Raw genomic sequence first — 57,068 nt, forward strand, 5'->3', positions numbered from 1 at the left:
GGTCGCGCTTGACCCCTCCCACATTGACTGCGACAACCCCCGCAACCGCCGCGTGTCCCGCGCGCTCAAGCGGCTGTCGACGCAGTTGTCTGGCGCCCAGGTGGGAATCACCCTCACCACGATCCTGTTGGGTTACACGGCGCAGCCGGCACTGGTGGAGCTCTTGTCGATCCCGCTCGAGTCCACCGCGCTGGGACGCGCGACCGTGGCCGTGATCGCGGGTGCCGTGTCGCTTGTCCTGGTGAATGCCTTTTCCATGGTGTTCGGCGAACTTGTGCCCAAGAACGCCGCGCTCGCGGACCCGATGCGCACCGCAAGGTTGGTGACCCCGGCACAGATGGGCTTCACCACGGCGCTGGCGCCCATCATCACGGTGCTGAACAAGTCCGCGAACGCCATCCTGCGTGTGCTTGGCATCGAGCCGCGCGAGGAACTGTCAGGCGGGAGGTCGCCGCAGGAACTCGCCGCGCTGGTGCGCCGCTCCGCGGAGGCTGGCACGCTCGCCCCGTCAACCGCGCTCCTTCTGAAGAACACGATCGACCTCGACGCACTGACGGCCATTGACGTGATGACCGACCGGACCCGGATGAGCACGCTCGAACGTGACGCGACCGCCGCGGACGTCCTGACGGTGGCGCGCGCGACGGGCCATTCGCGGTTTCCGGTGGTGGGTGACAGCACTGACGACGTCTTGGGGCTGGTTCACCTCCGTGCGGCGATCGCCGTAGCGCATCCGCAGCGGGACTCCACTGCCGTGACAACCTTGATGGATGACGCTCCGCGCGTGCCCGAGACGCTGCAAATGCGGCCTTTGCTCTTGGAGCTCCGCGAGCACGGCCAGCAGTGCGCGATCGTCGTTGATGAGTACGGCGGCACCGCTGGACTCGTGACGCTTGAGGACGTCGTGGAGGAGCTCGTGGGCGAGGTCGCCGATGAACACGACCGCCGCCGCGTGTCCTCTCACCGCATGCCGACCGGAGCATGGGTGGTGCCTGGCGAGTTGCGTCCAGACGAGGTGATGGAAGTGACCGGCCTCGACATTCCTGAGTCGCCGGCGTATGAGACCCTTGGCGGCTTCATCATGGCGGAGTTGGGGCGCATTGCTCAGGTGGGTGACCGGGTGGCTGCCCCCGACTGCGAGATCCGTGTGGAACGCATGGCGGGACGCCGGATCGACCGCGTGCGACTGGACCCCGCCGTCGCCTCCGGCCCCGAGGCGGGTGACGTGCCGTGAGCCTTGGCATGGTGATGCTGGTCATTGGCCTGCTGTTGGCCAACGCGTTCTTTGTGGGCGCTGAATTTGCGATCATCTCCGCGCGCCGGTCCTCGATCGAGCCACGAGCTGAGGCGGGGTCCCGCGCAGCAAAGACGGTGCTGTGGGCCATGGAAAACGTGTCCGACATGCTGGCGTGTGCGCAACTGGGCGTCACCGTCTGTTCCGTGTCGCTTGGCGTCGTTGCGGAGCCAGCGTTGGCGCATGCGCTTGAGGGGCCGATGCACGCCCTGGGCGTCCCCGACGCCGCCGTGCACCCGATCGCGATGGTGATTGCGCTCATCATCATTGTGGGCTTGCACGTGGTGGTGGGGGAGATGGTCCCCAAGAACGCCTCCGTCTCTGCGCCAGACAGGGCCGCGATGGTGTTGGGGCCGCCGCTGGTGTGGCTCTCGCGGGTGCTGCACCCAGTGATTGTGGCGCTCAACTGGTTGGCCAACGGTGTACTGCGGATGGTCGGCATTGAGCCCCGCGACGAGGTCACCAGCGCCTTCACGGCGGACGAGGTGCACTCGATCGTGGAGCGATCGAGTGAAGAGGGCACGCTCCACGACGCCGAGGGCCTGCTGGCGGGCGCGATCGAGTTCTCTGACCGGACCGCCTCCGAGGCCATGATCCCGATCGATCAGGTGCGCGCCGTTAGCCCGGGAGTGAGCGTCGAGGAGTTCGAGGCGATCGTGGCGGAAACGGGGTTCTCGCGCCTCCCGGTCCGCGACGGCGATGCGTTCGTGGGCTACCTCCATATGAAGGACACCTTGTTCGCCCGGCCGGGGGAGCGAGAAGAGCCCATTCAGGACTGGCGCATCCGTGCCCTCCCGACCGTCGCTGCGGACGCTGAGGTGGAGGCAGTGATGGCCCTGATGCAACGCGGTGGGACCCACATTGCGCTGGTAGAGCGCGATGACGAGGCGCTGGGGCTGGTGCACCTTGAGGACATCATCGAGATCCTCGTGGGCGAGGTCCGCGATGCGGTGGCTCGTGAAAGTCACGGCGACATCGCGGGCGACGCGGCACGGTAGCGCTGCCCCGTCGGCGGGCCCTTGGCGGCTGACGCGTGTGGCATAGGCATGTGACGGATGTGACAAATCGCTCTCCACAGCGGGGTAGCCAAGTTGGTAACGACTTGGTTACACTCGTGGCAACCTCGACCCGGGTGGGGTGGTTGAGGACGATGGCAATCGACTTGTGTGGAGGCTCGTGTGAGCAAACGTGACGGCGCGTCCGCGACCCATCATCGCTCCCGACGCTCCCGCCGCATCGAGGAGACCGCAGCCACTCAGGTACGCACTACTCACCGCCGCCGCAAGTTCCTCGCTCGCTCGTCGGTTCTTGCCGGCTTTGCGTTGACGATGGTCGTCTACCCCGCGGTGGGCACTATCTCTCCTTATGCCGGTGCAACCGAAGCGACCACCGAGATTTCCGCTGCAAAGACGGACCAGGCCGTCTCGTCGCGCGTGATCATTGGTGCCCAAAACTTGGAGGAGCGCCAACTGCCACTTCCTGAGGTCGACGGCAACGGCGCGGCGCTCGCGGTCTCCGACAGCTACGCGGCCAGCGCGTATCTTCCTGACTGCAACCCCGCCGACGGTGCCGAGGGCTACAACGGACAATTGTCGGAGGACTCGTTGTGCACCATTGGCGGCATTCAGCTACGCAACGACGCTGCTGTCGCGCTTGCGGAGCTCAACGCAGCCTTCAAGCTGGAGTTCGGGCGTGACCTGTGCCTGGGCAGCGGTTACCGCACCTTGTCGCAGCAGTACTCGACCAAGGCGAGCCGGGGCTTCATGGCCGCGACGCCGGGCAAGTCGGTGCACGGCTGGGGACTTGCGATTGACCTGTGCGGCAGCGATGACACCGGGTACTCCAAGGCATGGCTGGAGGCCAATGGCCGCACGTGGGGTTGGGTCAACCCGTCGTGGGCCAAGTCGTCCAAGTGGGAGCCGTGGCACTGGGAGTACGAGCCCGGCACGGACGATCTGGGTGTCTACGGCGCCAACTACTGGAGCAGCAAGCCTTATCTCAACACTCGCGACTAGCGTCGCACCACATGCGTGAGGGCCGCACCCCAAGCACGGGGCGCGGCCCTCACGCGTTGGGGGTAGTTATAGCCACCGCGACTGGATCGCGAACGTGGACGCGACAGATGAGATCTCTTCGCGTGTGAGTCCCTCCGCGAGACCGCCGGCGACAATGTCCATGTACTCGTACTTGGCGGCCGTTTCCGCATACTCGACGCGGTCGACGGCGCGGTAGACGGACACGTCAGAGCGAGACATGGTGCCGTGCTTGGACCACAGGGTGATCTCGTGTGCGCGCAAGCCCTCGACGTTGGCTGCTCCCATCTCAGCGGAGCCTGGGATCATGAACTCAAGCACGCCGATTCCCTGTGACAGGGACACGATGGTCTCCGGTTCCCACCGCAAGATGGCGCGGTTCATGCGGTCGGTGTCGCGGTAGGCGGGGATGTGGCTCAGGTAGGTCAAGTGCGGCGGCTGGGCGTGCACGACGGCTTGGAAGTCGATGCCGCGGCGCTCGACGTGATCCTGGTGCACCGCGAGGTGGGAGTTGAACTCTGACGTCAAGCGCTCAAAGCGACGGACATTGGAGGTGTACAGCGTGCCGGTGAGTCCGTCTTCGTGGACGCGCACGGCGCCGATGGACGCGAGGGGCTCGTCCTTGATTTGCCGTAGCCTGCGGCCGGAGCCGGTGGCGAGGACGGTCCCTCCGGCCAGGGCAGGCGCGGGATCCGGAAGGCTGATCTCCTCCGCGTGCGGGAAGTGGCGACGGACCTCGGCTTCCCAGCCCAGGTACACAGAGATGTTGCCGGCCCCGGCCTCGGAGGCGTCGATGTCGCAGATGCGTGCGCCCGCTTCACCGATTTGGGCGATGAGCTCGTCGAGAGTGGGCTTGGGTTGATCGTGGGTCATGGGTGCGCTCCAGCACAGACGCGCGCAGCGCCGGATACGCTGCGACTTGAATCGATTCAACTCTAACCCCGCATGGGGTCGACGAGCAGAGGACAAAGGTCCCGCTTGGTGCCCCGCGAGATAGGCGGCGCGCGACGCGCCTAGGAGGCGGCGCGGGCCTAAGTGCGGCAGGCTGGGATCAGGGCGCAGGTGCTGACCAGGTGCTTTTGTGCCTCGACACCAGGAGGTGGGACATGCGCATTGGCGTACCCCGGGAGGTCAAGAACCGCGAGACCCGCGTTGCCTTGACCGCCCAAGCCGTCCAGGCACTGACTGCCCGCGGGCACGAGGTGCGAATCCAGGCTGGAGCGGGGGAGGGCGCTGCCATACCTGACTCCGCGTTCGAGGCGGCCGGCGCCGTGCTCGTCGCGACCGCGCAAGAGGCGTGGGATGCCGAGCTGGTCCTCAAGGTGAAGGAGCCGCAGGCGAGCGAATACGAGTTGCTCGGCAGCGGCATGCTCTTCACCTTCTTGCACCTCGCCGCGAACGAGGACCTCGCCAAGGCGCTGATCGCGGCACGCACCACAGCGTTGTCGTATGACACCGTGCAGGCCGCCGACGGCTCGCTGCCGATCCTGACGCCAATGAGCGCGATCGCCGGTGCAGTGGGGGTGCTCGAGGGAGCCCACCACCTTCTCAGCCCGCATGGCGGCCCAGGCAAGTTACTGGGCGGCGCAATGGGAGTGGGCGGCGCGCGTGTGGTCGTGATCGGGGCCGGAGTGGCAGGCTCCGCTGCGTTGGCAGAAGCGGTGCGGGCGGGGGCCGATGCCGTGGTGCTGGACGTCGACAAGGACCGGTTGCGGGCGCTGGAGCAACGCTACGGTGACGCGGTCAGGGTGGAGGAGTCCACTCCAGGCGCCGTCGAGCGGGAGGTGGCGGAGGCCGATGTCGTGGTGGGCGCTGTGCTCGTGCCGGGACGGCCTGCGCCTGTGGTCGTCACGCGCCGCATGGTGACGGCTATGCGGCCGGGCTCCGTGATCGTGGATATCGCGATTGACCAGGGCGGCTGCACCGAGGTCTCGCGCCCCACGACGCACGACGACCCCGTCTTTCTTGTCGGTGACACCCAGCTGTACTGCGTCGCGAACATGCCTGCAGCGGTCGGCGCCACCGCGACATCGGCCCTTGTGCACGCGTCGTATCCCTACATCGAGGCGCTCGCTGACGGCGGGCGCGCAGGCATCGCCACCGATGCGGCGCTACGTCACGGACTCAACGTCGATGAAGGAAAGGTCCAAGCCCCCACGGTCCATGCCGCGTTTCCTCACCTTCGGGCTGCGGCGCATCTGACGCGGTAGGCGCGTCGGGGTCTCCCGGGAGTGGGCCGGAGTCCCGCGGTGCGGGCTCCGGTCGTGGGTTGAGGATGGGGTACTCGCCAAACTCGCGTTCTGCCGCTTCGCGCCCCAGTTGCACGGTGCTGGCGAGGTCACGCACCTGCCACTGCGAGCGGTGCTCCAGGTGTGGCTCGATGACGGTGACATCGTTGCGGATTTCAAACTCGTGGACGGAGAAGGTGGTTTCGAAGCCGGGCAGCTCCCATTCGGGGGACACGCGCACGGCGATCACGTGATCCGCGCCCAGTCCAATGGCAGCCTCGATGGGCAGGTTCTGCACCAGGCCGCCGTCGACAAGATGCCGGCCCTCGATCTCCACGGGCCGGAACACGCCGGGCACCGCGATCGAGGCCGACACTGCCGTGGAGAGAGACCCGTGGTCGAGCACCACGGCCGCGCGCGTGGTCACATCCGTGGCGACGGCGCCAAAACGCACCGGGAGGTCCTCGATGAGCGGGTCGCCACCGGTGATGCGCCGCACGCGTGCATGCAGGTTGTCGGCGGTGAGAATGCCGAGCCCTGGCCTGGGCGTCCACCGGCCAAAGGTAGTCCAGCCCCACCGCAAGACGCGCTGCTCGAGGTCATAGGGGTCGATCCCAATAGCCGTGGCCCCACCCGCGATGGCGCCAGCGGATGTCCCGGTGATGATGCTGGGCATGAGCCCGCGCTCGTGAAGTACCTGTATCACGCCCACGTGAGCGGCGCCAAGCGCCCCGCCCCCGCCTAGCGCGAGACCGAGGTGCGGCGTATAGCGGAGGTCCTCCGGAATCGACATAGCCACAATCGTAGGGAAAACGACTCCGCTGTGCGCCCGTAGGCTGGGACAATGAGTGATCAGCCCTCACCAGCCTCTACCCCCGCCGAACCGCCGCGCAGCTGGGGGCCCATCATGGGTGCATTCGGAGTCGCCTTGCTCGTGGTGATTGGCGCCGTGGTGTGGTTCTTTGTGGGTGCGGACGTGTCCGCCGAGGAGCAGCAGGCGATTCAGGTGTGCGAGGAACTCGCCCTCGAGGAGGGCTTGCCTCCCATTGTCCGCGGCGACGTAGCACCAGCCGACGAGGACGGAGTCATCTCGGTCGCGTGGGAGTTCGAGGATGGCACGCTTGGCGGCTGTGACGCCGTCCAGGACGACGAGGGGCGCTGGGAAGCGACCATCGTGGGGGACATTGCCGACACGCTCTAGGGGCCCGCGAGGGGAGCGAGTTTGAGCTGAGCGACGCGCCCGGGTACGTTCGCATGTGGGCGAGAACGTAGGGAGTGGCCATGGAGCAGCGCCGGCTGGGCAAACGAACGGTGGGAGCAATCGGCCTGGGCGGAATGCCCATGTCGATCGAAGGCCGGCCAGATGAGGCCCGCTCGATCGCCACGATCCACGCCGCCATTGATGCTGGCGTGACCCTGATCGACACGGCCGACGCGTACCACCTTCACCCTGGCGAGGCCGGACACAACGAGGCGCTCATCGCACGGGCGCTGGTGTCCTATCCCGGGGCAACCTCGCAGGTGCTGGTCGCGTCGAAGTCAGGCCACGTGCGCCCGGGCGACGGAACCTGGACCGTCAACGGCGACCCCGCCTACCTGAAGCACGCAGCCAAGGCGAGTGCCCAGCGCCTTGGTGGCGACAGCATCGGCCTTCATCAGTTCCACCGGCCCGATCCCCGCGTGCCGTATGCGGACTCGGTCGGCGCGTTCGCAGAGCTGCTCGATGAAGGCGTGATCGAGATGGCTGGCATCTCCAACGCGAACGTTGACCAGATCCGTGAGGCGCACAAGATTCTGGGTGGCCGGCTGGCGAGCGTGCAGAACCAGTTCTCGCCGGCCTTCGTGTCGAGCTACGACGAACTCACTCTGTGCGCCGAGCTCGGCGTCGCCTTCATCCCGTGGAGCCCGCTGGGCGGCATCGGGAAAGCCGGAGACGTCGGCACGCGCTTTTTGCCGTTCCAACTGATCGCGGACGCTCGCGGGGTGTCCGCGCAGCAGGTCGTCTTGGCGTGGGAGCTGGCACTCGGAGAACACGTCATTCCGATCCCTGGTGCCTCCCGTCCCAGTTCGATCCTCGATTCCGCGGGCGCAAGCGAACTTGTGCTGACGGAGGAGGAACTGGGCCAGCTGAGGCCCTCGCTTGAGGGCGCTTCCGCGTAAGGGCGCCTCGTCGCCGATGCTGGCGCAGGCGGGTTACCCCTGCGACACTTGCAGCATGAACGCATCTCGATTGGTCGTGGGCGCTACACGTGGCGCCGGGTTGGCACTGGTGTCCGACGGTGTGGTGGGTTTGGCCGTGCCGGGGCAGCGGCAGCAGACCTGGGCGACGCCGCGAGGGCTCTGGCGCAAGGGCGCGAGGAAGGCCTTTGGTGACGTGGTGTCGAGCCCGGCCTTCGCGGTCGCGGAACTCGCCGTGGGGCTCGCGATCATCGCGATTGTGCCGCGGGCAATCGACCGCTCCTGACACGACAAAGCCGGAGGGAGCCACACCTTTCAGTGTGCCCTCCGGCTTATGTGTCGCGAGCATGCAACGTGCCCCCGACAGGAATCGAACCTGCGACCTTCGGTACCGGAAACCGGCGCTCTATCCGCTGAGCTACGGGGGCAATGCAGGCGAGCCTGCGAGGCTCAAGGTTACCAGCAGGCTGGGTCAGGGACGACGCCCCGTGCGCCGCGGCACTCCCGCACCGCAGACGGGCTATGCCAGGAGCGCAGAAATCGCGATCAGGACGGGCCCGCAGCACAGCGTCGTGACGAGGCACGCGCGTGACGCCACGTCAATGGCACACCGGTAGCGGGTCGCGAACACCACGACGTTTTGCGCCGTCGGCAGAGCAGCCATCGCGACGACGATAGCGAGAGCTTCTCCCGTCAGGCCCGCCGCAGAGCCGATGGCCCACGCTAGCGCCGGGTGAATGACCGTGCGTGCGACGGTGGCGACGATGACGGGAACTATCACGGGTGCGAGGGCCGTGCCCCCCGGCACCGTGGCGTCTTCCGGGTTGCGTCGCTCGCCCGTCTGCGGTGTCGCTGCCGCCGTCCCCCCGGCATCGGCGCTCGTGGTGGTGACGAGCGCCATGCCGAGCGTCAGCAGCGCTAGGGGAGGAGCGGCAGCGCCCACCAGTTCGAAGGGTGCGAGGGCCTGCGGGGGGATCTGCCAGGGCAGCAACGCCAGGGCGAGTCCTAGCAACGTGGCGATGGTGAGGGGGTTGCCGAGAACGGTGCGCGCGAGGCTTCGCCTCCCGGGAGCCGCGCTCGCCAGCCCGCCCGCGTCCGCGGCGCGGTCAAGGATCGCGAAAGACACGGGGCCCATCAGGAGCAGTTGGACCAGCATGGTCGGCACAACGGCCAACGCATCCCCAAACATGTAGACGGCGAGCGGGATGCCAAGGTTGCCCGCGTTGACGTACGCGCCGCTCAAGACTGTGACGGTTGCGCGCCCCGCCGCTAAGCGCATGCCCCACCGAGCGGCCACTGCCAACAGGATCGCCATGACGAGGGTGGTGCCCCAGGTGACCGCCGCGCCGGTCGAGGCCAGACGCGCGAGGTCAGCCTGCGCGACGGTCGCCAGCAGCAGGCTCGGACCGGCGATCGTGAAGACCACGGTGGCGAGGAGCTCGCGGGACCCAGCCGGGAGCCAGCGCCGCGCCTGGATGAGCCAGCCGGCCACAGCGACCGCCGCCATAGTGGCGATCGCCACCACAACATCGATCAAGTGCGCGTCCAGGGGGCGTGCAGCTCGGCAAACGTCCGAGCGTGAAGCGCGACGTCCTCGCACCAGCGTTCGATGTCACCCACCACGGGGTGGCGGTCATCGCCCTCACCCACCCACTCAATGTGGGACTCAGCGATGGGCCGGGGGTCGGGCGCCGTGCGCACGGCCTCCATGACGCGCATGAATGCGCCGGTGTCTCTGACGTCGCACGCCAGGGCGCGCCCGGGAGTGCGACGGCTCGCCAGGAGGTCTTCCAGCAGGTCCATGCGGCCGTAGTGCTTCTCGACATCCATGGTGGGCGTGACGACGCGCACCCGGTCGGTCTCGTACGCGAGCTCGATGCGGCCGCGGGTGCCGTGGATGATGACGCGGGCCGGCGTGCGCTCGGCCGCGCACAGGGTGAGACCAAAGCCGCACCGCACCCCGTCCGCGGTCAGAACCCGCACCGCAGACGTGTCATCTGCCTCAATGTCATTGGCATGGTAGAGGTCAACGACCACATCCTGGACATCGTGGTTCCGTGTCGCGCCCGCCAGCCGCAGGCCCGTCGCAACCGCGTGCGCGAGCGGGTTCGTGACGACTCCGTCCACCACGTCGCGGCCATCGAGTTGGCGCCGCCCGGCCCACGGCGCCCGGGCCCAATAGCCCACGGTGCGCACCCACAGCCCCACCGCGCCCACGCCGGTGACCTCGCCAATCTCATCGTCCGCGACGAGTCGTTCAATAGCGCCGATGGCGTGAGAGCCGAACGTTTGAAAGCCCACCTGGCAAAGGCGCCCGGTTTCCTCTGCGACGGCCGCCAGCGCCGTGTGCTCCGCGAGGGACGCGGTGGTCGGCTTCTCGAGCAACACGTCGACTCCGGCGCGCATGGCGACAGTGGCGAGGGGGAGGTGGGTCGGGATTGGGGTGGACAGAATGACGACGTCGGGACGAAGATCCGGCTCGGGCGCTGACAACAGGTCCCCAAGCGTTGGGAACCACGCGACGCCGGAGCCGTCCGCATCCGCGCCGTGGCGGGGGCCACTCGCGCCGCCGGTCGCCGGCGCGTCCTGGTCGGCGAGGGGGCGTGGATCCACCAGGGCGCACAGGGTGACGGCGCCGGTGGCCGCAAGCTCGCGAACGCGGCGGACGTGGGACCCGCCGTGCCCATGAATTCCGACGACCGCGACGCGAGGAACGCGGGTGGCGTCCGTGTCAGTCATCTCAGTTGTGCGGCTTCCTGGGCGAGCGCGTGAGCGCGTTCGAGCGTGACGGCACCATCGACGAGCACTGTGGTGATCGCGACCTCGACTGTTCCCCCGTCCGGCACCGACAGCGGCGTCTGCCACGCGAGCGCTGGTCCCGCGCCGGGGTACTCGGCTGCGCGCACGAACCACTCGCGAGGAGTGCCGTGTTGGACCGCGATCCACGTGCTCGTCACCCCGTCCTGGCTCTGCACAAAGGCCAGCCAGCCGGAGTCGGAGCCGTGCGCGCGCTCTTCACCTTCGCCGCGCTCGGATAGCACGGTCGTCGAGTCCGCCTTTGGCAGTCGCCAGAACCATCCCCCGTAGCCGGCACCCGGTCGCCCGTTGGTCGCAGGAGAGCCAATTGTGAGGGGGCCGTGGTCCGCGCGCAGAACGGTGCGCCACGACAGGGCCCACGCGCCGGCGCCGCCCGGGCGCTCGCCCGCGAACGCGTCGTCGGAGAGGAGGTGAGCGCTCAGCGTGCGGGACTCCTCCGCCTGCGGGAGCCCGTCCTCGTCGCGCCAGTGCACGACTTCGTGCAGGACATGCGGGTCGACGTCGTCGATGCGCGCTCCGTCGCTCACCTGGGAGCCATGGTTGTGCAGCAGGGTTGGCCCCACGTCACGCACAAAGGTGCGACCTCCCCAGTAGCTGGTGCCATTGACGTCCGGTACCGCCATCGACGCGCCGTAGTGGTGGCGGTGATCCACCGGACCCGAGTCGGTCATGGCAGCGCCTGCCAACGTGTAGACGGGGTGCAGGTAGGGTCGCGGCGCGTGCACCTCGGGGATGGACTCGCCGGACTCGTACTGTGCCAACCGCGTGCCGGCGAGTTCAAGGATCGCGCCACCGGGCTGTGCGCGCCATTGGGGGCGAAGCGGAGCGGGCGCTATGGCCGGCGCGGCGCTCGCGGCCGGGGCATTTTCCGACTCCGACGTTTCTGGTGCCGCCGGCGCCAGCCCACCCTGCGCCACGGTGCGAGGCACGGGGCCAGAGCTCGCCCGCACCACCAGGCGCGGCTCGAACTCGGTTGCGGTCGAGGCGTACCGGTCCTGATTCTCGATCACTGCGTGAAGCTCCTGCCATGCGTGGCGACCAAGGTCGTGCTGAGGCACGGCGGCGGTCGTAAGGGATGGGGTCGAGTACTGGGCAAGTTCAATGTCGTCGAATCCGGTCACGGAGATGTCGCCCGGCACCGCGACGCCAGCCTGGTTGAGGGCGGCGAGAAGCCCGAACGCGACCAAGTCGTTGAACGCGACCACGGCGGTGGCCCGCGCGGCAAGCACGGCGTCGCGCGACTCGTAGCCGTCTGACACGGTCGCGCCGCCTGCGACGTCGATGAGCTCCACCTGGGGGTGAAGCGCGAGGGCGTCCTTGAGGCCAGCCCTGCGGCGCACATCTGACGTGCTGAGCGGTGGGCCGGCAAGGTAAACGATCCGAGTGTGACCCAGCCCAATGAGGTGCGTGAGGACCGCTGCCGCTCCGGCACGGTAGTTGACGGTGACGGCGGGTGTGGTCGGGTCAGGGCTATCGCGGTTGACGAGCACCGCAGGCGCCGCCTGGGTAAGCAGGGCCGCGAGTTGCGTGTGGGCCATGCGCGGCGAGACCAGCGCGAGTGCGTCGCAGCGCATGCGTGCCTCCATCGCGATGGCGGCCTCTTCATCCGGGTTCTGGCCCGTATCTGCGACCAGCACGCGATAGCCGTGATGGGCTGCCGCCTCCGTCATGCCAGCGAGAACGTGCTGAAACATGGGGTTGGCGAGCTCAGGAACGACGAGGGCGACAGTCTCCGTGCGGCCGAGCGAGAGACTCCTGGCGACGTTGGAGGGTCGGTACTGGAGCTGGGAGGCGACCTCACGGACGCGCTCGCTGATTTCGGCTCCCACACTCACGCGACCGTTCATGACGCGCGACACGGTGGCGCGCGACACGCCGGCTGCCTCGGCAACGTCGCCGATGGTGGCAGTCGCCCGCTTGGGGCTGACCTTGGGCATGAACCCTCCAGGTATTTCTCAGCTGTGTGGCACTTCTTTGTGCCCGCACCGCCGTCCGAGTGGCTGTGTCAATAATGTGACCGTACACCATTCCGAAACCGGTTGCTCGTATGCTACGTTGCTAATCGGAAAGCGGTTTCACCGGCACTGGCGCCGGTGAAGTAGACCAGATCAACGACGATCCGGAGGGTTCCATGAAGGAGCACCAGAACCGACGCCGCTCAGGCGTCGCAACAGTGGGGGTGGCGTGTGTCCGTCGTCACTGAGCTCGGCAAGAAGAAGAAGGGGCCATCGGCGTACCGCAAGGGTGACGCGAAGGCTGCTGCGTTCTTCTTGGCGCCATGGTTTGTAGGCCTGTTCCTCATCACCATCGGCCCTATGGCCGCGTCTGCCTACCTGTCCTTCACGGACTACAGCCTGCTGGAGGCGCCCAACTGGATTGGGTTCGAGAACTACACCCGCATGTTCGAGGACCCGCGCCTACTGAACGCGCTGAAGGTCACGTTCCTCTATGTGTTCATCTCGGTGCCACTGCAGCTCGCTGCCGCACTCGCGCTAGCGCTGGTCCTGGACCGCGGCTTGCGCGGCCTCGCGATCTACCGGTCCGTGTACTACCTGCCCTCCCTCCTGGGTGGCTCCGTGGCCATCGCGCTGCTGTGGCGTCAGGTGTTTGGCGCAGACGGACTGGTGAATGGCTTCCTGGGCCTGTTCGGCATCCAGGGCGAAGGCTGGGTCTCTCATCCCGACTACGCGCTCGGCACGCTGATGATCCTCAACGTGTGGACCTTCGGTGCACCCATGATCATCTTCCTCGCTGGTCTGCGGCAGATTCCTCAGATGTACTACGAGGCGGCCTCGATTGACGGTGCCGGCAAGTGGCGCCAGTTCACGTCCGTCACGCTGCCGCTGCTGACCCCGATCATCTTCTTCAACCTGGTGCTGCAGGTGATCAACGCGTTCCAGACCTTCACCCAGGCCTATGTGGTCAGTGGCGGTACTGGTGGCCCGGCGGATTCCACGATGTTCTACACGCTGTACCTGTACCAAAAGGGCTTCGCGTCACTCGACATGGGCTACGCATCCGCCATGGCCTGGCTGCTCCTGGCCATCGTCGCGGGCATGACCGCGGTCAACTTCCTCGCCTCTAAGTATTGGGTTTTCTACAATGACTAATACCCCCGTGCGCGACGACGCGCCTCCCACGACGCCCACGCTCCAACAGCTGGCCGCGCAGATGCCTGAGTCAGAGAGCCCCACAAAGCGGGCCTGGCGCGGACGCACCCGGTCTATCCTCAAGCACGCTGGCCTGATTCTGTTTGGCCTGATCATGCTGTACCCGCTGCTGTGGATGATCGCGAGCTCGTTCAAGCCGGATGCGCTGATCTTCCGCGACCCCAGCCTGTGGCCAAGTGAAGTCACCCTCGACAACTACACCGAGGGCTGGAACGCGCTTCTCCACCCTTTCCACCACTACTTGCTGAACTCGGCGATCATTGTGCTGGGGTCACTCATCGGCAACCTGGTGGCCTGCTCCATGGCGGCCTACGCCTTCGCCCGCCTGAAGTTTCGGGGCCGGAACCTGTGGTTCGCGATCATGCTGATGTCGATCATGCTCCCCATCCACGTGATCATCGTGCCGCAGTACATCCTGTTCTCTGAGCTCAACTGGATCAATACGTTCCTGCCGCTCATCGTCCCCAAGCTCCTGGCCACGGACGCGTTCTTCATCTTCCTCATGGTGCAGTTCTTCCGCGGAATCCCCACCGAGCTTGATGAGGCAGCTCGCCTCGATGGGTGTGGCCACGGTCGCATCTACTTCCGCATCATGCTGCCGCTGTCGTTGCCGGCCTTGGCTACCACTGCGATCTTCACCTTCATCTGGACGTGGAACGACTTCTTCAGCCAGCTGATCTTCCTGACTCGGCCTGACATGTACACCATGCCCATCGCCCTGCGCACCTTTATCGACGCCACGAGCGAGAGCTCGTGGGGCGCACTGTTCGCCATGTCGATTGTGTCGCTCATCCCGATCTTTCTGGTCTTCCTGTTTGGCCAGAAGTACCTCGTCAAGGGCATTGCCACGACGGGGCTCAAGTAGCACGACTCCAACTGGCCGGAAACCCCGACCGTCGAACAACGAAGTTCCCAGTAAAAGGAGAAAAAAATGCACAGTTCACTCAAGGGCCCGGGGGGCTCCACGAAGATGTGGTGGCGCACCAGCGCTGTCCTCGCCATCGGTGTCCTGACTCTCGCCGCATGCAACGGAGACAGCGGAGCCGGCGGCACCGATGAGGAGCCCACTGACGCGGCCACCTCCGACACGGCGTCGAGCGAGGGCGGCGGCGCGGAAGGCGCAGCCGAGATCCGCTTCTCGTGGTGGGGCTCGGATGAGCGCCACACGGTGACGCAGGAAGTCATCGACCTGTTCATGGAGAAGAACCCCGACATCACCGTGGTTCCCGACTACACCGACTGGGGCGGCTACTGGGACAAGCTGGCGACCACCGTTGCCGGTGGTGACACCCCCGACGTCATGACGCAGGAGGAGCGTTACCTCACCGACTATGCCAACCGTGGTGTGACAGCTGACCTGGCCGCACTTGGAGTTGACACGTCGATGGTCGATGCCTCCGTGCTGGACTCCGGGACCATTGATGGCGAGCTCGCGGGCGTGGCGACCGGTGTGAACGCCTACACGATCGTCGCCGACCCGCAGATGTTCGAAGAAGCGGGCGTGGAATGGCCCGACGACACCACGTGGACGTGGGAAGACTTCATGAACATCGCGACGGAAATCTCCGATGCGCTGGGTGACGGCGTCTACGGCGTCCAGGACTTTGGTGGCAACGAGGCCGGCTTCAACATCTACGCGCGCCAGCAGGGCGAGTCCCTCTACGCGGAAGATGGCTCGCTGGGTTACTCAGACGAGACGCTGGAGGAGTGGTACCAGATGCTCGTCGACCTGCGTGAGTCAGGCGCCATGCCCGACGGTGCTCGCAGCGTGGAGATCGCCGAGGGTGGCCCGGAGCAGTCGCTCCTGGGCACCAACTCCGGCGCCATGGGCTTCTGGTGGTCGAACCAGCTGGGTGCGATCTCGAGCGCAGCCGGCCGCGACCTCGAACTCCTCCGCGTGCCCGGTGAATCCAGCGGCGAGCGCACCGGCATGTACTACAAGCCGGCGATGTTCTACTCGATCGCAGCCGACTCCGAGTACCCGGACGCGGCAGCCGCGTTCGTTGACTTCCTGATCAACGACCCCGACGCGGGCGCCTTGATTCTGTCTGACCGCGGTCTGAACGCCAACACCGAGGTTCGCGACTCGGTCTCCGGCATGCTTGACCCGCTGGAGGTTCAGGCCTCCGAGTTCCTGGGCGCGCTGTCGACGGAGATCGTTGACGGACCTCCCGCACCTCCGACCGGCGCCGCGGATGTTCCCGAGATCGCCGGCCGCATCAACGAGCAGCTGCTGTTCGACACGGTGTCCCCGGCTGACGCCGCGGCCCAGTTCACGTCAGAGGCGAACGCCGCGATCGGCCAGTAACCCCCACGGCTTTCCCGGGCGCTCTACCGCCCGGGAAAGCCCGGGCTCGTGTGTGTGGCACGTGTGCCCCCACGGTGGACCGTCCTCATCCACTGTGGGGGCACACGTGTGTCTGGGCCTGGTCGGATTGGTTGGACTGGCGGGAAAGGGCTTTCCGCTCTAGGCTCTCCACGCAATAGTCGACTGGTAGCCAGGAGGGCGCGTGACGCACACGAGGGCCGATGCTCGGCTAACGCTGACGGTCGGGGTGTTCGTCGTCCTGGGGCTCATTCAGGCAGTGTGGCCACTGTCGATGGACCTCTACCTGCCCGCGTTTCCCGCGATGGCCGTCGACCTGTCTGTGCCTGCCCAGACCGTTCAGGCCACCTTGACTGCCGCTTTCATTGGCATGGCGATTGGCCAGTTGGCGACAGGGCCCTGGTCCGACAGGGTGGGCCGGCTGCGGCCCATGGTGACCGCGTTGGTGGTCTATAGCGCCGGTTCAGTTGCGTGCGCTGTCGCGGCGACCGCTCCGGTGTTGGTGGGAGCGCGGTTCGTCCAAGGCTTGGGGGCGGCGGGCGCCTCGGTGATCACGATCGCGATCGTGCGCGACGCTGCCGAGGGCAGCGCCATGGTCCGGGCGCTCGCCCGGCTTCAGATGGTCAACGGGATCTTCGTCGTCCTCGCTCCGTCGATGGGTGCATACCTCCTGATCGTGATGCCGTGGCGGGGCCTTTTCTGGGTGCTCGCGGCGGCCGGTGTGGTGCTCATCGTGCTCACTTTGGCGGTGCTCGCGCGGCGGCTTCCGCCCGTCCCTACCGGTCAGGAGCGCCCCCGTGTCGCCCTTTATGGTCCACTCGCACGGGACCCGCGGTATCTGCTGCTGGCGGCTGCCTCCGGGATGCTCTTCGCGTCGATGATGGCCTACATGGCGTCGTCCGCATTCATCTTTCAGGGGACGTTTGGGCTAACGGAGGCGTCCTACGCTGTGATCTTTGGCGGTCACGGACTGCTCATGATTGCAGGCGCGCAGACCAGTGCGGCCTTGTCTTCGCGGCTCGCGCCCATGCGCGTCGCTACCGTCGGCGTTGGTGTCCTGATCGTCGCGGCCGGAGCCACGATCGTGCTCGGCGTCGCTACTGGTCAGTCGCAGTTGTGGGCCTTCGTCGCGCCGTTGTTGGTGTTCACGACGGCGTTTGGGTTCGTGGGGCCAGCGCTGGCGACCAGCGTGCTGCGCGATCACCGCGACCGGGCAGGTGCAGCTGCCTCGATCGAAGGTGCGGCGCGCATGGTTTTCGGGGCAGTGGCCGCGCCGGTAGCCGGGGCGCTCGGGGCAACGAGTTCAGTCGCGATTGGCTCCGTGATGCTGGTGCTTGTCCTGGCGGCAGCAGGTTTGGTGACTGCGGCATCGGCCCGGGACAGGCGCACTCTGCGTGACGCGCGAGTCTCGGCTAGCTCTGCGGCTTGAGCCTCCGGCTCGCCCGCGGTTCCGGCGATCGCGCTCATGATCGGGGCCAAGGCGGACACGTGCCAGCAGGTGTGTCCGGTATGTCACCAATCCTTGCTTTTGAACGATTCAGGCGGTAGCGTCCTCGCTACACGGAAAGCGTTTCCCACGGCGGGATCTCCTGCCTGTCCCCGAGGGCTTGACGCCCAGAAAAGGATTCAACGATGAATCTTTTGACACCACCTGCCCGCGCCATCGCAGCCGCCTGTGCTGCGGGAGCCTTGCTCGTAGGCGCTACTACAACGACAGCAGTTGCTGCAGGCCCACCCCACAGCCCGCGCGATGCCACGCCCGAACTCGAGGCTCTCGACCGAGGCCTCGTGGTGGTCGACACGACCGAGGGCATCTTCATGAGTTGGAGGCTGCTCGCGACAGAAGCTGGCCCTGCCACGGATACCGGCGTGGGCGGGCCGTCCTTCGCCGTGTTTCGGGATGGCGAGCGCATTGCGACGGTCGAGGACTCGACCAACTTTGTCGACCGCGAAGGCGATGCGACAGCCGTGTACACGGTCGCTCCTGCGTGGCACGACGTCGTCGGCGATCACAGCGCCGGGGTCTCGGCCTGGGAGGACGGCTACCTCGACGTCCCTCTGACCAAGCCAGCTGGAGGCGTCACCCCTCCCAGCACGACGTTCCCCGATGGCGACACCTTCACCTACAGCGCGAACGATGCGTCAGTCGGCGATGTGGACGGCGACGGTGAACTCGAACTCGTCGTCAAGTGGGACCCTTCAAATTCCAAGGACGTATCCCAGAAGGGGTACACGGGCACCGTGTATGTGGACACATACGAACTCGACGGCACGCTCTTGAACCGGCTTGATCTGGGTGTCAACATCCGCGCCGGCGCCCATTACACGCAGTTCATGACATATGACTTTGACGGAGACGGTCGAGCGGAGACCATGCTCAAGACTGCTCCGGGAACGAAGTCGATCAGGTATGACGACGCTGGCAATGTGATTGCCGAGGAGTATGTCACCATGCCGCGCGAAGACATCCGGGCCGGATTCTCGCATGCTGACGACTACCGCATGAGCGCTGCGGACTACCGGGACCACCTCATTGAGGTGTTCCTCGACTGGCATCAGCATCCGGAAGTGGTCGCAGGCAACTGGCCCGCGACGCTTGAGGAAGCGTGGGACATTCCCGTCGAGCACGAGTACCCCCTCAACAAAGAGTCCGCTACGGATCTCGCCGACTTCTTCATCAATACCTGGGCGCCAGGGCGCAGCGGACGAAACGACCTCACCACCTTCGACGGATTCGTGGTCACAGGTCCCGAGTACCTGACAGTGTTCGACGGTGAGACGGGCGCGGAGCTCGATACCGTGAGGTACGAACCTGGCCGCGGAGACGATGGCCTGCTGTGGGGCGACTACGCCTATTCGCGCATTGAGCCTGGCAACCGAGTCGACCGGTTTCTCGCCGGCGTCGCCTACCTCGACGGTCAGCGGCCGTCGGCGATCTTTGCTCGCGGGTATTACACGCGAGCCGCGATCGCAGCATACGACTGGAACGGCAAGAACCTGGATCAGCGCTGGTTCGTCGACAGCGGCCACGTACCGTTGAGCAATCCTTTCAACGACAGCCCGCACGGGCGCGAAGGAACCGACCCGGAGTTCGCCACGTTGACGACGCAGGGCTTCCACTCGCTGAGTTCTGCTGATGTGGACGGCGACGGCAAGCACGAGATCGTCTACGGCGCCGCGACCATCGACGACGATGGCAGTCTGCTGTACAGCTCGTACGGCACACTCCCGGCGGGCAGTGGTGACCCGGGCGCTCAGGCGAAACTCGGGCACGGTGACGCGATGCACGTGGCAGACATCGACCCTGACCGCCCGGGCCTCGAGATCTGGACTGTTCACGAGTCTGGCGCGTGGGCCCCGTATGGCTCAGTGCTGCGCGACGGCGCGACGGGCAGCGTGATTCACGGCGAGTACTCCGGTCGCGACACGGGCCGCGGCATGGTGGGCGATGTGCGCGCCGATGTAGCCGGCGTTGAGGTGTGGGCGAGCATGCCAGGGGGGTCAGATGGCTCGGGCCTCCTGAGTGCGCACGGCGACAGGATTGAGAGCGCAACACCCGGAAACAACCAGTCAATTCGCTGGGCCGCCGACTTGACGACCCAAATCGTCAATGGGTATCAGGCGGATTCATACCGGGTGCCGACCATTGACGACTGGACCCGTGGCACCATGCTGACCGCCGACGGAACGGCGGTCAACAACTGGACCAAGGGCAACCCCTCCCTCGTCGCGGACATCTTGGGCGACTGGCGCGAAGAGTTCGTGACCCGGACCTTGGACTCGAGCGCCATGCGCATCTACGTCAGTACTGAGGTCACCGAGCACAAGCTCCCCACCCTCTTGCACGACACGCAGTATCGCGCCGAGGTCGCGCGTCAGAACACCACCTACAACCAGCCCTCGTACACGTCCTACTACCTTGCCAGTGACATGGACTTCGGTAACGTCCCGGTGCTCACTGAACCTCACGAGCCCGCCCAGCCGCGCTTCCGTGAGGCGGGACGGTCGTTTCCCGCGGTCTGGATTCCGAACGACCGGCACTTCACCTACTTCATTGACGGGGTCGAGGCTCGTCAAGGAACTCAGCGAGCCTCACGTGCAGACGTGACGGTCACCGCCGTTCCGGAAGCGGGCGTGTCCATCGCGGCGAACGCAGACTCGACCTGGAGTCACGCTTTCAGCGAGCAGGAGTGACGCTCGACTGATGTAGACCCCGTCCCGGGTGCCCTTGCTTTCCGTGTTGGCACCCGGGGCGGCCCGCATCGCGCGAGCGGCATACCGGCCCCCGTGGCCGGTGGGTGCGTGAAAGTGCCCTGGGCCGCTGTGTGGGGCCAGTCAGGTGACCGTGCCCAACTGCCAGGGAACGAACTCATCTGAGCCCAAATCGAGCTCTTCCGAGACCGTCTGTTCGCCTGAAGCGACCGAGAGAATCTTCTCGAAGATCTCTTCGCCCACCTCCTCAAGCGTGGCGGTGCCGTCCACGATGCGGCCCGCGTTGAGGTCCATGTCCTCGCGCATGCGGTCAAACGTCTCGGTGTTGGTGGCGACCTTGATCGACGGAGAGGGCTTGCAGCCCAGCACGGAACCGCGACCAGTCGTGAAGACCACGACCGTCGCGCCGCCAGCGACCAGTCCCGTGACGGACACGGGGTCGTAGCCGGGCGTGTCCATGAAGGTCAGGCCGGGAAGGTCAATCTTTTCCGCATACTCGCGCACCGCGACAAGCTCGGAGGACCCGGACTTCGCCACGGCGCCCAGCGACTTCTCCAGGATCGTGGTGAGGCCGCCGGCCTTGTTGCCGGGGGAGGGGTTGTTGTCGAGCGTGCCACCCCCGTCTGCCGCGTACTTTTCCCACCATGCGAGCCGCTCCAGGAGTGTGTCTGCGACCTCTTGCGACACTGCGCGCCGTAGCAACAGATGCTCTGCGCCGTACACCTCCGGTGTCTCGGCGAGCGCGGAACGGCCCCCCATGGAGATGAGCTTGTCTCCGGCGTAGCCGAGCGCGGGGTTGGCGGTGATGCCCGAGTAGCCGTCGGAACCCCCGCAGTTGGTGCCCAGGACCAGGGCAGATGCTGGCGCGGTTTCGCGCCGTAGCAGTTCGATTCCAGGAAGCATCGCTTCGATGGCCGCCACCCCGGCACGGACCGTGGCGCGAATCCCGCCCGTGTCCTGGATAGTCAGTTCCTTGACTGGGAGGTCCTCGCGTAGGTCGAGCCCACTGAGGATGGTGGCGGCGGGCATCATCTCGCAGCCCAGGCCGAGCACCAGCAACCCCGCCATGTTCGGGTGAGAGGCATAGCCCTGAAGTGTGCGTCTGGTGACCTGCGCGCCTTCGCTTGTGGGCACCAGGCCGCAGCCCGTGTCGTGAGTCAGCGCGATGACGCCGTCGACGTGTGGATACGCATCCAGCACGGGCCCGCGGAACTGGTCCGCGATCATGCGGGCCGTGGACGCGGAGCAGTTGACCGACGTGACGATGCCCACGTAGTTGCGGGTGCCCCACGTGCCGTCTGAGCGCCTGTACCCCTGAAATGTGCGGACCTCACGTGCAGGCACCGTGTCGCGGCGGTCAACGCCGACCTCGACCTCACGTGCGCCATCGTCCATGCCCAGATTGTGTGCGTGGACGTGGGCGCCGGGCTTGATGTCGACAGTCGCGCGCCCAATGACCTGGCTGTACTTCCGCACGGGCTCGCCTGCGGCGATGGCGCGCAGCGCGATCTTGTGGCCCCTGGCGACCGTTGAGCCGACCGTGAGGTCGCCATGCGGAGCGTCCGTGAGCGTCATGCCACCCGGAAGGTCCCGGGTGGCGACGGCAACATCGTCGCCGCGAGAAAGGATGATGCTGACGTCGCCGAGTGCGGCACTACCTGGGATGGCGGTCATCGTAGGGCTCCCATCGCAGGTGCCTCACTCCACGACGACACCTCACGAAGCCCGGCGCGGACGGCGTCGCGCCAGCGGGGGTCCTCGGCAAGGTGCGCCGGGAAGATTGCGTCCATGGCGAGTAGCCGGTCCGCGAGCGAGTCAAGGGGGCCGCGGGCGGCATCGGCGAGGGGGGTAGCCAGCGGATCGTCGAGCTCCACACGCGTGCCACCGACCTCGAGCGAGTCCTGCGTCGTGGTGTAGACGTACAGCATCCACGCTGCGACGGCACGGGCGATCGCATGAGGAACGGCGCCGGCCGCGAGCCGGTCGGCCGCCGTTCCGAGGAACCGGATCGGAAGCTTTTGTGAGCCGTCCATGGCTATCTGCACCGTGGTGTGGCCGATCGCTCCATTGGCGAAACGCTCGAGCACGGATTCGCGGTAGCCCTCGACGTCGATCTCGTCGACCTTCTCGAGCGACGGGATGGCGTCGGAGTCGATCAGTTCGCGGGCAAGGGCGTTGAGCTCGGGATCCGCCACGGCGTCGGCGATCAGGGCATGCCCGCGCAAGGCGCCCGCGTAGGCGAGGAAGGAGTGGGTGCCATTGAGAACCCGCAGCTTGGTGTGCTCGTATGGCGTCACGTTGTCGGTCAGGGTCGCGCCGCCGTCTTCCCATGCGGGACGGGGTCCCGCGAAGCGGTCCTCGATGACCCACTGGAGGAAGGGCTCGGCCACGACCAGTCCAGCGTCGCGCAGGCCCAGGAGGTGTTCGGCCGTGGCCCGGTGGGCATCCGTGGTGGCGGGGACAATCCTGTCGACCATTGACGCAGGAAACGCCACTGACTCCCGCAACCATGAGCCGAACGCTTCCGCGCTCTTGGCCGGGGAGGAATCGACGATCCTGTGGACGAGTTGTGCGACCTGCGGACCGTTGTCGAGGAGGTTGTCGCACACCACCACAGTGAGCGGCGCTCCCGAGGTCGCCCAACGGTGGGCAAGCCCGCGCAGCAGTGTGCCGATCGCGCTACGCGATGGGGTCGCGAGCGCGTCTCGCTTGCCGCCCAGTTCGCGCGCGAGGAGGTCGAGGTCGTGCCCGAGCGCGGGGTCGGCGAAGTCGGGTCCGCCCTGCGGGTGGCGTCGGTAGCCCTTTTCTGTGACGGTGAGCGACACAATGCGCGTCGGTGTCGCAGCGATCGCTTCCATGACCTTGGCGGTGTCCTCGCCCGGGAAGAGCACGTCCCGCACGCTACCGATGAGGTCGAGCGCAGTCCGGGGGGTGCCATCCGGCTCTTGCGACAGTTCCAGCACGCCGTACAGTCCGCCTTGGGGGGCGAGTTGGTCCCGCACGCTGGCGCTGCGCTGCGTGACGCCCACAATGCCCCAGCGAGAGTCATTGTGTGCGGCGCCGGCACGTTCGGTCACGACCGCCTGGTGTGCACGGTGGAAGGCGCCGATGCCCAGGTGAACAATGCCGGGCGGCGCGCTGCGGTCGAGCGGTGCCGGCGGGCGTACCTGGTCAGGAAGGCCGTGGACACGGTGTGCATCCAGGGCAGCGGGGGACAGGCGGTCGAGCGACGTCATTGTCGTCCTTTCGGTGGGGTCACGCGGGAGCGGGGCCGGACGAGTCGCGCACGACCAACTCCACGGGTAGGCGGACGGGCGTGCCATCTGCGGAGGTGTCGCGCACCTGCGACAACAGGGAAGTCGCTTCCTGCCCTGCACGGGTGAGGGGGATGGCCACGGTGGTCAGGGTGGGCGCTACGTAGGTCGCCGCGCCAATGTCGTCGAATCCCACGACGGATATGTCGTTCGGGACGTCGACCCCGCGAGTGCGCAGGCGGGACAGCACGCCCAAGGCGATGAGGTCGTTGTAGCACAGGATGGCGGTGGCGCCGGTGCCCAGTGCAAGGTCCGCGGCTGCTACCCCGCCCGTGTGGATGGGGCGGTGCGCGCCTACGTCGACAACGTCGACCCCCTCGACCGTTCCAAGCGCCCGCCGTCGGTGGGCATCCGACCACGATGCTTCCGGTCCGCCTACGTAGGCAACTCGGTGGTGGCCGAGCGCGCGGAGGTGCTGGAGTGCCTGGGTTACGCCGGCGGCGGAGTCAAACGTCACCGACGGCAGGCCATCGACCTCGCGATTGACCAACACCAGTGGGCCAGCCGCGGCGCACTCGCGGATCTCTTCTTCCGGCATGCGCGGTGAACACAGGACGAGGCCGTCCACGCTGGTCTGGAGATCGCGCACGATGGCGCGCTCCGCACGCGGGTCCTCATCGGTGTCAGCTACCAGCACGGAGTAGCGCGTGCCGCGCGCCTGGGCCTGCACGCCCTTGGCAATGGCTGCGAATGACGGGTTGGCGAGGTCAGGCAGGACGAGGCCGATGTGTCTGCTCTGGCCGGAGGCGAGGGCTTGCGCGGACCGGTTGGGCTTGTAGTTGAGGCGCTCAGCGGCCTCGATGACTTGGTGACGTTTGGCCATCGATACGGTGTCGGGGGCGCTGAGGGCGCGCGATGCCGTGGCGGGCGAGACCCCTGCGGCGCTCGCCACATCGCGAAGCGTGGCCATGCGCACTCCCTTCCTCGGTGTCAGCGGCGGTGCTGCCGCGGTGCATGCATCGCGACGGATAGTGATCACCGTGACTGCGTTTTCATTGTTTCATGATCGAGCGCTACTCGCGTCGCGCAAGACGCCGGTGTCCATCCTGCCACATTTCGGTTCGTTTGAACAGAAAACTTGCCCCAGGTGACGTGTCATGCGATAGTGGTTGGGCGCAATGAAAGCGCATTCAAAAGTTTCACACGATCTGGACAAGGAGGTCCGCGTGACTACATCGCCCGGCCTGCGATCCGCGCTGCACGAGGACCGCCTGCTGCCCACGCAGCCCGACGAGCGCGGCATTGCCCGCGAGATCTTCTCGCACGTGCGTGATCTGCCCCTGGTGTCGATGCACGGCCACGTGGATGCCGGTCTGCTGGCTTCTGACGCACCCTTCGGAGACCCCGCGAGTCTGCTCGTGGTGCCGGACCACTACCTGGTGCGCATGCTCATCTCTCAAGGCGTTTCGCACGACGCCCTGGGCGTGCCGCGCCGTGACGGCCAGCCGGTCGAGACTGACCCACGCGAAATTTGGCGAGCGTTCGCGAGCAACTGGAAGCTCTTCCGCGGTACCCCCACGCGCATCTGGATGGAACACGTCCTGGAAGAGGTGCTCGGTGTGTCATCGAACCTCTCCGGGGACTCGGCGGACTCGTCCTACGACGCCATCGCGGCACGCCTGGAGGAGCCTGGGTTGAGGCCTCTGGCACTGCTGGATTCGCTCAACATCGAGATCCTGGCCACGACGGATGCTGCCGACGACCCGCTGTCCAGCCACGCAGACCTCGCTTCCCGCGGCTACGGCGACCGGGTGGTGCCCACCTTCCGCCCGGACGCCGTCGTCAACCTTGACCGTCCTGACTGGCGCGAGTCTGTGCGGGCCATGGGGGAGCGAGCGGGCGTCGACATCGTCAACTACGCCACCTACATCGAGGCGATCGAGTCACGCCGCGCGGCTTTCGTCGCCGCTGGCGCGCGCGCCACCGATCACGGTCACCTCTATGCGGACACCGCCCCGCTCACCCCCACCCAAGCCGACCGCATTCTCCAGTCCGCGCTAGCGGGCAGCGTCGACCCGGCATCGGCCCGCATCTTTGCCGGCCACATGCTCACGGAAATGGCCAGGATGTCGTGCGAAGACGGCATGGTTATGCAGCTTCACCCTGGCGTGCTGCGCAATTACGACGACCGCGTCTACGCGGAACGCGGGCCCGACGTGGGCTACGACATCCCCGTGCCCATTGACCACGCCCGGGCTTTGCGGCCGTTGCTCAATCGCTACGGCCACGACCCTCGCCTGACCCTGGTGCTGTTCACCGTCGACGAGGACGTGTTCGGCCGGGAGCTCGCTCCACTGGCGGGCGTGTATCCCGCCGTACGGCTGGGTGCGCCGTGGTGGTTCCTTGACACGCCCGACGCCATGCGCCGGTTCCGCGACACCGTCACCGACAACGCGGGCTTCTACAACACCGCCGGATTTGTGGATGACACCCGCGCCTTCCTCTCCATCCCCGCTCGCCATGACGTCGCACGGCGCATTGACGCCGGCCACCTTGCGCGCCTTGTGGCCGAACACCGACTCAGCCTCGATGAGGCCACGGAGACCGCGATCGACCTCGCCTACGAGATTCCGCGCGCCGTGTACCCGCCGCTGGCACGTTGACTTTGATTGGACCCTGTAATGACCTCTGTTGCTGACCAGAATCCCACCGCGCCGCCGCGCCACGAACCCGCCGGTGGCCCGAGCCCGCTGGTGATGCCCACGTTCGACGAGCCCGCCGCGGACCGACCCCGGACCCGCTACGCCGTGATCGGCACCGGACACCGTGCGGGGATGTACGTCGACGCGATCACAGGCGACCATGCAGACGTCGCCGAGATCGTGGCGTGGCTGGATCGCAATCCCGGAAGGATCGACTACTACGACGAACTCGTGGGTTCTGTTGCCGGTGGGGCGCCCGCGGGACTGCCGCGCTATGACGCGGATGGTCTCGAGGACATGATCGCGACGGAGCGAGTCGACACTGTGATTGTCACGACGATCGACGCCACCCACGCGCAGATGATCGACCGCGCCATGCGGGCCGGCGCCAACGTTGTTGTCGAAAAGCCTCTGACGACCACGGAGGAGGGCTGCAGAGCCATCACCACGGCGGTCGGGGACACCGGCCGCGACCTCGTGATGACCTTCAACTACCGCTATGCACCTCGCAACTCGACGCTGCGTGAGGTGATTGCCTCAGGCCGCATCGGCCAGGTGACGTCGGTGCACTTTGAGTGGGCGCTCGACACCGTTCACGGGGCGGACTATTTTCGCCGTTGGCACCGCAACAAGGACAACTCCGGTGGCTTGCTCATTCACAAGTCGAGCCACCACTTTGACCTCGTCAACTGGTGGCTGGGCGACGTGCCCGAGCGTGTCTACGCCCGCGGAGGACTCAAGTTCTACGGCGCAGACAACGCCCGCACGCGCGGACTGGGAGACCGGCCCGAGCGCGGCACGGGGGCCGACGGCGACCCCTTCTCGCTTGACCTGCGCGAGGATCCGCGCCTAGAAGCCCTCTACCTTAAAGCCGAGCATCACGACGGCTACCTGCGTGACCGGGACGTCTTCGATGACGACATCGACATTGAAGACAACCTTGCCCTCGTGGTCGACTACCGCTCCGGCGCCGTCATGACGTACTCGCTCAACGCCCACGCGCCTTGGGAGGGCTACCGCGTGACGGTGAACGGCACTGAGGGCCGCGCGGAACTTGAGGTCGTAGAACGCGGTGCCGTGATTGCCGGTGAGGACGGCACGGTCACGCTCGACCCCTCCGCCACCCCAGAAGGACTTGCAGCGGATGCGCTCCGGCCGCACGGCGAACGCCTCGTGGTGCAGCGGCACTGGGAGGCGCCCGTTGAGGTGGAGATCCCGGCGGGCATTGGCGGCCATGGCGGCGGCGACGCGATTTTGCTCATGGAAGTGTTCCGTCGCGACCTGCGCGTGGGGGAAGACCCCCTTGCCAGGGCTGCTGGCTACCGCGACGGACTTCGCGCAGTCTCTGTCGGCATCGCTGGCAATCAGTCCTTGGCGACGGGCCAGCCCGTCGACATCGCTTCCCTTGAACTAGGAGAGTCCTTGTGAGTTCCCCGCAATCCGTTCACACGCAGTTGGGTCAGCACCGGCTTGTGCCGGTGGTCGTGCTCGACAATGCGGCCGACGCCGCACCGTTGGCCGACGCTCTCGTCGGCGGCGGGCTGCCAGTAGCTGAGGTGACCTTCCGCACCGCTGCCGCGGTCGAGTCCATCCGCACCATGGCCGCGCGCGGCGACGTGCTGGTAGGCGCGGGAACCGTGGTGACACCCGAACAGGTAGACCAGGCCGTCGACGCGGGCGCGTCATACGTGGTGTCCCCGGGGTTGTCGCGCGCGGTCGTTGAGCGGTGCGTTGAGCGCGGGGTCCTCGCGCTCCCCGGCGCGGTGACGGCATCCGAGGTGATGGCCGCGCTTGAACTGGGCGTCACCACAGTGAAGTTCTTCCCTGCCGGCACCTCGGGCGGAGCGCCCGCCCTCAAGGCCCTTGCCGCACCGTTTGGCGACGTGTCCTTTGTTCCTACCGGAGGCATCGGCCCCGGAAACCTCCACGAGTACTTGTCCATCGCCGCGGTTCACGCGGTTGGAGGGTCATGGATGGTGCCCAGGGATCTGGTTGCGGAAGGCAAGTTCGATGACGTGCAGACGTTGGTGGCTAAGGCCGTCGCGCTGCTGAGCAAGGAGGCATAGCGCCATGACAGTCCTCAAGGTCAAGCCCGCACAAGAGTGCCGCTTCGATGCGGTATCGCTGGGCGAGGTTATGCTCCGACTCGACCCGGGCGAAGGGCGCATCCGCACTGCTCGGTCCTTCACTGCGTGGGAGGGCGGCGGCGAGTACAACGTGTCGCGCGGCCTCGCCCGTGCCTTTGGCTACCGCACCGGGATCGTGACCGCGCTCGCGGACAACGAGGTGGGCCATCTGGTCGAGAACCTCATCCTCGCCGGTGGCGTCGACACCTCCCACGTGGTGTGGAAGGACTACGACGGCATTGGCCGCTCGGTGCGCAACGGGCTCAACTTCACCGAACGCGGCTTCGGTGTGCGTGGTGCCGTGGGTGTGTCCGATCGCGGGCACACCGCCGCGTCGCAGCTCACTGCTGACGACGTGGACTTTGACCACCTCTTTGGCGAGCTTGGGGTGCGGTGGCTGCACACCGGCGGCATCTACGCAGCCCTGTCTGAGACGGCTGCGGACACCGTCATCGCCGCAGTCGAGGCCGCTCACCGCCACGGCACCGTCGTGTCCTACGACCTCAACTACCGCCCGTCGCTGTGGAAGGCCATTGGCGGCAAGGAGCGCGCGCAGGAAGTCAACCGCGCCATTGCTCCACACGTGGACGTCATGATCGGCAACGAGGAGGACTTCACCGCTTCCTTGGGATTCGAGGTTCCAGGCGTGGATGAGTCGCTTGAGGAGCTGGACGTGTCCGGCTTTGCGCAGATGATCGAGACCGCTGCGAACGCCTTCCCGAACTTCCAGGTCATCGCCACGACCATGCGCGGAGTGAAGACAGCGACGGTCAATGATTGGGGTGCATTGGCCTGGTCCCGCGACACGGGAGTGGTCCGCGCGACCCAACGTGGCGGGCTTGAGATCCTCGACCGCGTGGGCGGCGGCGACTCCTTTGCCTCCGGCCTCATCCACGGACTTCTTGAGGGCGAGACCCTTGAGCGGGCCGTGAACCTGGGAGCGGCCCACGGCGCCCTCGCCATGACGACTCCTGGTGACACCACCATGGCCACCAAGGCCGAGGTGCACAAGCTCGCCGCCGGTGGGGGAGCGCGCGTCGACCGCTAGGGGGATCAAGGCTCTCCCTCCCTCCCTCACCCGCCGCGCTGGCAGTCGCTGAGTGCCGAGAATCCGCCGATTCCGGCACTGAGTGACTGCCAGTGTGCGAGCGCGTGGCGGGGCAGGCGAGCGCGTAGCGATCGCCGGGCACCCTTGCCTTATTCGTGTTACTGTACCGGCTGGACGGTTAAGTAACTCGAAAGGTCTCAGCCATGTCAGCCATCCGCCGCTGGGCAGCACTTGCCGTGCTCGTCAGCGCCGTACTGCTTCTCGCGATCGACAGCACGGTGCTGTATCTCGCCGTGCCATCACTCACCGCGGATCTCCAGGCAAGCGCCACCCAGGTCCTGTGGATTGGCGACATTTATTCGCTCGCCATCGCCGGCCTCCTGGTCACGATGGGCAACGTGGCCGACCGGGTGGGACGCAAGAAGCTGCTCCTGATCGGTGCCGCTGGGTTTGGAATGGCGTCGGTGCTGGCGGCCTCTGCGACCACGCCGGAGATGCTGATCGCCGCGAGGCTCCTCCTGGGAGTCACCGGCGCCACGCTCATGCCGTCGACGCTGTCCCTCATCCGCACCGTGTTTCCTGACCCGACCGAGCGCACGCGTGCCATCGCGATCTGGTCTGCAGCAGCCGCGAGCGGGCTCGCGATTGGGCCGCTCGTGGGAGGCGTCCTGCTCGAGCACTTCTGGTGGGGATCGGTGTTTCTCATCAATGTGCCCGTGGTCCTCGCTCTCGTCGCTGCCGGCGCATGGCTCCTGCCGGAGTCGCGCTCCACCGCCACCGCACGGTTCGACCTCCTGTCCGCAGGCTTGTCGATGGCCGCGATCATTCCGTTCGTCTATGTCGTGAAGAAGGCCTTTGGTGCGGACGTGAACGCCATGGTCATTGCCGCGGCCGCATTGTCTGCCGCTTCCGCCGTGGCTTTCGTGAAGCGCCAGCGCACCTCGCCCGCACCCATGGTGGACGTGAAGCTCTTCCGCGTCCCCGAGTTCGCGGGGGCCGTCGCAGTGAACTTCATCTCGGTGTTCGCCCTCAGTGGCGTGCTGTTCTTCTTCGCCCAGTACCTGCAGCTCGCGCGCGGCATGAGTCCGCTCGAGGCCGGCGTAGCGCAGCTGCCGCTTGCGCTGGCGAGCATGGCCGTGGCCCTCGTCGTGTCCGCCGCCCTGCGCGCGTGGGGGCGCGGACCCGCGATCGCCGCAGGGTTGTCCGTGGCGGCGTCCGGACTCCTGCTCCTCGCATTCGTCGAGAGCGCTGAGTCGTACTGGTGGATTGCGCTCGCGCTCATCCCAGTGGGACTGGGAGTCGGAATGTCGGAGACGCTCAGCGTGGATGCCGTCGTCTCTGCGGTGGAGCCGGACAAGGCCGGCGCGGCGTCGTCGATCTCGGAGACCGCGTACGAACTCGGCGTGGCGATGGGCATTGCCGTGCTCGGTTCCGTGGCGACGCTCGCCTACCGCCTGAGCCTCGATGTGCCCCCTTCCGCCTCACCCGAGACCGCGGCGACGGTCGAGGACTCCCTTGCCGGGGCATCGGCCGTCCTAGAACCGGGCGACCCGCTCCTCATCCATGCCCAAGGCGCGTTCACTCAGGCCATGCAGATCGCGACCGTCGCCGCCGCCGTGGTGCTGCTCCTGGGAGCCGTGGTCGCGTGGCGTAGGATTCCGGCCAAGCGCGCCGCAGTACTGGTCGACCACTAAGGGAGCACGCCACACCATGGGACGAGTCGAGGGACGGACCGCGGAAGACACCCGGCAACTCATACTGGACGCCGCCCACCGCGTGGTCCTCCGCGATGGCCTTGCAGCGAGCCTTGAGTCCGTGGCCGCAGAAGCGGGGGTGTCCAAGGGCGGCCTGCTGTACCACTTCTCGTCCAAGGCGGTCCTGACGGAGGCGCTCGCGAAGGAGCTCTACGAGTCGTTCCGCCGCTCAGTGTTTGCTGCCATCGAGCCGGACGACGACGCTCCGGGACGCCTCTTGCGTGCGTACGTGCGCGCCTCGATCCACGATGCGCACGACGCCGCTGGTCTCCACGACAGCGTCGCGCTTGCCGCCCACGTGATGGGCGAGTCGTCATTGCAGCAGATCGCGCAGGACGATGCCCGGCAGTGGCGCGAGGACCTGGCGGCCGACGGGCTCCCGCCGCGCGTGGTCCGGCTCGTGGTCGCCGCAAGCGACGGCGTGAGCGTGGCGCCGCTGTGGGGCACCTCGCTCTCCGCCGACGATCTTCACGCCCTCGAGGCGGAGCTCCTAGACCTCACCCGGCAGCCCGACGGCACGCCCTATTAGGAGGGGATGTCATGCACGACGCTCAGATCGCCGTCATCGCCACAGGCGGCACCATCGACAAGGTCTACCAGCTCACCGGCGACCTCGCCGTGGGCGAGCCGGCAGCGGCGCGGGTGCTCGGGACGCTCGTGCCCTCGGTCGCGATCCGGGTCACGGGCGCGCTCGCGCTCGATAGTCAGGACATGACCGACGCCGATCGGGACGTGCTCGCTCGCGCCGTCGCAGACGCGGGTGTGACCTCGATCGTCGTCACTCACGGCACGGACACCATGGCGGACACGGCGGCCTACCTGAGTGGACGCGTGCCGCCCGAGGCCACCGTGGTGCTCACGGGAGCGCTGCGACCGGAAACCGTGGAGGGCTCCGATGCGCACGTGAACCTTGGCTTTGCACTCGCGGCCGCGCAACTCGCTGCGCCAGGGGTGTACGTCGCGATGGGCGCCCGCCTCTTTGCCGCGGGAACCGTGCGCAAAGAGACTGCGACAGGTGCGTTCGTCGAGACGAGGCCGGACCCCCACCCGTCGGCGTAACTCAGCCTCGTGGGGTGAGGCGTTGGAGTTGGGTGACGTGGTCGGGGGTGAGGTCTGCGGTGGTGGCGACGCCGAGGAGTTTCATGGTGCGGGTGATTTCGGTGCGCAGGATGTGGATGGTGCGGTCGACGCCTTCGCGGCCGCCGGCCATGAGTCCGTAGAGGTAGGCGCGGCCGATGAGGGTGAAGTCGGCTCCCATGGCCAGGGCTGCGACGATGTCGGCTCCTGACATGATGCCGGTGTCGAGGATGATTTGTGCGTCGTTGCCGAGGTCTTTGCGTACTGCGGGCAGGAGGTGGAAGGGGATGGGGGCGCGGTCGAGTTGACGGCCTCCGTGGTTGGACAGCACGATGCCATCGACTCCGAGGTCCATGACTTTGCGGGCGTCGGCGACGGTTTGGATGCCTTTGACGAAGACCTGGCCGGGCCATTGGTCGCGGATCCAGGCGAGGTCGTCGAAGTCGACGGTGGGGTCAAAGAGTGCGTCGAGGAGTTCCCCGATGGTGCCTTGCCATTCCGAGAGTGACGCGAACGTGAGGGGTTCGGTGGTGAGGAAGTTGATCCACCATTCGGGTCGGGGTATCGCGTTCAGGACCGTTTTGGGGGTTAGCTGGGGTGGGATCGTGAAGCCGTTGTAGCTGTCACGTAGGCGGGCGCCGGCGACGGGGACGTCGACGGTGACAAGTAGCGTGTCGAAGCCTGAGGCTGCCGCGCGGTTGACGAGGTCCATGGACTTGTCGCGGTCTTTTTGCATGTATAGCTGGAACCAGTTGCGGCCGTCAGGGTTGACCTCGCGCACGCCTTCGGGGGAGGTGGTGCCCACGGTGGACAGGGAGAACGGGATCCCTGCGGTGCGGGCCGCGGAGGCGCCGGCGCGCTCGCCTTCGGCGTGCATCATGCGGGTGAATCCGGTGGGGGCAATACCGAACGGCAATGCCGAGGGGCCGCCGGCGATTTCGACGGATGTGTCGACCGAGGACACGTCGCGCAAGATGGCGGGGTGGAACTCGATGTCCAGGAACGCTTGGCGGGCGCGGGCTAGTGACAGTTCTGCCTCGGCTGCGCCGTCGGTGTAGTCGAATGCGCCTTGAGGGGTGCGGCGTTTGGCGATGGCGCGCAGGTCCGCGATGGTGTGGGCTTTCGCGAGCCTGCGCGCGCGTCCGTTGGGCTCGAACTTCTTGAAACTCATCAACGGTGCCAGCTCCGCGGGCCGCGGAACACGACGCTCCATCTTCATGTGTGTCAGACCCTTCCGGGTTCGTAGGTACGTAGGGTTTGGGTGCGGGCTACAAGGTCTCGCATCGATTCCAGGGTGGCACCGGTGGCGCCCTGCGCGCGAGCCTGGACCAACACGTTCCCCAGGGCCGTGGCCTCGACGGGTCCCGCGACAACCGGCAGCCCTGCCCAGTCCGCGGTGCGTTGGCACAGGAGCGTGTTGAGAGATCCGCCCCCGGTGATGTGGATGGTGGTGGCCTCCTGGCCCGACAGCGCTGAGGCTGTGGCCACGGCCTGCGCGAAGGCCTTCGCGAGGGATTCGACGATGGACCGGACTACCTCGGCACGCGACTGCGGGGCGCGCTCGCCGTGTGCTGTCAGCCAGGTGGCGATGCGTGCGGGCATGTCGCCTGGCGCCAGGAAAGCCTCGTCGGTCGCGTCGAAGACAGGCACGTCCGCGCCTACGGCGGCAGCCTCGGCAAGCAGGCGGTCCAGCGCAATGGTTTCGCCGTCGCGCTCCCACGTGCGAATCGACTCCGACAGCAACCACAGGCCCATCACGTTGTGGAGGAACCGGGTCCGCCCATCCACGCCGCCTTCGTTGGTGAAGTTCGCCTCGCGGGCGGCGTCCGTGAGTACAGGCGCCTCGGTCTCGACGCCCACAAGTCCCCAGGTGCCGCAGGAAATGAAGGCGCCGCCGGTTTCACGCATGGGTGTGGCGACGACGGCTGAAGCGGTGTCGTGGCTACCCACGGCCGTCACTTGGGTGTGTGTGGGCAGACCAGTGGCCTCCGCGACCGGAGCCAGGAGCGAGCCGATGCGCTCGCCTGGGTTGACCAGGTCCGGCAGCAGTGCACGCTGGAGGCCGATGCGGCTGAGCAGATCCGTGTCCCACTCACGGGTGGTGACGGACAGCAACCCGGTGGTGGAGGCGTTGGTGCGTTCCGCGACGGTGGCGCCGGTGAGGTAGTAGGCGATGAGGTCCGGTACCAGCAGGAGACGGTCCGCGAGGGCGAGGACCTCGGGGTCCTCGGCCGCGAGCTGGTACACCGTGTTGAATGGCAGGAACTGAAGTCCGTTGCGGGCGTAGAGCTCTGCGAAGGGGACCTCCGCGTGCACCGCTTCGACGCCGGCCGCGGTGCGCGAGTCGCGGTAGTGAAACGGCTCGCCCAGCACGCGCGACCCGCGCAGCAGTGCGTAGTCCACCGCCCACGAGTCAACTCCGATGGACGCGATGGGGCCCGCCCACGCCGCCGCATCCCGCAAGCCCGACTGGGCCGCGCGTAGCAGTGCTTGCGCGTCCCAGTGCAGGCCGTCGGGTAGGGCCACGGGGCCATTGGGGAAGCGCGCCATCTGGCGAATGCGCAGTTCCTCAGGGCCCACGTGGCCCACCATGACTCGGCCGCTGGTGGCGCCCAGGTCAATGGCGGCGACGGTGACGGACGCGGTCATCGGATGAAGGCTGCGGCGACGCCGGAGTCGACGGGAACGTGCAGTCCGGTGGTGCGGGTGAGTTCGGGGCCGGTGAGGACGTAGACGGCGTCTGCGACATTCTCGGGCACGACTTCGCGCTTGAGGATGGTGCGCTGTGCGTAGAACTTGCCGAGGTCCTTTTCTTCGACGCCGTAGGTGGCGGCGCGGTTGGCGCCCCAGCCGGAGGCGAAGATGCCGGAGCCGCGTACGACGCCGTCGGGGTTGATGCCGTTGACGCGGATGCCGTACTCGCCAAGTTCGACCGCGAGCAGGCGTACCTGGTGTGCTTGGTCTGCCTTGGTAGCGGAGTAGGCGATGTTGTTGGGGCCAGCGAACACGGAGTTCTTGGACGAGATGTAGATGATGTCTCCGCCGAGTTGCTGGTCGATGAGGATTTTCGCGGCCGCTTTGGAGACCATGAAGGAGCCCTTGGCCATGACGTCGTGCTGCAGGTCCCAGTCGGCCTCGGTGGTGTCCAGCAACGGCTTGGACAGTGACAGTCCGGCGTTGTTGACGACGAGGTCTACGCCGCCAAAGGCGAGCACGGCGTCATCGAAGGCGGCCTGGATGGCGTGCGGGTCCGCGACGTTGGCGGCGACGCCGATCGCGACGTCGGCGTTGCCGAGCTCCGCGGCGGCGGCTTGCGCCTTGTCGAGGTCGAGGTCTGCGATCACGACGCAGGCGCCCTCAGCGGCCAGGCGGGTGGCGATGGCCTTGCCGATGCCGGAGGCGGCCCCGGTGACCAGGGCGACGCGGCCCTGGTGGCTCTTGGGGCTCGGCATGCGCTGAAGCTTGGCTTCCTCAAGCGCCCAGTATTCGATGCGGAACTTCTCGGCATCCGAGATAGGGGTGTAGGTGGACAGTGCTTCAGCGCCGCGCATGACGTTGATGGCGTTGATGTAGAACTCACCGGCCACGCGTGCGGTCTGCTTGTTCGCTCCAAACGAGTACATGCCGACGCCAGGCACGAGCACAATGAGCGGGTCCGCGCCGCGGATGGCGGGGGAGTCCTCGGTGGCGTGCGCCCCGTAGTAGGCGGTGTAGTCCGCGCGGTAGGCCTCGTGCAGTTCCTTCAGGCGAGCGATCGTGTCCTCAACGGGAGCGTCTGCGGGCAGGTCCACGATCATGGGCTTGACCTTGGTGCGCAGGAAGTGGTCGGGGCAGCTGGTGCCCAATTCAGCCAATTCGGGCGCGCGCTCCGAGGCAAGGAAGTCGAGGACCACGTCTGCGTCCGTGAAGTGGCCGATCATGGGCTTGTCGGTCGAGGCTAGGCCGCGAATCGTGGGGGCCAGCGCGGCGGCCTTCGCACGACGCTCAGCCTCGGGCAGTGCCTCGAACCCCGAACGCACTGCACCGAAGGGGGCGTCCTTGCCGTTCTCGGCGATGTACTGCGCGGCCGTGTCGATGATCCACAGGCTGTTCTTCTCGCACTCGTCGGAAGTGTCGCCCCACGCGGTGATGCCGTGACCGCCCAGGATGCAGCCGATCGCCTGCGGGTTCTGCGCCTTGATGTCCGCGATGTCCAGGCCGAGCTGGAAGCCGGGCCGGCGCCACGGCACCCACACCACCTTGTCGCCAAAGATCTTGTGGGTCAGTTCTTCACCATCGGCCGCGGTCGCGATCGCGATGCCCGAGTCGGGGTGGAGGTGGTCCACGTGCGCGGCATCGACGAGTCCGTGCATGGCGGTGTCGATCGAGGGTGCGGCGCCTCCCTTGCCGTGGAGGCAGTAGTCGAATGCGGCGACCATCTCGTCTTCGCGGTCCACGCCCGGGTAGACATCGACCAGCGCGCGCATGCGGTCAAGGCGCAGGACCGCTAGGCCCTTCTCCTGAAGCGTTCCCAGGTCGCCACCGGAGCCCTTCACCCACAGCAGCTCGACCGGCTGCCCGGTCACAGGGTCAGTTTCCGAGCCCTTCGCCGACGTATTACCCCCGGCATAGTTCGTGTTCTTAGGGTCCGCGCCCAGACGGTTGGAGCGGTCGATCAGTTCAGCGGCGACGGGATTCGTCATCACTTCGGTCCTTTCCGGGGATGGTCAGTGCAACTCGCCGTGGGCGAGCCAGGTCGTGATCGTGGTCAAGGTGCGCGCTGCGTATGGTTCTTGCGCGCGGTTGAGGTGGCCGTGCATAGCGCCCGGCTCAGAGGTGCAGGTGATGTCAACGCCAGCACGCGCGAGTTCGCGTGCAAAGGTCTCTCCCATGCTGCGCAGGTCGTCACGCTCGGAGTTCACGATGAGGGTGCGCGGCAGGCCCGTCAGGTCGTGGCCGCCAGGGAATGCTCGCGGATCGCCAAGAAGCGCGGAGTCGCCCACATAGTTGAGGTTCATGGCGTCCACCGTTGCCGCCCGGAAGCGGCGTTCTTCGGGCAGGCTCTCGACGGCGTCGGCCGTCTCGTGATCGTGTTCGGGCAGCGTCGCGTGGGTGACGGGGTAGGCCAGCACGAGCCCACGAGGACGCGCCACATGAGGGGTGCGGGCGAGGCGAAGTGCAACGCCGGCGGCGAGGTTGCCGCCCGCGCTCGCGCCGCCAAGGACAAGGGTGCGTGGGTCGATGCCCAGCCGCCCAGCATGAGCCGCCATCCATGAAAACGCGGCACGGACGTCGTCGTGTGCGGCGGGGAAGCGGTCGGTGGCGACGGTAGGGAACTGCCGGGCAGTGATGTCTCCACCACCCACGAGCCTGTAGTCGACCGAGAGCACCGTGTGCCCGGCCGCCGCGGCGTGGCGAGCCACGCCGTCTGCCTCCTCCATGTCCAGGTCGCCGTGGACAAAGCCGCCGCCGTGAACCCACACCAGACCGCACGCGGTACCCGGGGCATCGGCCCGCTGCACTGGCCGGTACAGGCGCGCTGGAACGTCTACCCGGGGCGCACCTGCGTCGACCGACGGGAGGGCCGATGCCGGGATGAGGAGGTCTTCGACGGACATCATGCGGTGAGGCCGGCGTCTTTCAGTTGGGTCTCGAGGTGGAAGACCTCAGGCAGTTGGGGTGCACCTTGGTCGGGGCGGTCGCCGTCGAGCGAGACGAAGAAGCCTGCCATGGTCGCTTCCCACTGTGCGGTGCGGGGATCCGCTGCAAGCGCGGCCGCGGAGGCGGCGTCGTCGTCGGTCTCGTACACCCCGACCAGAAGCCCGTCGGGACGCAGGAACAGCGAATAGTCCCGGCGACCCGCGTCGCGGATCGCCTCCAGCATCTCGGGCCAGACCGCCCGGTGCGCCTCGACATACTCAGTGAGGCGGGCCGGGTCGACCTGGAGGGTGAAGCACACGCGAGGCATGGCGTTACGCGCCCCAGCCTGCCTGCGCACCGCCCACGCGCTCCGCCGCGATCTGGGCGAGGTAGCCGGACTCTGCGAAGGCCTTCATGGGGTCTGCAGGCAAGCCGCGGGACTCGCGCCACGCGGCGAGGTCAGGGCGCACGTCAGTGTAGAAGGCGTCCATCAGGATGCCGTGAGCGCCGAGCACGTCGCCTGCCGACTGGGCGGCGTCGAGGACCTCGCGGTCCACGAGCAATGCGCGTGCGGTCATCTCTTGGACGTTGAGCACCGAGCGGATTTGGCCGGGGATCTTGTCCTCGATGTTGTGGCACTGGTCGAGCATGAAGGCCGTGTCGCCGTCGGTGCCGTACCCGCCGCCGCGGATGACCTCGACGATGATGCGGAACAGCTGGAAGGGGTCTGCGGCGCCCACGATGAGGTCGTCGTCGGCGTAGTTGCGGCTGTTGAAGTCGAAGGACCCGAGCTTGCCCAGGCGCAACAGCTGCATGACGATGAACTCGATGTTGGTGCTCGGGGCGTGGTGGCCGGTGTCGAGGCACACGGTGGCGCGCTCTCCCAGCGCCGCGACCTGGGCGTAGCTCGTACCCCAGTCCGGAACGTCCATGTGATAGAAGGCCGGCTCGAAGATCTTGTACTCGAGCACCAGGCGCTGGTGTTCGCCAATGCGGGCGTAAATCTCCTGGAGCGACTCGTGCATGCGGTCCTGGCGGCCGCGCATGTCGTCCTGACCTGCGTAGTTGGTGCCGTCCGCGAGCCAGATTTTCAGGTCGCGAGAGCCCGTCGCGTCCATGATGTCGATGCACTCAAGGTGGTGATCGATGGCCTTGCGCCGCACTCGGTCTTCGCGGTGGGCGAGCGATCCGAACTTGTAGTCCTCTTCTTGGAAGGTGTTGGAGTTGATCGTGCCTAGCGCCACGCCGAGGTCCTTCGCGTGGCGGCTGAGCTCGGTGTAGTCGTCGACCTTGTCCCACGGGATGTGCAGCGCGACCGTGGGCGCCAAGCCCGTGTACTTGTGCACCTGAGCGGCATCCGCGATCTTCTCGAACGGGTCGCGGGGCGTGCCGGGCGTGCCGAAGACGCGGAAGCGGGTTCCCGAGTTTCCGAACGCCCATGAGGGCAGTTCGATCGCCTGTTCGGCGAGGCGGGGTGCGATGGCGTCAAACGTGGTCATGACGTCCTTGTCCTTCCAGATTGAAACGATTCAACAGTCACTCTAGGTGGCCGCGGGCGGGGTGTCAACGCGGCTTGCCGACTGGGGCACTGCGCACGCGTCGCGCAGGACGCCGCCTGGCCGCGCCCTCACGTCGGGGCGAGGAATGGGGGCGCCGCTGAGGGTTCGTGAGGTGGGCTGTGCGGGGGGCAGTGCGGGGGGCAGTGCGGGGGCAGCCAGTGGCAGCTACCCCCGCACCGATCAAGCGACTTAGAAGTCGAAGTCGCCGATGTTGTCTGCGTCGAAGACATAGGGGTCGCCCAGCAGGACAACGCCGTCGGCTTCAACGGTGTACTCGCCGAGCTTGCCGGCCTCGAAGGTGTCACCCTCTGCGCCGGTGATCTCGCCCTCGATGAGTGCCTTGCTCGCGTAGGCGGCCAGGTAGCCGAGGTCTGCGGGGTTCCACAGGGCGAAGCCCGCAGACGTGCCATCCTCGATGTACGAACGCATCTGGTTCGGGGTGCCGAGTCCGGTGATTGCTACCTCACCCTGGTACTCCGAGGTCGACAGGTAGCGCGCGGCAGCGGCGATGCCCACCGTGGTGGGTGAGACGATTCCCTTGAGGTCAGGGTAGGTCTGCAGCAGTGCCGCGGTCTTGTCGAAGGACGTCTGGTCGTCATCGTCGCCGTATACGACGTCAACGAGTTCGATGTTCGGGTGCTCCTCGGCGAGGATTCCCTCCATCAGCTCGATCCATGCGTTCTGGTTCGTCGCGTTCGCGGTAGCGGAGAGAATCGCGATCTGACCCTCGTCGCCAATCTGCTCAGCGATCAGATCCACCTGGACCTGGGCGATCCCCTCGGAAGTGGCCTGGTTGATGAACACGTCGCGGCAATCAGTGTTGGTGTCAGAGTCGAAGGTGACGACCTTCACGTCGTTGTCGCGTGCCTCATTGAGGGCGTCGCAGATGGCCTCGGGGTCGTTCGCGGAGACCGCGATGGCGCCGACGCCCTGCTGCGTGAGCGTGTTGATGTAGCTCACCTGTGCGTCGGGAGCGGCCTCTGCGGGGCCCACCTCCGCGTAGGTGCCGCCAAACTCCTCGATGGCTTCCGCGCCGCCGGCGTTCGACGTGTCGAAGTAGGCGTTGCCGAGGTTCTTAGGCAGGAAGGTGATGGCGAGGTTGGCGTCGGAGCCACCTTCTGCGCCACCAGTTGCTGACGAGGTGCTCTCCGAGCCGGAGTCGCTCGAGCAGCCCGAGACGACCAGGGCCGCGGTCATCGCGAGGGCGGCAAACGAGCCCTTGCGGAACGTACGTGAAGACATCATTGTTCTTCCTTCTGTTGAGGTGGCGATGGCTGTGCATCGGGGATTGCAGAACCAACCGCGGAAGGCGCTGCGCCGCCTGCGGCCGCTCTTTTCCCGCGTTGGCGCGCCCACGTTGAGCGGGCCCATGCGAGAAGACTGGGGGAGATCACCGAGATCACGAGAAGCGTGCCGGTGATGATGTTGATGACGTCTGAGGTGACGTTTGCGAGGCGCAGTGCCGAGGCGAGAATGCCGATCAGGAACACTCCCGCGATCACGCCATGAAGCGCGCCGCGGCCGCCAAAGATCGACACCCCTCCTAGGAGCACCGCGGCGATGACGCTGAGCTCCAGGCCCGTCGCATTGTCTCCGCGCGCGCTGCCGTAGCGAAGCGTGTAGTAGATGCCTGCGAGAGCCGCGATTGTGCCGGACGCGACGAACAGCATGAGCTTGGTGCGCTCGACTCGCACGCCAGAAAAGCGAGCGGCTTCCGAGGACTGGCCGATGGCGAATACGCCCCGCCCAAACGGAGTTGCGTGGAGCACTAGGGCGAAGATGATGGCCAGCACCACGAAGAGCACCATGATGGTGGGGATAGGCGTGCCGGGGATCTTCGAGGTGGCCAGGTCCGTCCACGAGTCCGGGAAGCCGGTCACCGCTGTGGTGCCCAGAATGCCGACCGCGAGTCCACGGAAAAGCGCCAGGGTGCCGATCGTGACCGCGAGGGAGGGCAGGCCCACGACGGTGACGAGGAAGCCGTTGATAAAGCCTGCGACAGCACCCGCTGCGAGGGCGGCGACCATGGCCAGGGGGATAGGCAAGCCCGCTTGGTACAGGGTTCCAAATGTCACGGAAGACAGGCCCACGACGGACGCCACGGATAAGTCGATCTCGCCCGTGATGATGATCATGGTCATCGGGAGTGCGATCAGCAGAATCGCCGCGATGTCGAGCATCAAGTACGTCAGGGTGATGGGTGCGGCGAAGTTCGGCACCACGGCGGCCGCGACGATGTACACGCCAATCACGGCAGCGATGATCGCCATCTCGCGCGTCAGTAGTACGCGCTGCCAAGCGGGCCGCGAATAGTTCTTATACGTGCGCACGGCAGTGCGCTCTGCGACGGCGTTAGGCATGCTGCGCCTCCTTCTTGGTGTCATCAGACCCCGGTGCCGGGCCTTCGGGAGATTGCTCGGTATCTCGGAGCGCGAGGAGGCGCTTTTCCTGGCGGTTGGCGGCGACCTTGTCAAGCACGATGGCGCCGATGATCAGCACGCCCACGACGGCCCGCTGCCAGAAGTCCTCGACTCCCAGCACGGGCAGTGCGCGGTTAATGGTCAGCAGCAGGTAGGCGCCAATGGCGGCTCCGAAGACCGAGCCCGACCCGCCGAAGATCGCGACGCCGCCGATCACGGCTGCGCCGACGGCTTCCAGCTCGAGGCCCGATCCGACCTGGGAGTTCACCGTCCCGTAGCGTGCGGCGTAGAGCACGCCGGCAAGGCCGGCGAGTGCGCCGGAGACCACGAATGCGGTGAGGACCCTGCGGCGGACCTTGAGCCCATACAGGTTTGCGGCATCCGGGTCGGAGCCGATCGCGTAAAACTCGCGACCGCCGCGCTGGGTGTACATGTACCACCCTGCGATGGCGAGTACCACGAAGGCGATGACGGTAATGACCGGGATCTTGAACCAGGACTGGGTGCCCAGAGCCAGGAAGTCGGCGGGCATGTCGGACGCGTTGACGCGGTCAGAGCCAGTCCACAGGACGTTGATGCCGCGGTACGCGTACAGGGTTCCGAGCGTAATGACGAGCGACGGCACTTTTGCGAAGGCAACGAGGCAGCCGTTAATGAGGCCCAGTAGCGCGCCAAACGCGATGCCGATGATGAAGACGGCGGGCCACGGCAGCCAGGAGAAGTCGATGAATACGCGGCCCGTGAGGTAGGCACTGAGGCCCACGACGGAACCGACGGAGAGGTCGACGTTGCGGGTGATGATGACGATCGCTTGACCGACGGCCACGATCATCAGGATGGCTGGCGTGACCAACAAGTCACGAAAGCCGTCGTTCGAGAATAGAAAGTTCGGGTTCTGGAGGGTCGCGACCAGGATGACGGCGGCGAGTGCGGCAAGCACCCCGACCTCACGTGCCTTGCCGATGCGGCCCAGCCGTGCAAGCACGTTGGATTGCGCGAGAATGCTCGTTGAGCTGCTGTCGCTCATGCGGCGGCCTCCTTGTTGTGGGTGGCCGCGAACATCACGGCTTCCGGCGTGGCGTCGGCACGGTCAATTTCCGCTGTGATGCGGCCCTCGTGGACCACGAGCACCCGGTCAGCCATGCCAAGTACCTCGGGGAGTTCGGAGGAGATCATGATGATCGCGAGCCCTTGCCCGGCCAGGGTGGAAAGGTCACGGTGGACTTCCGACTTGGTGCCAATGTCGATGCCGCGGGTGGGCTCATCGACGATCAGCACCTTGGGGCCGGTCGCCAGCCACTTGGCGAGCACCACCTTCTGCTGGTTTCCGCCGCTGAGCGTTCCCGCCTGGGCGTCGAGCGCGCTTGTCTTGACTTCGAGGCGGGCCGCCCAGTGCGCTGCGGCAGTGTTCTCTGCTTGGGGCCACAGCAGGCCCCAGCGTGTGAGAGTGCGGCGAATCGCGAGTGTGGAGTTGCGAGCAACGCTGGACTCGAGAATGACACCCTGGTTGCGGCGATCCTCGGGGACGAGCGCGATGCCCGCGCGCATTGCGGCGGCGGGGTCGTGCTTGCGCAGGGACTTGCCTTCCACGGTGACCCGGCCGCTGTCGTAGTTGTCGACGCCAAAGATGGCGCGAGCAATCTCGCTCCTTCCGGCACCCACGAGTCCTGCCAAAGCCACGATCTCACCGGCCCGGACGCTAAACGACACATCGTGGAAGAGGCCGCGCGTGTTCAGCCCGTCGACGACAAGGACTTCCTCGCCAATGTCCGCGGGTTCCTTGGGGAACAGCGTGCTGACGTCGCGCCCCACCATCTGCCGTACCAACTCATCCACGGTGGTGTCCTCGATGGCAGTCGTGGCGACGTACTCGCCGTCGCGCATGATCGTGACGGTGTCGCACAGGTCGAAGACTTCGTCGAAGCGATGGGAGATGAAGAGCACTGCACGGCCCTCATCCCGCAGGCCGCGTGCGACCTTGAAGAGCCGTTCGACCTCGACGCCTGAGAGCGCAGCCGTGGGCTCGTCCATGATCAGCACGCGGGCGTCGAGAGAGATGGCCTTCGCAATCTCGATGATCTGCTGGTCCGCGATCGACAGGCCACGGGTGGGGCGGTCGGGGTCAATGTTCACGCCTAGCTGCGAGAAAAGTTCCTTGACCTGAGCCCGCATGGCGCGACGGTCAATGCCTCGGAATCCGCGGGTGGGCTGGCGGCCCATGAAGATGTTCTCGGTGACGGAGAGGTCGGGGAACAGCGTGGGCTCTTGGTAGATCACGGCGATCCCGGCGTCCTTTGACTGCGCGGTGTTGCTGAAGTCGACAGGCTCCCCTGCGAGTTCAAGACGGCCGCCGTCGCGTTGGTGAACACCGGCGATGATCTTGACGAGGGTTGACTTGCCGGCGCCGTTTTCGCCGATGAGCGCGTGAATGCTGTTCGGCTCCATGCGCAGTGAGCCGCTCTTCAGAGCGATGACGGACCCAAAGGACTTAGATACGCCTTCGAGGAGCAAGGCAGGGCTCGCCTTGCTGATGGGGACATGCGTCGACATTGACACTCCGGTTTCAGTCGCCGTTGATGAAACGATTCAAGCAAGACTCAAGGTAGGCCACGTCGAAAGGGCGTGTCAAAGGGTCGCGGTCACGGCTGTATAACGATTCAATCGTTAGGATGAGCGGGACGCCGCGTTCCCCGGGGGTGCCGCCGGCTGTGGGAAGATCGCGTGACATACGGTCAGGAGTATTCATGGGAGTGAGCGTCAAGGAAGTCGCGCAGCGCGCGGGCGTCTCGGTGGGCACCGTCTCGAACGTGCTCAACCGGCCGGGTTCCGTGCGTGCGGAAACGATTGAACGGGTGCAAGCTGCCATCGCAGACCTCGGCTACGTTCCCAATGACGCGGCCCGCCAGTTGCGGGCCGGCCAGTCCACGCAGATCGCCCTCGTCGTCCTCGATATGGGCAACCCCTTCTTCACCGACGTGGCCCGCGGCGCAGAGGAACAGGCCGCGCTGTCGGGGCACACGCTGCTCCTGGCGAACTCAGACGAGTCGCCCGATCGCGAAGCGCTGCACCTCGACCAGTTCGAACGTCAGCGCGTGGCTGGCGTGCTCCTGGTTCCCACCGCTGACGCGGCCGAGCGGGTCGATCGCCTCCGCGAGCGGGGCATTCCCGTGGTGCTCGTCGACCGTGGAGCCTCAGACCGCTCGGTAGCTTCAGTGGCTGTCGACGACGTCGCCGGTGGGCGCATGGCCGCGCAACACCTCTTGGATCAAGGGCGCCGCACTCTGGTGTTTGTGGGAGGGCCCGCCATGCTCGATCAGGTGCGCGACCGTCTGCTCGGTGCCCAGGATGCTGTGGGGAGTGTGCCGGGGGCCAGCCTCGAGGTCGTGCCAACCTCCGGCCTCACGTTGGACGAGGGAGTCGCTGCTGGCGAGCGCGTGCGCGCCCTTGTCGATGTCGGCGAGTGCGACGCAGTCTTCACCGGCAATGACCTGCTCGCGATCGGCGTTCAGCAGGCGCTGCTGTCGGGTCCGCAGCCCATGAAGATCCCTGACGATGTGGCGATGGTGGGCTACGACGACATCAGTTTTGCTGCGGCAGCCGTGGTGCCCATTACGTCGGTGCGCCAGCCTCGTGCTGACATGGGTTCGACCGCCGTCGAACTCCTCCTCAAGGAGCGGGACCTCGCGCCGGACGCGCCCCGGGAACACGTGGTGTTTCAGCCCGAGCTTGCCGTACGGCGCTCGTCCGGGGCATCGGCCTGATTCCTCGAGGTCGCCGTATTCACCCAACGAAACCCGCGTGCCGCTCGTCTTGGCAGCATGAAGCCACTGGTGTGGATTCCTGCGCTCGCGATCCTCGCCGCGTGCGGGTCTCCGCTGCCGCAGGAGGACCCCGCTGCGGTGGGGACGGCCGATGCCGTGGTCACCTCGGGTGACACGGTCGACGTCGCCTTTGTGCCGGACGCAGGGTACGAGTATTTCGAAGGCACCACGTTTGTGCTGGGGTCGGAGATCCCTGTGGGCGGCGTGGTCGACGACGCCGCGCTGATCGCCTCCGGCGACCGCCTGCGCGTATGGACGGACGCATGCGCCGAGTCCTTTCCCGTGCAGTGCATCGTGACGGCCGTCGAGGTGCTTGACTGAGGGGATGGATCCCTCTGTCGCGCTCACCCTCGTGGGTGGTCCCACTGTCGTCATCGAGTACGCAGGCCTGCGCCTGCTCACCGACCCCACCTTCGACCCGCCTGGCGACTACGGAAACCTCACCAAACTCGTGGGCCCCGCGCTCGATCCCGTGAATCTGTGGCCGCTGGATGCGGTGCTTCTCAGCCACGACGAGCACGACGACAACCTGGACCTCTCGGGGCGCGGCATCCTCACCGAAGTGCAGCAGGTGCTTACGACGCCGGGCGGCTCGCAGCGCATTGACCGTGCCCGCGGACTGGAGCCGTGGGAGAGCACGGATCTGTTGGGCGGAGCCGAGGTCGTCACGGTCACCGCGGTGCCCGCTCAGCACGGGCCTGACGACGTCGCCGAGCACCTGGGTGAAGTGACCGGATTTGTGTTGGAGGCGCAGGGGTGGCCCACGGTGTACATCTCTGGTGACAACTCGGAAGTGGCGGTCGTCGAAGCCGTCAAGGAGCGCTATCCGGAGGTGGGTGTCGCGCTGGTCTTTGCCGGCGCCGCGCGAATCTCGCGCCTGGGGGACGCCCTGCTGACGGTGGATGCGGAACGGCTCTTGCGCATTGGCGAGATCTGGCCAGGTGCCGCGCTGGTGCCCGCCCACATTGATGACTGGGCGCACTTCACGCAGCCTCGCGACGAGCTGGTTGCCTGGTTCGCCGACCATGACGCGAGCGGCCGTCTTACGCTCGTGGAGCGCGGCGAGCGCATTTTGGTGTAGCGCCGCGCGCTAGCAGTCGCTGAGTGCCGCACATCGCATGGATTCCGGCACTCAGCGACTGCCAGCGCGGTCAGGCGAGGCGGGGCGAGGTTAGGCGAGGTGGGGTGCGACCGCAGCGCTGAAGGCCTCAGCGGTGCGGCGCGCGACCGCAGCGTACGGCGCTGCCCAGATGTCCTCGTTGAAAATCTCGACTTCAACATCGCCGGTGTAGCCCGCTGCCTCCACGGCGGCGGTGAGGGGGCCAAAGTCGATCACGCCGTCGCCGGTGTGGTGGCGCGACAGCAGCACATCCGCCGGGAGCGGGGTCTTCCAGTCGCACACCTGGTAGCTGGCGATCCGGCCTTCACGGCCGGCGCGCTCAATCTGCGCCACAACCTCCGGATCCCAGAAGATGTGGAACGTGTCGACGGTGGCGCCTACCACGGCCGGGTCAAACGGGGCCGCGAGGTCCAGCGCCTGACCCAGAGTCGACACCACCGCGCGGTCGGTGACGTACATCGGATGCAAGGGCTCAATCGCGAGGGTGACCCCGGCATCGGCCGCTACCGGCGCCAACTCTTCCAGCGCATCCGCGACGCGGCCGCGCGCACCTGCCAAGTCCCGCGAGTCGCCCGGTAGCCCACCCGCGACGAGCACCAACACTGCGCGTGAACCCGGCGCGCCAGCTGCAGCGATCCTCGCGGTCTCTTCGATGGCGACCTTGTTGTCCTCGATCGAGGCGCGGCGCTGCTCACCTTCTGGCAGCGTGAAGAACCCCGCCCGGCAATGAGTCGAGACGCGCAGTCCCGAGTCAGCGATCATGCGCTCGGCCTCGGCGAGTCCCAGGTCCTGGACAGGCTCACGCCAGGTTCCCAGGGCTGGGATGCCCGCTGCCTGGCAAGCCTCGAGGGCCTCGGCGAGCGAGGCCCTCTTGACGGTTGCCTGGTTCAAGGACAGGCGCGGGTGCGCACTCATGGCGCCTCGATTCCATTGACAGCCAGCATGGAGTGCCAGCGCGCGAGCGCGAGTTCAGGATGCTCGAATGCGCCGCAGGCATTCGCGAGTTCCACGATGCGGGATAGGTGCGGAAGGCTGCGGGCGCCGTGAAGGCCGCCGACCATCTGGAACGCGCCTTGGTGTCCATTGAGCCACGACATGAACGCCACACCGGTCTTGTAGTAGAAGGTGGGCGTCGCGAAGATCTGCCGCGACAGCGCCTCGGTCGGTTCGAGGATTTGCCGGTAGCGCTCAATCTCACCTGCGTCGAGGGCCTGGATGGCGGCCGATGCATGGGGTGCGATCGCGGTGAACGCACCCAGGAGGGCGTCCGAATGGCCGTGATCGTCGCCTTCGATGAGCGAGCTGTAGTGGTAGTCGTCGCCCGTGAGCATGCGCACGCCGTCGGGGAGGCGGCGCCGCACCGAGATTTCTGACTCGGTGTCGAGAAGGCTCATCTTCACACCACTGACCGCCTGCGGGTGTGCCTCGATGATGTCGATGAGGACGTTGGCCGCCTCTCGCCAGTCATCGGAGCCAAAGTAGCCCGCGAGGTTGGGGTCAAAGGCCGTGCCGAGCCAGTGCAGGACCACGGGTGTCGCAGAGACGGACAGTACCTCGTTGTACACGCGGCGGTAGTCGTCCGCACTGTTTGCGGCGCGGGCCAGATGGCGGCTGGCCATGAGCACGACGCCGGCACCGGCGTCTTCCGCATGGAAGAGTTGCTCTTTGTAGGCGTCGATCACCTGGTCGAGCGTGATCGCTTCATCCTCGACGTGGTCGGTGTTGACGCCGACCACGAGGCTCGCGCCTGCAGCCGTGGCCTCGGCCGCTGAACGCCGGATGAGCTCTCGGGTCGCGGCGGGGTCCAGGCCCATGTTGCGCTGGGCGGTGTCCATGGCGTCGGCCACACCCAGTCCCCACGAGAACACGTGGTGCCGGTAGGCGAGGGTCGCGTCCCAGTCGATGTCCGCCGGCTGCCCAGGCGTGTTGTCGGCGTGCGGATGGGGAATCACGTGCGCGGCCGCGTAAGCGACGCGGGACGTGAACGGCGCGCTCGGCCTCGTGAAGGCCAGGGCGTCCGCGAGCTCGACACGACGGGTCGAGCCGGTGCCGTCTAGCAGGGTCAGACTCGTCACGCTATGCCTCCGCCGAGACCTCGGGGATGGCCACCCGTGACCCGGTGCTGTGGGACTCGAGGCCCCTTTCCGCGAGCAGCATGCCGCGGGCTCCGGCGAGGAAGTCGTACTCGTGGGGGGCGTCTTCGACGACGTGGCGGATGAACTGCTCCCACTGTGCGCGGAAGCCGTTGACGTTGTCTTCCGTGTCGGGAACCTCGACCCACGTGGAGTCGAAGTCGATCTCGTTCTTGAGGTCAGGGTTCCACACGGGCTTGGGGGTGGCGTTGCGGGGCTGGATCTTGCAGCCAAAGAGGCCAACGACGGCCGAGCCGTGCGTGCCGTCAACCTGGAACTCAACCAGCTCGTCACGGTTGACGCGCGTGGTCCAGCTGGAGTTGATTTGCGCGGTGATGCCACCCGCGAGTTCGAAGATGCCGTACGCAGCGTCATCTGCGGTAGCGGCGTAGCGCTCGCCGCCTTCGTCGACGCGCTCGGGGATTTCCGTCGCGACGTGTGCGTAGACGGACTGCACGGTGCCAAAGAGGTTCTCGAGCACGTAGTTCCAGTGCGGGAACATGTCGACCACAATGCCGCCACCGTCTTCCGAGCGGTAGTTCCATGAGGGGCGCTGGGAGGGGTGCCAGTCACCTTCGAACACCCAGTAGCCAAACTCGCCGCGCACGGACAGGATGCGGCCAAAGAACCCTGAGTCGATCAGGCGGCGCAGCTTCAGGAGCCCCGGGAGGTACAGCTTGTCGTGCACCACGCCGTTCTTGATGCCGGCCTGGGTGGCCAGGCGGGCCAGTTCGAGGGCGTCCTCGAACGTTTCCGCGGTGGGCTTCTCCGTGTAGATGGCCTTGCCGGCGGCGATGGCCTTCTTGATCGCTGCCGAACGGGCCTTCGTCACAAGGAAGTCGGCGTAGATCTGCCAGCGGTCGTCCGCCAGTGCGGCATCGAGGTCGGTCGTGTAGTGCTCAATGCCGTGACGCTGCGCGAGGTCACGGAGCTTGGCCTCTGAACGGCCCACGAGCAGGGGCTCCACCTGCACGCGCGTGCCGTCAGACAGTTCCACGCCGCCCTCGTCGCGGATGGCCAGGATGGAGCGCACCAGGTGCTGGCGGTAGCCCATGCGCCCTGACGCGCCGTTCATGATGATTCCAATGGTGGTGTCGGCCACGATGCCTCTCAATCGGTAGGTCCCCGGCGCGTCGTTGCGCGGGGGATCAGCGGTCTTTGGAAAACGCTTACCGTGAGTGTAGGGCGCAAGTAGGGGTGGGCGCAAGATGGTGGCCGCGCGTCGGCGCGGGTAGGGCGCCGGAGCCGGGTGACGTGTGGGTGGGGGACGATGCCCGAAGGGTTACCGCTGCGGCGTGGACTCGCGGATCACGACCTCAGCCTCGACGACCTCAGCGTCGGCGGCATCGTCGTCGATGGCCAGCGACAAGGCGCGGTGCCCGACCTCGGTCAGCGGCAGTTGCACCGTGGTGAGCCGCGGAGTGACGTCGCGCAAGGTTGGGATGTCGTCAAAGCCAGCGACGGCAAGGTCGCGTCCCGGTTCGATTCCCGCGTCGCGTAGCGCGGACATCGCGCCCACGGCCATGACGTCGTTGACGGCGAAGACCATGTCGAGGTCATCAAGTCCGCTCGCGATCAACTGTTGCATTCCCTCGTAGCCGCCGTCGCGAGTGAATGCCGTCGAGATGATCCGGCGAGACGGAATGGCGTGGCCGGCCGCGGCAAAGCACTCGGCAAACCCAGACAGGCGATCGTCGGACGTCCTCAGCCCCGCGGGCCCCCCGAGCCGATCCGCCGCCTTCGCAGACGGCTCGTCCGAGGTGCCCACCAGCGAGGGGCCGGCGAGCACGGCGGGGGAGCGGTAACCGCGCTCGAGCAGTGCGGCCGCGAGCTTGCGGGCGCCGCCGCTGTTGTCGATCGGGACCGCCCGAAAGTCCTCGCTCGGGGTGCTGATGAAGACCGCGCGCCCACCGTTGGCCTCGTAGGCCTCGAGTTCGCGTTGAAGCTCATCCGCATGCGGGTCGTTCGCGCGGCGAGACGCGGCCAGGATGATGGCTCGCGCGCGCTGGCCGCGCATCGCGCGCACCAGGTCGACCTCGCGCTGGGAGTCGCGTTCAGTTTGTGACATTGCCACGATGAGTGCGCGCTCGGTTGCTGCGCTCACCACTCCAGATGCGATGGAAGAGAAGTACGGGTCGGTCACATCGCCAACGAGCAGGGCCACCGTAGTGGTGGTGCCGCGAGCGACCGCCTGAGCGGAGGCGTTTGCGGCGTAGCCCAGCCTGCGTGCGGCATCGAGAACCAGCGTCCGGTTCGACTCTTTGACGTTGCGGGTGGAGCCATTGATGGCGCGGGAGGCGGTGGCAAGCGACACTCCTGCTTCACGCGCGACATCGTGCAGGGTGGCTGCTGACGTGCGGTCGTGCTCGGTCACGTTGCTCCTCAGGCTCATGGCCGCGAATGCGGCGCGTGTGCGGCACGCGCGCTGGCGGTCGTCGTTGACGCCGTGGCGCGGCTGGCCACGCCGCTAGCCTGGCACGGCGCGCCGGGTATGTCACGTGCGTCGCCCAGCGTGTCCATGTACTGTGGCCACACGGCGGGAAGCGCTTTCCGTCTTGACGGGAGAGCTTTGGCCTGGCTTGAGGCTCGTCGCCCGGCGGGCCGGGCCCCAGCGGTTCCCAGGCTCAATGAAGGACCCTCAAAGGAGAGATGAACCCGTGGTTCACCTGCACGCGTCGGTCAAGGATGACCGAGTTGTCATGTCAGCGGGCGATGTCGAGTTGGCTCACTACGTCACCCGGCCCACTGATGTGCGACTGGAGTCGCCGCGCCCGTACCTCAGCCCTATCCGCACGCTTGCGGGTGACGTCGTATCTCTCTTCCGCCCGCACGACCATGTGTGGCACAAGGGCATCGCGTGGTCGTTGCCGGTCGTGGGGGATGAGAACTTCTGGGGAGGCCCCACCTTTGTGCGGGGCCAGGGTTACGTGCAATTGCCCAACAACGGCGAACAGCGTCACGTGAGCATTGACGTCGCCCGTAAGGGTGAGGCGCTGTCCCTGGTACATCACCTCGATTGGGTGACAGAGGCAGGCGAGCACCTCTTCGCTGAGCGGCGTGAGCTTGGCGCGGCCGTGGTGGACGACCGCACGTGGGAACTGACCTTTGCCACCACCATGACGTCGTTGTGTGACCATGCGGTGAGCCTCGGTTCGCCCACGACCAGGGGCCGCGATAACGCGGGCTACGGCGGACTGTTCTGGCGCGGACCCCGGTCGTTTACGGGCGGCCCCATTCTGGCTCCCGGCGGGGAGGGCGGTGACGAACTGCGTGGCGCGCGGGCGCCGTGGATGGGCTTCCGGGGCACTCACGACGGGTCGGGAGCGGTGTCAACCGTGGTGATGGTCGACGCGCCCACGAATGAGGCTCACCCGCCCCAATGGTTCGCGCGCTCCGAGGACTTTGCTTGCCTGTGCCCGGCGCCGTTCTTCTCCACCGAACGCCTGGTGGAGCCCGGGTCGCTGGTGCGGGAAGAGTACGCGGTGCTCGTCCACGACGGCGGGTGGGACGTCGCGCAAGCGGATGCTGCCGCCACGGCCGCTGCCACGCGACTGATGGCCCGGGCATGAGTGCACCAGCCATGCCCGGGGGGATCTCGGTCAGCGAACTCAAGGTCTATGAGTCGGTGGCGCCTGATGGCCTCCGAGGTGGCAGCCCCCACATGCACCTCGTGGCGAGCGAGGCGTATCTGGTCGTGTCCGGAACCGGCGAGATTCACAGCATCGACGCCGACGGTTGGCGCGTGACGGAGCTGGCGCCCGGCGACACCGTGTGGTTCGAACCTGGCGTGATTCACCGCGCGGTGAACCGCGACCGCCTCCACCTGCGTGTGGTCATGTCACACGCAGGCCTGCCTGAGGCTGGCGACGCCGTCATGACGTTCTCCGACTCGGTCCTCGCCGACCCTGAGCGCTACGCGGCCGCCGCGGTGCTGCCTGGGGCCGATGCCCCTGATAGCGAGCGACTGGCCGCGGCTGAGAGGCGGCGCGACCAGGCAGTGGCGGGCTACCAGGACCTGTTTCAGGCCGGACGGCCGGGCGTGGTGGACGACGTCGCGCTCGCGGCATTCCGTCGCCGCGCAGTGGACCTGGTGGCCGGTCGCGCTGAGGAGTGGCGACGCATCCACGATGCCACGACGGGGCGGGCCGCCTCGACAGCGCTCGGCTACCTCGAGCATCTCGTCAACCGCGATGCCTCCTACCTAGACCACGGCCGCATTGCGCGCGCCGCCACCACCCCCGCCTACGGCATGTGCGGCACCCTGGTGACCGTCACAAAGGAAGGACTGTCATGACCCGCACGATTCGTGCCGCCATTGTGGGAACGGGAGCCATCGCCCACGCTCACGCGGAGGCCATCGCTGTGACCGCGAATGCGACGCTGGTGGCGGTGACCGACCTCAACCGTGCCCCCGCTGAGGCATTTGCTGAGCGCCACGGCGGCGACGTGTACGCGGATCTGGACGCGCTGCTCAGGGATGCGGAGCCGGACGTGGTGCACCTGTGCACGCCCCCGGCCGTGCACGCCCCGCAAGCGCTCGCGGCGTTCGCTGCAGGCGCTCACGTCGTGTGCGAAAAGCCAGCTGCGCTGTCCTTGTCGGAGCTCGACACAATGCTTGAGGCGTCGCGCGAGAGCAACCGGCACTTCGCCGTGGTGTTCCAGCAGCGCACCGGGACCGCCGCGGCCCACGTCAAGGAGCTGCTGTCCTCCGGCGCGCTCGGGAGGCCTCTCGTGGCGGTCTGCCAAACGCTGTGGTTTCGCGATCAGGCGTACTTCGACGTGCCCTGGCGGGGGAAGTGGGAGACCGAGGGTGGTGGCCCCACGCTCGGCCACGCGATTCACCAGATCGACCTGCTGGCATACCTCTTAGGGCCGTGGGAATCTGTGCGGGCTGACTTGTGGCGCGTGGGGCGCGAGACGCTCACGGAAGACACCTCAACGGCGACCGTGACCTTCGAGTCGGGCGCCGTCGCGTCGGTGGTGACGTCTGCTGTCGCGCCCCGTGAGGTGAGCGCGATTCGTATCGACACTGAGCTGGCTACCGTGACGGTGGAACACCTCTACGGGCACGGCCACGACCACTGGCGCATCACGCCCGCTCCAGGAGTGGATCCCACGGTGGTGGAAGGGTGGGCGCTTCCGGATCAGGAGGAACCCAGCGGCCACGTTCCCCTTATCCGCGACATCTATGCCGCCCTCGCGAGCGGCGATGCCCTTCCCGCCGTGGCGGAGGAACCAGCGAGGTCGCTCGAGATCGTGACCGGCATCTATTCGTCAGCAGCGGCGGACGGAGCGCGTGTGACCGCCGCCCAGTTGCGGCTCGACAGTGAACGCACCGCAAGCCTGGAGGCGCCCGTGTTCGAGCGGCGGCCGGGGCTGCCCCGGTGACGGCGCCGCCGGGGGTGACCCTGGCGTGGGCCCCCACCGCGCCGTACCGCGACCCCCTCTATGACGGAGCGACGGATCCGACCGTGGTGTGGGACCGGGGCCGCCGGGAGTGGGTGATGTTCTACACGCAGCGACGCCCCACGGCGGACGAGCCGGGGGTCGCGTGGGTCCACGGCAGCCGGATCGGCGTGGCCCGCGGGACCTCACAGGGCTGGCACTACGCCGGTGTGGTCGAGGGGCTTGACCTCCCGCTGGACGGGCCGGGCCCGCACACTCACTGGGCGCCCGAGGTGATTGACGATGGCACTCACTACCGGATGTATCTCACGTGGATACGCGGCGTTCCGCAGGAGTGGGCAGGGCACGCCAGGGTGATCCGTGAGTATGTCTCGGCAGACCTCACCTCGTGGGAGTACGTGCGCGATCTGGCCTTGTCGAGCGACCGAGTTATCGACGCGTGCGTAGCCCGGTGTCCCGACGGCCGCTGGCGCATGTGGTTCAAGGATGAGGCGGATGGCTCAACGACGTGGAGCGCTTCGACGCCCGCGCTCGACGCGCCGTGGACCATGGAGGGGCGGGTCCTTGGCGGCCGGCCGCACGAGGGACCCAACGTCTTTGAGCTGGGCGGATGGTGGTGGATGCTCACCGATGAGTGGCGGGGGATGGGCGTGTACCGCTCGCCGGATGCGCAGCGGTGGCGTCGCCAGGGCGGGGCTGATGCGGTGATCCTGGGCGAACCAGGCGCTACCGAGTGGGACCGTACGGTCGGCCGGCATGGGGATGTGGTCGTCGTGGGAGAAACGGCGGTGCTGTGGTACTTCACTCATCCCTGGTGGGATGGGGAAGAGGTTGCTGACGCCGGCTCGGTGGAGCACCGGCTCAGCGCTGTCCACGCCGCTCGCCTGAGTGTTGCCGGCGGCCGTCTGGTGTGTCACCGACGGGTATCCTAAGCGTCCATACTGGGACCGATCCCAATGTTGCGAAAAGGTCACGAATTGAAACGTTTTTCAGTTTGGTGTTGACGCTCACATGCCGCACCGGTTACGTTGCGGATAGCGCTTTCCAAAGGAGGGGCGCGGCGGCCCGGTAGGTGCGGGACGCCAACCAAGAGAACGATGAAGTTTTCGAGAGGACAACGATGTTCACAGTTCAGCGTCGCCGCAGTTTGATGGCCGCGGCAGCCATGACCACCGCTAGCGTGCTCGCGCTCGCTGCATGCTCCTCGGACTCTGCCGAGGACCCGGAAACGTCGGCAACCGGCGGCTCCACCGCGGGTGCAGGCGGTTCCGGCGAAGAGGTCACCCTCGACTTTGCCTTCTGGGGCAATGACGTCCGTGCCGACATGTACACGCAGTCCATCGACCTGTTCATGGAGGAGTACCCGAACATCACGGTGAACTCCACCTTCCTGGACTACCCCGCATTCTGGGAGAAGCGCCAGACGGAGGCCGCCGGCGGCGGGCTCCCGGATGTGATGCAGTTCGACTACTCCTACTTGCGTCAGTACTCCGAGAACGGCCTCCTCCTCGACCTCGGCCCGCACCTGGGCAACGAGATCAACACGGACGGCTTCACCGAGCAGATTCTCGGCATCGGTGTCGTGGGCGACACCACCACTGCGCTGCCAATCTCCACCAACGCGTGGGGCGTCTACACCAACCCGCAGTTGCTCGAATCCACCGGAGTCGCCGACTTTGCTGGCGGCACGTGGGACGACTACAAGGCGTGGGCTGCCGAGGTCACCGAAGCCTCCGGCGGCGAGATCTTTGGCGGCACCGACTACACCGGCCGCATCCAGAACTTCGAAATCCAGTTGCGTGCCGAGGGCAAGAACCTCTTCAACGAGGACGGTACCCCCGGCTTCGATGAGGCACGCTTGACCGAGTTCTGGGAGTCCGGTGCCGAGATGCGCGGAGACGACGGCTCGGGCATTTCCCAGCAGCGCCTCGAGGAGATCTACCCGACCTCCGGCTTTGGAGCTGGCCTGACCGCTTCCGAACTGACGTGGGACAACTTTGGCGCCGGCTACCTGGGCGAACTTGGTGAGGACTACACCGAGCTAGGCCTGGTGGCGCCGCCCGTGACCGTTGAGGGCGCGAAGGACCTCTACCAGAAGCCCTCGATGCTGCACGCGATCGCCCAGAACACCGAGCACCCTGCCGAGTCCGCCATGCTGGTCGACTTCCTGGTGAACTCGCCCGAGGTCGGCGCGATCTTCGGCACCAACCGCGGCCTGCCGGCCTCGTCCGCCATGCGCGACGGCATCACCTTCGAAGGCCTCGACGAGCAGATCCGGGCGTATGAGGAGTCGATCGCAGACCGCCTCGGCGACGCCCCGCCGGTCCCGCTGGTCGGGTACGGCACCCTCGAGGAGAAGTTCCGCGTGCTCGGCACCGAGCTCGGCTTCGGCACCCTCTCGGTTGAGGACGCCGTCAGCCAGTTCTTCGGTGAGATGGACGTCACCCTGAACTCCTAAGCACCACCCGCCCTGAGGGCCGATGCCACCTCACTCCGGCATCGGCCCTCAGGGCCCCGTCCCCATCTCAATGAGGAGAGGCAGTGACTAGCACCGTGAACCGTGTCGCCGATGCCACGGAAACCTCCACCAGCGCCGCGAGCGCTGGATCCGAGGTCGCCGCACCGGGCAAACGCCCGAAGAAGCCCACCACCCAGCGCACTCGCCACTGGCGCGAGAACATTGCTGGGTACGGTTTTTTGGCCCCCTGGCTCGTGGGATTCCTCGGGCTCACCCTGATCCCCATGCTGTACTCGCTGTACCTGTCGTTCACG

50 protein-coding genes and 1 tRNA gene (2 of these 51 cut by a window edge) are annotated in these 57,068 nt (G+C 66.9%); 28 read left to right on the plus strand and 23 right to left on the minus strand.

Annotated features, from left to right (window positions below):
* From AOP75_RS08250 to AOP75_RS08260, 3 genes are all read left to right on the plus strand, one after another.
* A protein-coding gene (locus tag AOP75_RS08250; protein ID WP_062078130.1) for a hemolysin family protein crosses the window boundary here: on the plus strand, nt 1-1,234 show its 3' portion. It extends 83 nt beyond the left edge of the window; the window shows 1,234 of its 1,317 coding nt (coding positions 84-1,317); its start codon lies off the left edge, out of view; the stop codon is at nt 1,232-1,234.
* 8 nt (nt 1,235-1,242) lie between these two features.
* The gene (locus AOP75_RS08255; protein WP_062078132.1) at nt 1,243-2,292 is read left to right on the plus strand and encodes a hemolysin family protein; all 1,050 of its coding nucleotides are present in this window, start codon (nt 1,243-1,245) and stop codon (nt 2,290-2,292) included.
* A gap of 180 nt (nt 2,293-2,472) precedes the next feature.
* Nucleotides 2,473-3,309 (plus strand): M15 family metallopeptidase, encoded by an 837-nt coding sequence (locus AOP75_RS08260; protein ID WP_062078134.1) that lies wholly within the window; start codon nt 2,473-2,475, stop codon nt 3,307-3,309.
* 66 nt (nt 3,310-3,375) lie between these two features.
* Here the strand turns inward: AOP75_RS08260 and AOP75_RS08265 are convergent, their stop codons facing one another.
* The gene (locus AOP75_RS08265; protein WP_062078136.1) at nt 3,376-4,200 is read right to left on the minus strand and encodes a class II aldolase/adducin family protein; all 825 of its coding nucleotides are present in this window, start codon (nt 4,198-4,200) and stop codon (nt 3,376-3,378) included.
* Between the two features lie 233 nt (nt 4,201-4,433).
* Here AOP75_RS08265 and ald point away from each other — a divergent pair, with 233 nt between their 5' ends.
* Complete coding sequence (ald, locus tag AOP75_RS08270) at nt 4,434-5,537, plus strand: alanine dehydrogenase (RefSeq protein ID WP_062078138.1); 1,104 nt, start codon at nt 4,434-4,436, stop codon at nt 5,535-5,537.
* Here the strand turns inward: ald and AOP75_RS08275 are convergent.
* Nucleotides 5,452-6,348: a patatin-like phospholipase family protein gene (locus AOP75_RS08275; RefSeq protein ID WP_062078140.1), complete on the minus strand. Its 897-nt coding sequence runs from the start codon at nt 6,346-6,348 to the stop codon at nt 5,452-5,454. The genes ald and AOP75_RS08275 overlap by 86 nt on opposite strands.
* Nucleotides 6,349-6,399: 51 nt before the next feature.
* On the opposite strand from AOP75_RS08275, the gene AOP75_RS08280 reads away from it, so the two are divergent.
* The 3 genes from AOP75_RS08280 (at nt 6,400) to AOP75_RS08290 (ending at nt 8,019) form a co-directional block, all read left to right on the plus strand.
* Nucleotides 6,400-6,756 (plus strand): YebO family protein, encoded by a 357-nt coding sequence (locus AOP75_RS08280; protein ID WP_152650004.1) that lies wholly within the window; start codon nt 6,400-6,402, stop codon nt 6,754-6,756.
* Nucleotides 6,757-6,836: 80 nt separating this feature from the next.
* Nucleotides 6,837-7,715 (plus strand): aldo/keto reductase, encoded by an 879-nt coding sequence (locus tag AOP75_RS08285; protein WP_062078144.1) that lies wholly within the window; start codon nt 6,837-6,839, stop codon nt 7,713-7,715.
* 55 nt (nt 7,716-7,770) lie between these two features.
* Nucleotides 7,771-8,019, plus strand: coding sequence for a hypothetical protein (locus tag AOP75_RS08290; RefSeq protein WP_152650005.1), 249 nt, complete (start codon nt 7,771-7,773; stop codon nt 8,017-8,019).
* 69 nt (nt 8,020-8,088) lie between these two features.
* Here the strand turns inward: AOP75_RS08290 and AOP75_RS08295 are convergent.
* The 4 genes from AOP75_RS08295 to AOP75_RS08310 all read right to left on the minus strand — a co-directional run bounded on the left by AOP75_RS08295 (nt 8,089) and on the right by AOP75_RS08310 (nt 12,487).
* Nucleotides 8,089-8,161: transfer RNA gene (locus AOP75_RS08295), tRNA-Arg, on the minus strand.
* Between the two features lie 92 nt (nt 8,162-8,253).
* Entirely contained in the window at nt 8,254-9,270 is a 1,017-nt protein-coding gene (locus AOP75_RS08300) for an AEC family transporter (protein ID WP_062078149.1), read from the minus strand.
* Nucleotides 9,267-10,472: a Gfo/Idh/MocA family protein gene (locus tag AOP75_RS08305; RefSeq protein WP_062078150.1), complete on the minus strand. Its 1,206-nt coding sequence runs from the start codon at nt 10,470-10,472 to the stop codon at nt 9,267-9,269. Before AOP75_RS08305 ends, AOP75_RS08300 begins: the two co-directional genes overlap by 4 nt.
* On the minus strand, nt 10,469-12,487 hold the full coding sequence (locus AOP75_RS08310; RefSeq protein WP_062078153.1) for a DUF6807 family protein: 2,019 nt from the start codon (nt 12,485-12,487) through the stop codon (nt 10,469-10,471). The genes AOP75_RS08305 and AOP75_RS08310 overlap by 4 nt, the downstream gene beginning before the upstream one ends.
* Before the next feature lie 249 nt (nt 12,488-12,736).
* Between AOP75_RS08310 and AOP75_RS08315 the strand changes: the two genes are divergently transcribed.
* The 5 genes from AOP75_RS08315 (at nt 12,737) to AOP75_RS08335 (ending at nt 20,240) form a co-directional block, all read left to right on the plus strand.
* Nucleotides 12,737-13,660: a carbohydrate ABC transporter permease gene (locus AOP75_RS08315; RefSeq protein ID WP_062078155.1), complete on the plus strand. Its 924-nt coding sequence runs from the start codon at nt 12,737-12,739 to the stop codon at nt 13,658-13,660.
* Nucleotides 13,661-13,721: 61 nt separating this feature from the next.
* Nucleotides 13,722-14,585, plus strand: a complete 864-nt coding sequence (locus AOP75_RS08320) for a carbohydrate ABC transporter permease (RefSeq protein WP_062078530.1) — start codon at nt 13,722-13,724, stop codon at nt 14,583-14,585.
* Between the two features lie 66 nt (nt 14,586-14,651).
* Entirely contained in the window at nt 14,652-16,028 is a 1,377-nt protein-coding gene (locus AOP75_RS08325; protein ID WP_062078157.1) for an ABC transporter substrate-binding protein, read from the plus strand.
* A 202-nt stretch (nt 16,029-16,230) separates the two neighbouring features.
* Nucleotides 16,231-17,475 (plus strand): MFS transporter, encoded by a 1,245-nt coding sequence (locus tag AOP75_RS08330; protein ID WP_062078159.1) that lies wholly within the window; start codon nt 16,231-16,233, stop codon nt 17,473-17,475.
* Nucleotides 17,476-17,678: 203 nt separating this feature from the next.
* Nucleotides 17,679-20,240: a rhamnogalacturonan lyase gene (locus AOP75_RS08335; RefSeq protein WP_062078161.1), complete on the plus strand. Its 2,562-nt coding sequence runs from the start codon at nt 17,679-17,681 to the stop codon at nt 20,238-20,240.
* Between the two features lie 141 nt (nt 20,241-20,381).
* On the opposite strand, the gene AOP75_RS08340 is transcribed toward AOP75_RS08335, so the two are convergent.
* The 3 genes from AOP75_RS08340 to AOP75_RS08350 are packed head-to-tail and all read right to left on the minus strand — an operon-like array spanning nt 20,382 to nt 24,482.
* On the minus strand, nt 20,382-21,932 hold the full coding sequence (locus AOP75_RS08340; protein ID WP_062078163.1) for a UxaA family hydrolase: 1,551 nt from the start codon (nt 21,930-21,932) through the stop codon (nt 20,382-20,384).
* Entirely contained in the window at nt 21,929-23,494 is a 1,566-nt protein-coding gene (locus AOP75_RS08345) for a mannitol dehydrogenase family protein (protein ID WP_062078165.1), read from the minus strand. The genes AOP75_RS08340 and AOP75_RS08345 overlap by 4 nt, the downstream gene beginning before the upstream one ends.
* Nucleotides 23,495-23,513: 19 nt before the next feature.
* Entirely contained in the window at nt 23,514-24,482 is a 969-nt protein-coding gene (locus AOP75_RS08350) for a LacI family DNA-binding transcriptional regulator (RefSeq protein WP_062078167.1), read from the minus strand.
* 256 nt (nt 24,483-24,738) lie between these two features.
* On the opposite strand from AOP75_RS08350, the gene uxaC reads away from it, so the two are divergent.
* The 7 genes from uxaC (at nt 24,739) to AOP75_RS08385 (ending at nt 32,201) form a co-directional block, all read left to right on the plus strand.
* Entirely contained in the window at nt 24,739-26,175 is a 1,437-nt protein-coding gene (gene uxaC, locus AOP75_RS08355; RefSeq protein ID WP_236683096.1) for a glucuronate isomerase, read from the plus strand.
* A gap of 18 nt (nt 26,176-26,193) precedes the next feature.
* Nucleotides 26,194-27,642 (plus strand): Gfo/Idh/MocA family protein, encoded by a 1,449-nt coding sequence (locus AOP75_RS08360; RefSeq protein ID WP_062078169.1) that lies wholly within the window; start codon nt 26,194-26,196, stop codon nt 27,640-27,642.
* Nucleotides 27,639-28,280, plus strand: coding sequence for a bifunctional 4-hydroxy-2-oxoglutarate aldolase/2-dehydro-3-deoxy-phosphogluconate aldolase (eda, locus tag AOP75_RS08365; RefSeq protein WP_062078171.1), 642 nt, complete (start codon nt 27,639-27,641; stop codon nt 28,278-28,280). The genes AOP75_RS08360 and eda overlap by 4 nt, the downstream gene beginning before the upstream one ends.
* A gap of 4 nt (nt 28,281-28,284) precedes the next feature.
* Complete coding sequence (locus AOP75_RS08370; RefSeq protein ID WP_062078173.1) at nt 28,285-29,388, plus strand: sugar kinase; 1,104 nt, start codon at nt 28,285-28,287, stop codon at nt 29,386-29,388.
* Between the two features lie 203 nt (nt 29,389-29,591).
* On the plus strand, nt 29,592-31,082 hold the full coding sequence (locus AOP75_RS08375) for an MFS transporter (RefSeq protein WP_062078175.1): 1,491 nt from the start codon (nt 29,592-29,594) through the stop codon (nt 31,080-31,082).
* Between the two features lie 16 nt (nt 31,083-31,098).
* Complete coding sequence (locus AOP75_RS08380; protein ID WP_062078177.1) at nt 31,099-31,671, plus strand: TetR/AcrR family transcriptional regulator; 573 nt, start codon at nt 31,099-31,101, stop codon at nt 31,669-31,671.
* 11 nt (nt 31,672-31,682) lie between these two features.
* Nucleotides 31,683-32,201 carry an asparaginase domain-containing protein gene (locus AOP75_RS08385; RefSeq protein WP_062078179.1) on the plus strand — a complete coding sequence of 173 codons (519 nt, stop codon included), beginning with the start codon at nt 31,683-31,685 and terminating at the stop codon, nt 32,199-32,201.
* A gap of 1 nt (nt 32,202) precedes the next feature.
* Here AOP75_RS08385 and AOP75_RS08390 read toward each other — a convergent pair whose 3' ends face one another.
* From AOP75_RS08390 to AOP75_RS08435, 10 genes are all read right to left on the minus strand, one after another.
* Nucleotides 32,203-33,390, minus strand: coding sequence for an alpha-hydroxy acid oxidase (locus tag AOP75_RS08390; protein ID WP_369345456.1), 1,188 nt, complete (start codon nt 33,388-33,390; stop codon nt 32,203-32,205).
* A gap of 53 nt (nt 33,391-33,443) precedes the next feature.
* Nucleotides 33,444-34,868 (minus strand): rhamnulokinase, encoded by a 1,425-nt coding sequence (locus AOP75_RS08395; protein WP_062078183.1) that lies wholly within the window; start codon nt 34,866-34,868, stop codon nt 33,444-33,446.
* Nucleotides 34,865-36,901 (minus strand): bifunctional rhamnulose-1-phosphate aldolase/short-chain dehydrogenase, encoded by a 2,037-nt coding sequence (locus tag AOP75_RS08400; protein WP_062078185.1) that lies wholly within the window; start codon nt 36,899-36,901, stop codon nt 34,865-34,867. Before AOP75_RS08400 ends, AOP75_RS08395 begins: the two co-directional genes overlap by 4 nt.
* 24 nt (nt 36,902-36,925) lie before the next feature.
* The gene (locus tag AOP75_RS08405) at nt 36,926-37,819 is read right to left on the minus strand and encodes an alpha/beta hydrolase (protein WP_083966793.1); all 894 of its coding nucleotides are present in this window, start codon (nt 37,817-37,819) and stop codon (nt 36,926-36,928) included.
* Complete coding sequence (locus AOP75_RS08410; protein ID WP_062078187.1) at nt 37,816-38,166, minus strand: L-rhamnose mutarotase; 351 nt, start codon at nt 38,164-38,166, stop codon at nt 37,816-37,818. The genes AOP75_RS08405 and AOP75_RS08410 overlap by 4 nt, the downstream gene beginning before the upstream one ends.
* A gap of 4 nt (nt 38,167-38,170) precedes the next feature.
* Nucleotides 38,171-39,337, minus strand: a complete 1,167-nt coding sequence (rhaI, locus tag AOP75_RS08415) for an L-rhamnose isomerase (RefSeq protein ID WP_062078189.1) — start codon at nt 39,335-39,337, stop codon at nt 38,171-38,173.
* Between the two features lie 249 nt (nt 39,338-39,586).
* A complete protein-coding gene (gene rhaS / locus AOP75_RS08420) occupies nt 39,587-40,639 on the minus strand; it encodes a rhamnose ABC transporter substrate-binding protein (protein ID WP_062078536.1) in 1,053 nt (350 codons plus the stop codon).
* Complete coding sequence (locus AOP75_RS08425; RefSeq protein WP_062078191.1) at nt 40,639-41,757, minus strand: ABC transporter permease; 1,119 nt, start codon at nt 41,755-41,757, stop codon at nt 40,639-40,641. The genes rhaS and AOP75_RS08425 overlap by 1 nt, the downstream gene beginning before the upstream one ends.
* Nucleotides 41,750-42,844, minus strand: coding sequence for an ABC transporter permease (locus tag AOP75_RS08430; protein ID WP_062078193.1), 1,095 nt, complete (start codon nt 42,842-42,844; stop codon nt 41,750-41,752). The genes AOP75_RS08425 and AOP75_RS08430 overlap by 8 nt, the downstream gene beginning before the upstream one ends.
* Nucleotides 42,841-44,367 carry a sugar ABC transporter ATP-binding protein gene (locus tag AOP75_RS08435; RefSeq protein WP_062078195.1) on the minus strand — a complete coding sequence of 509 codons (1,527 nt, stop codon included), beginning with the start codon at nt 44,365-44,367 and terminating at the stop codon, nt 42,841-42,843. Before AOP75_RS08435 ends, AOP75_RS08430 begins: the two co-directional genes overlap by 4 nt.
* 194 nt (nt 44,368-44,561) lie before the next feature.
* Between AOP75_RS08435 and AOP75_RS08440 the strand changes: the two genes are divergently transcribed.
* The 3 genes from AOP75_RS08440 to AOP75_RS08450 are packed head-to-tail and all read left to right on the plus strand — an operon-like array spanning nt 44,562 to nt 46,719.
* Nucleotides 44,562-45,578, plus strand: a complete 1,017-nt coding sequence (locus AOP75_RS08440; protein ID WP_062078197.1) for a LacI family DNA-binding transcriptional regulator — start codon at nt 44,562-44,564, stop codon at nt 45,576-45,578.
* 57 nt (nt 45,579-45,635) lie between these two features.
* Complete coding sequence (locus AOP75_RS08445) at nt 45,636-45,959, plus strand: hypothetical protein (protein ID WP_062078199.1); 324 nt, start codon at nt 45,636-45,638, stop codon at nt 45,957-45,959.
* A gap of 4 nt (nt 45,960-45,963) precedes the next feature.
* Nucleotides 45,964-46,719, plus strand: coding sequence for an MBL fold metallo-hydrolase (locus AOP75_RS08450; protein WP_062078201.1), 756 nt, complete (start codon nt 45,964-45,966; stop codon nt 46,717-46,719).
* Nucleotides 46,720-46,809: 90 nt separating this feature from the next.
* Here the strand turns inward: AOP75_RS08450 and AOP75_RS08455 are convergent, their stop codons facing one another.
* The 4 genes from AOP75_RS08455 to AOP75_RS08470 all read right to left on the minus strand — a co-directional run bounded on the left by AOP75_RS08455 (nt 46,810) and on the right by AOP75_RS08470 (nt 51,264).
* Complete coding sequence (locus tag AOP75_RS08455; RefSeq protein WP_062078203.1) at nt 46,810-47,673, minus strand: sugar phosphate isomerase/epimerase family protein; 864 nt, start codon at nt 47,671-47,673, stop codon at nt 46,810-46,812.
* A complete protein-coding gene (locus AOP75_RS08460; protein WP_062078205.1) occupies nt 47,670-48,833 on the minus strand; it encodes a dihydrodipicolinate synthase family protein in 1,164 nt (387 codons plus the stop codon). The genes AOP75_RS08455 and AOP75_RS08460 overlap by 4 nt, the downstream gene beginning before the upstream one ends.
* A 1-nt stretch (nt 48,834) precedes the next feature.
* A complete protein-coding gene (locus AOP75_RS08465) occupies nt 48,835-49,965 on the minus strand; it encodes a Gfo/Idh/MocA family protein (protein ID WP_062078538.1) in 1,131 nt (376 codons plus the stop codon).
* 207 nt (nt 49,966-50,172) lie between these two features.
* Nucleotides 50,173-51,264, minus strand: a complete 1,092-nt coding sequence (locus tag AOP75_RS08470; RefSeq protein WP_236683097.1) for a LacI family DNA-binding transcriptional regulator — start codon at nt 51,262-51,264, stop codon at nt 50,173-50,175.
* A 283-nt stretch (nt 51,265-51,547) separates the two neighbouring features.
* Here AOP75_RS08470 and AOP75_RS08475 point away from each other — a divergent pair, with 283 nt between their 5' ends.
* The 6 genes from AOP75_RS08475 to AOP75_RS08500 all read left to right on the plus strand — a co-directional run.
* Nucleotides 51,548-52,459, plus strand: coding sequence for a DUF6807 domain-containing protein (locus tag AOP75_RS08475; RefSeq protein ID WP_236683098.1), 912 nt, complete (start codon nt 51,548-51,550; stop codon nt 52,457-52,459).
* Nucleotides 52,456-53,184: a cupin domain-containing protein gene (locus AOP75_RS08480; protein WP_062078210.1), complete on the plus strand. Its 729-nt coding sequence runs from the start codon at nt 52,456-52,458 to the stop codon at nt 53,182-53,184. The genes AOP75_RS08475 and AOP75_RS08480 overlap by 4 nt, the downstream gene beginning before the upstream one ends.
* Nucleotides 53,181-54,278, plus strand: coding sequence for a Gfo/Idh/MocA family protein (locus AOP75_RS08485; protein WP_062078211.1), 1,098 nt, complete (start codon nt 53,181-53,183; stop codon nt 54,276-54,278). Before AOP75_RS08480 ends, AOP75_RS08485 begins: the two co-directional genes overlap by 4 nt.
* On the plus strand, nt 54,275-55,228 hold the full coding sequence (locus AOP75_RS08490; protein ID WP_236683099.1) for a glycoside hydrolase family protein: 954 nt from the start codon (nt 54,275-54,277) through the stop codon (nt 55,226-55,228). The genes AOP75_RS08485 and AOP75_RS08490 overlap by 4 nt, the downstream gene beginning before the upstream one ends.
* 233 nt (nt 55,229-55,461) lie before the next feature.
* Nucleotides 55,462-56,754, plus strand: a complete 1,293-nt coding sequence (locus tag AOP75_RS08495; protein WP_369345457.1) for an ABC transporter substrate-binding protein — start codon at nt 55,462-55,464, stop codon at nt 56,752-56,754.
* Nucleotides 56,755-56,975: 221 nt separating this feature from the next.
* Nucleotides 56,976-57,068, plus strand: partial view of a carbohydrate ABC transporter permease gene (locus tag AOP75_RS08500; RefSeq protein ID WP_236683129.1) — the 5' portion only. 777 nt of this gene lie beyond the right edge of the window; 93 of the gene's 870 nt are visible here — the first part of the coding sequence; its start codon is at nt 56,976-56,978; its stop codon lies off the right edge, out of view.

The sequence above is a fragment of the Demequina globuliformis genome (assembly GCF_000975155.1).
GTDB lineage: Bacteria > Actinomycetota > Actinomycetes > Actinomycetales > Demequinaceae > Demequina > Demequina globuliformis.

Excerpts from the sequence above, each read along its gene's own strand:
- AOP75_RS08380 (WP_062078177.1), top strand. The coding sequence starts at position 31,099 with ATGGGACGAGTCGAGGGACGGACCGCGGAAGACACCCGGCAACTCATA.
- AOP75_RS08335 (WP_062078161.1), top strand. The coding sequence starts at position 17,679 with ATGAATCTTTTGACACCACCTGCCCGCGCCATCGCAGCCGCCTGTGCT.
- AOP75_RS08495 (WP_369345457.1), top strand. The coding sequence starts at position 55,462 with ATGACCACCGCTAGCGTGCTCGCGCTCGCTGCATGCTCCTCGGACTCT.
- AOP75_RS08360 (WP_062078169.1), top strand. The coding sequence starts at position 26,194 with ATGACCTCTGTTGCTGACCAGAATCCCACCGCGCCGCCGCGCCACGAA.
- AOP75_RS08280 (WP_152650004.1), top strand. The coding sequence starts at position 6,400 with ATGAGTGATCAGCCCTCACCAGCCTCTACCCCCGCCGAACCGCCGCGC.
- AOP75_RS08265 (WP_062078136.1), bottom strand. The coding sequence starts at position 4,200 with ATGACCCACGATCAACCCAAGCCCACTCTCGACGAGCTCATCGCCCAA.
- AOP75_RS08455 (WP_062078203.1), bottom strand. The coding sequence starts at position 47,673 with ATGAGTGCGCACCCGCGCCTGTCCTTGAACCAGGCAACCGTCAAGAGG.
- AOP75_RS08310 (WP_062078153.1), bottom strand. The coding sequence starts at position 12,487 with ATGCCCAAGGTCAGCCCCAAGCGGGCGACTGCCACCATCGGCGACGTT.
- AOP75_RS08385 (WP_062078179.1), top strand. The coding sequence starts at position 31,683 with ATGCACGACGCTCAGATCGCCGTCATCGCCACAGGCGGCACCATCGAC.
- AOP75_RS08485 (WP_062078211.1), top strand. The coding sequence starts at position 53,181 with ATGACCCGCACGATTCGTGCCGCCATTGTGGGAACGGGAGCCATCGCC.
- AOP75_RS08285 (WP_062078144.1), top strand. The coding sequence starts at position 6,837 with ATGGAGCAGCGCCGGCTGGGCAAACGAACGGTGGGAGCAATCGGCCTG.
- AOP75_RS08375 (WP_062078175.1), top strand. The coding sequence starts at position 29,592 with ATGTCAGCCATCCGCCGCTGGGCAGCACTTGCCGTGCTCGTCAGCGCC.
- AOP75_RS08465 (WP_062078538.1), bottom strand. The coding sequence starts at position 49,965 with ATGAACGGCGCGTCAGGGCGCATGGGCTACCGCCAGCACCTGGTGCGC.
- AOP75_RS08480 (WP_062078210.1), top strand. The coding sequence starts at position 52,456 with ATGAGTGCACCAGCCATGCCCGGGGGGATCTCGGTCAGCGAACTCAAG.
- AOP75_RS08305 (WP_062078150.1), bottom strand. The coding sequence starts at position 10,472 with ATGACTGACACGGACGCCACCCGCGTTCCTCGCGTCGCGGTCGTCGGA.
- AOP75_RS08410 (WP_062078187.1), bottom strand. The coding sequence starts at position 38,166 with ATGCCTCGCGTGTGCTTCACCCTCCAGGTCGACCCGGCCCGCCTCACT.
- AOP75_RS08405 (WP_083966793.1), bottom strand. The coding sequence starts at position 37,819 with ATGATGTCCGTCGAAGACCTCCTCATCCCGGCATCGGCCCTCCCGTCG.
- ald (WP_062078138.1), top strand. The coding sequence starts at position 4,434 with ATGCGCATTGGCGTACCCCGGGAGGTCAAGAACCGCGAGACCCGCGTT.
- AOP75_RS08325 (WP_062078157.1), top strand. The coding sequence starts at position 14,652 with ATGCACAGTTCACTCAAGGGCCCGGGGGGCTCCACGAAGATGTGGTGG.
- AOP75_RS08450 (WP_062078201.1), top strand. The coding sequence starts at position 45,964 with ATGGATCCCTCTGTCGCGCTCACCCTCGTGGGTGGTCCCACTGTCGTC.
- AOP75_RS08350 (WP_062078167.1), bottom strand. The coding sequence starts at position 24,482 with ATGGCCACGCTTCGCGATGTGGCGAGCGCCGCAGGGGTCTCGCCCGCC.
- AOP75_RS08275 (WP_062078140.1), bottom strand. The coding sequence starts at position 6,348 with ATGTCGATTCCGGAGGACCTCCGCTATACGCCGCACCTCGGTCTCGCG.
- AOP75_RS08345 (WP_062078165.1), bottom strand. The coding sequence starts at position 23,494 with ATGACGTCGCTCGACCGCCTGTCCCCCGCTGCCCTGGATGCACACCGT.
- AOP75_RS08390 (WP_369345456.1), bottom strand. The coding sequence starts at position 33,390 with ATGAGTTTCAAGAAGTTCGAGCCCAACGGACGCGCGCGCAGGCTCGCG.
- AOP75_RS08435 (WP_062078195.1), bottom strand. The coding sequence starts at position 44,367 with ATGTCGACGCATGTCCCCATCAGCAAGGCGAGCCCTGCCTTGCTCCTC.
- AOP75_RS08395 (WP_062078183.1), bottom strand. The coding sequence starts at position 34,868 with ATGACCGCGTCCGTCACCGTCGCCGCCATTGACCTGGGCGCCACCAGC.
- AOP75_RS08370 (WP_062078173.1), top strand. The coding sequence starts at position 28,285 with ATGACAGTCCTCAAGGTCAAGCCCGCACAAGAGTGCCGCTTCGATGCG.
- AOP75_RS08400 (WP_062078185.1), bottom strand. The coding sequence starts at position 36,901 with ATGACGAATCCCGTCGCCGCTGAACTGATCGACCGCTCCAACCGTCTG.
- rhaI (WP_062078189.1), bottom strand. The coding sequence starts at position 39,337 with ATGACCACGTTTGACGCCATCGCACCCCGCCTCGCCGAACAGGCGATC.
- AOP75_RS08320 (WP_062078530.1), top strand. The coding sequence starts at position 13,722 with ATGCCTGAGTCAGAGAGCCCCACAAAGCGGGCCTGGCGCGGACGCACC.
- AOP75_RS08445 (WP_062078199.1), top strand. The coding sequence starts at position 45,636 with ATGAAGCCACTGGTGTGGATTCCTGCGCTCGCGATCCTCGCCGCGTGC.
- AOP75_RS08290 (WP_152650005.1), top strand. The coding sequence starts at position 7,771 with ATGAACGCATCTCGATTGGTCGTGGGCGCTACACGTGGCGCCGGGTTG.
- AOP75_RS08430 (WP_062078193.1), bottom strand. The coding sequence starts at position 42,844 with ATGAGCGACAGCAGCTCAACGAGCATTCTCGCGCAATCCAACGTGCTT.
- AOP75_RS08425 (WP_062078191.1), bottom strand. The coding sequence starts at position 41,757 with ATGCCTAACGCCGTCGCAGAGCGCACTGCCGTGCGCACGTATAAGAAC.
- rhaS (WP_062078536.1), bottom strand. The coding sequence starts at position 40,639 with ATGTCTTCACGTACGTTCCGCAAGGGCTCGTTTGCCGCCCTCGCGATG.
- AOP75_RS08340 (WP_062078163.1), bottom strand. The coding sequence starts at position 21,932 with ATGACCGCCATCCCAGGTAGTGCCGCACTCGGCGACGTCAGCATCATC.
- AOP75_RS08255 (WP_062078132.1), top strand. The coding sequence starts at position 1,243 with ATGGTGATGCTGGTCATTGGCCTGCTGTTGGCCAACGCGTTCTTTGTG.
- AOP75_RS08440 (WP_062078197.1), top strand. The coding sequence starts at position 44,562 with ATGGGAGTGAGCGTCAAGGAAGTCGCGCAGCGCGCGGGCGTCTCGGTG.